Source organism: Wolbachia endosymbiont of Tribolium confusum, from assembly GCF_020405475.1.
Lineage (GTDB): Bacteria > Pseudomonadota > Alphaproteobacteria > Rickettsiales > Anaplasmataceae > Wolbachia.
On sequence record NZ_JAIZNT010000005.1, the window covers coordinates 57672 to 115342 of the forward strand.

The window sequence follows — 57671 nt, forward strand, 5'->3', positions numbered from 1 at the left end:
CCGTTGCTATTCTCACGCAAAACCTCTTGATAAATGTCAAATTTCTGTTCTTCTAACTTTTTTTCTATCATGCTTAAAAACGATAAATCAAGTTGGGCAGCAAAATGTAAAGGGGTGTTTCCTTTGTTATTACTCTTATTTACTTGCATGCCTCTATCTATTAATAGCTTCACACATTTTTTTCTTAGTTCTGTTTCTGTATTACTCGATAGAGCTAAGTGTAGGGCCATATTTCCTTTGCTTGTTTTTGTGTTTAAATCATAATCAGGAAATTTACCGAGTAAGAAATTTAGACAATCAAACTGCCCATACATTGCAGCCAAATGTACAAGATCTCTTCCATGTTCACCTTTGGATTCAAGTATGCTATTTCCTATCTTTTGATAAAATAGCTCTATACAATCTGGATTACCATGTATAATAGCAGTATGTAAAGGGGTGTTACCTTGCTTATTCTGAACAATTTTTGCACCTGATTTAGTAAGCAATTCTATTAGCTGTTTATTTCCATGTTGTGCAGCTATATGCAATGAGGTGTTACCATCTACATTTTCTTGATTAATTTCACTTTTTAGTCTACCTAAAAATTTTAGATGTTCTATAAGAAAACTTATGGCATTTTCTTGAGTTTCTGAGTTACCTGCAATCTTATGAAAAGGATTCTCATTATATTTATTTTTTAAAAATTGTACTTGATTATCAATGAAGAATTTTATGCACTCAGCATTTCCAGATTGCACAGCATAGTGTAATGCGTTATTTCCATATTTATCTGTTTTAATTTTCTCCCTATCAAAAATTCCTTTTGCTGTCAATATTTCTTTTAAATATTCTAGGAGGTTAGGACTTCCGCTTCTGGCAGCATAGTGTAACTCAGTTTTATTATTGGTAGTGCAACTAAAATTTGCTTCATTTTCTATGAGAATTTTCAAGCATTCTTTATTGCCAGATTTAGCCGCATAGTGTAGTAGTGTTTTGCCATCTCTATCTTTATTCCTTAATGCTTCTTTAATATCAAAATTAGAATTTTCTATCACAAAACGTAAAATATCTTCTTTACCCAACTCAGCTAAATAATGTAGAAGTGTTTTATCATTACTATCTGCAAAATTCTCCAATTTTATAATCAATTCTCTGTCCATACTAAGAATTAGAGATACAGCTATTTCAACATGAATATCATAATTCCTATTTTTCTTTTGTTCTTTCCCAATTCTTTCAATAGCCACTGTTAATAGCGAAGAACCATCATTACTTGTTATATTCCATCCATCTTGATAAAATTTTTCAGCTAATGAATCACTTATATTTTCTTTTAAAATCCTGCTTTTTATATAATCAAGATTATTAGTACATATATTATAGTTTTCTTCTTGAGTTACTTTGTTAATATAATCATATATGATTATTAGGTCTTGCTTATTGACTTTATCTTCTGAATTGCCTTGTAATGAAGATAGGTCTATCTCACTAACTGCCCTGACCATACCAACGTTTCCCGCAACAAATAAACCTGAACTGAGTGTCTTTGCGCTTGTACTAGATTTAGCTTTGAAAACATTAGTAATTGTATTTTTGAACATACTGTACCTCATAAATAATAATGCCGGTAGTGAATAAGGCTTTCCACTATAATTTTTAAGCCTATAAAAATTCGCCAGCGGCCGCATTATATAGTAGATAATTTTTTGTGCTAGTAATATTTTTCTAATTCCCACTTTGGCCTTGGTGCAAAGTCAAGAGAGTCTACATAGTTTCTCTGTAACCTTTCAATTCCTGTCCATCCAACCATCACTGCATTGTCTGTACATAAATTGCTTGGAGGAGAAAGCACGTTCAAGTCTATGTGCTTTTTTAATCTCTCTTTCAGGAAATGATTTGCTGCAACTCCACCAGTAACTACAAAATCATTAATTTTAATATTTAAGGATGAAGCAATAATAATTGCATTTTTGACTCTATCAAGTAGTATGTCGCTGACACACTCTTGAAATGAGGTACACATATCACACACATCCTGTTCATTCATTACAAGTTCTCGTATTAAGTTTTTTACTGCTGTTTTAATTCCAGAAAACGAAAAGTCACATCCAGAGCGTTTTGTCATCGCCCTTGGCAGTTTAAATCTCATACCATCACCTTTTTTAGCTAATTTTTCAATCAACGGACCTCCTGGATAGCTTAGACCCAGTGTCTTAGCGACTTTGTCAAATGCTTCTCCTAATGAGTCATCAAGCGTTTCTCCAAGTTTGATGTATTTACCTACATCCTGTGCAATTAAAAATTGGCAGTGACCACCTGATATCAGCAGGACTAAAAACGGAAATTCAACCTCATACAGTAGCCTAACAACTAACGCATGTGCTTCTAAGTGATTAACTGCAATAAAGGGTTTTTGTGTTACGTGTGCAATTGCTTTAGCCATCATTGTACCAACTATTAATCCACCTATGAGTCCTGGTCCTGATGTTGCTGCAATTGCATCCAAATCACAAAAATTAAGGTTAGATTTTTCCATAGCATTTTTTATTAGACCGCTTAAATGCTTCATATGAGCACGTGATGCTATTTCAGGAATCACTCCACCGCACTTTTTATGCTCTGCCTGAGAAAGAATTTCCTGAGCAAGCACTTGCTTATCACTATTTACAATCGCAACTGCAGTTTCATCGCAACTTGTTTCAATCGCTAAAATGGTTTTCATATATATTTGAACTCTTTAAATTGCGAGAACTATAACTTGAAATGTTGAAGAAGTTAACTATATTCTGCTGAGCTAATTATCATCTTCAAATATAGAACCAATTTTTTTGCTTCCAGGAGAAAATTTATTAGTCCAACTGCTTTGTACTTTGTTTATATCTTTAAAAGCAATTTTATCGCTATATTCCTTTACTTCTTTATCTATTCTCTCCATTATTTGTAGATCTAGATAGCTCTTTTTCCACTCATCAGTAGCAAGAAATACTCTGTTTAAATCTTGAGTGCGAATTAGATATTCTTTATCTTTAGGATAAACTTCCTGAGCCCAAGCAAACAGCTCAAAATAGCGTGCGAATAACTCAGACGCACGTGATTTTGGAGTTTGATAAGCTTGTATCTCTTCAAATATAATTTGACCAATAATTTTCTGTACAAGAATATTTGACTGCTTTAAGTTCTGCTCAATATCCTGATAAACTTTATGGAGAAATTCCTGCTCTAAGCTTAAGTTCAGTTCATTTTCAACCATATGTGAAAGTTCATGTACTATGATGTAAGGATTTGACCTTCTTAGCACAATAACATACTTATTTACACCAGAAGAACGAATTGTCTTACACACTCCCTCTTCCATATCCACTAATCCTTCTTGATATATTTCAAACGAGAGTCTATTTTGCTTTATTAGTGACAAAGTGAGGTTTAATGTATTTCTAAACTTCTCAAATTGATAGAGATATTTGACATATTGTATTACGTTTTCACTATTTCCTACTTGAGTTGCTTGTTTTATTAAGTTCCTGATTAGCATGCTTCATTATTAAAGGAATTTTCTTTATGCTCAAGAATTATAAAGTGTTTTCAGGAAGTATAGCTAAAAAAGTTTAATTTACTTACATTCCGCTACTTATTATTAGGCAAGAGGTATCACATCAGTATGACTTAGGAATGTACTAGATATAAAAGTGCAATATCAAATATATTTTACTAAAAATCAATCAACTTTTCACATGTTTGCTCTTCATAAAAGAAGCTCAATGTTATCGTAGTACCAAGTTTTGCTTCACTTTGAATGTTGAAAGTCCCACCCATTAACTCTACTAATTTCTTGCTTAGAGGTAATCCGATACCTGTGCCTTCGTTTCTATATCCCGAATCTGCTTGGCCAAAAACGGACATAACTTTATATATGTCCTGCTGCATTATCCCTATTCCATTATCATGAAACTCAATAGTTAATAAATTTTTTTCTATATTCTCTTTAATAATCATTCTTATTAAACCACCTTGAGGAGTGAACTTGATTGCATTTGATAACAAATTTATTATAACTTGCTTCATTCTTTTGGGATCGGCGATAACTAATAATTGTTTATCAGATATCTCTTTCTTTAAACTAATACCTGTTTCTTTTAGCTTAGGTGATAACATTTTTAAGCACGAATCTATTATCTTATTCAGATTAAACTTCACTTTCTCTACTGTTAAACTACTTGATTCAGCTTTAGAAAAATCGAGCACATCATTAATCAAAGCAAGTAAATGTGTACCAGCATTATATATATCGTCTACGTATTCCTTGTATTCAGAGTGATCTACCGAACCTAAAGTTTCATTTTTGATCAACTTTGCAAATCCAATAATAGCATTAAGAGGTGTACGCAACTCATGTGTAACACTTGCAAAAAATTTTATCTTATTTGCATTTTCTTGCTCTAATGCCTCTTTAACCCTTTGTAATTCAATATTAGTTTTATGCTGCTTGGCTAGCATTTGGGTGTTGGAAAAGTGCAAATAAAGCATTATTAGTATTAAGATAACCAGTAATAAGCCCATTAATATTAAAAATAGACTATATACCATAATATAAGAGTCATTATAGCTTTGAATGATCTTCAAAAAAAATGAAGGCTTAATGTCATCTTCATGAAATATAGGGAAAGTAGAAGTTAATGTATTTCCTGTAGCGTAAAATATTTCTTGATTGCTTAGCAATTTATCAATTTCATCATTTGTAAGCAACTGCTCATAGTCATGACCTTGAGTATTAAAATTACTGAAAATTACTCTGGCATTTTGATCATACAGTATTAAGCTAAAATTTCTTACTTTGCTTACTGATTGTAACAATTCAGCACGCAATTTTACCAACTGGTTTATGTAATCAAAACTGTTATATTTAATATGATGTTTTTCTATTAGTAAATAATGATATTTTTTTATTATACTATTTTCCAATAGATCTTTTAAGTTTGCATTTGAATTACGGTAAAAAGAAAGAAAATTATTCTTTAATGAATAATTGCGGTATATTGTGCCCAATAAAACCACAAAAATTAATAAGAATAGCGAGATAATTTTTGTATATCTATTTGTTTTTAGTGTAGTAAACATTAATTTACTTAATTTATACATATTCTTCTCATTGTGAAATAACGTCTTTTATGGTATTAATAAAAAATTAGCATATCATACTTTTATGACAATTTCTCCTATCTTGCCAGTTTATTCTCCTATTAACATAAATTTTTCTTATGGCAAAGGTATTTACTTGTATGATATCGATAATAAGCGCTATATAGATTTTCACTCTGGAATAGCTGTTAGCAGTTTAGGTCATGCCAACCCACGATTAACTGATGTCCTAAAATTACAAGGAGAAAAACTATGGCATATATCAAATACCTATAATATATCTACTGCCAACAAATTTGCAGAAAATTTAATAAACAACAGCTTTGCTGATACTATATTTTTTGCAAATTCTGGGTCAGAAGCAGTGGAGTGTGGACTTAAAATCGCTAGGGCCTATCAAAATGGAAAAGGTAATAAAAATCGCTATAGAATTCTCACATTTCATGGTGCATTTCATGGAAGGACATTTTTAACTTGTGCAACAAACGATAGACAGAAATTTTCTGAATTACTGAATCCTTATATTGACTGGTGTGATAACATAGAGCCCAATATTGAGAGTGTAAAGAAAGCAATTTCTAATGGCATAGGTGTTGTATTAATAGAACCAATACAGGGACAAGGTGGTGTTAAAGTAATGAGTGAAGTCTTCATGAAAGAGCTAAGAGAACTATGTAACGAAAACGACATACTGCTATTTTTTGATTGCGTTCAGTGCGGTGCTGGCAGAACGGGAAAATTATTTGCGTACGAACACATAGGAGTTAAGCCTGACATATGTGCTCTTGCAAAAGGAATAGGAGGAGGTTTCCCTCTGGGGGCTTGTCTTGCAACTGAAAAGGTTGCTAAGTACATGGCGGTCGGTATGCATGGTTCTACTTTTGGTGGTAATCCACTTGCAACTTCAGTAGGTAATGCTGTATTGGATGAATTGCTCAGCCCTGGCTTCTTAGAAAATGTTGAAGTTAGAGGTAAGTCTTTAAAAAACAAACTAGAGGACTTGGCAAGCAAGTTTCCAATGATAGAAGAAGTGAGAGGAAAAGGGTTGATGCTAGGAATAAAAGTAAAAATGAATAACCAAAAATTTGCAGAAGAGCTAAGTCACCGTGGTTTACTTACTGTTGGAGTAACATCAGATAACGTTCTAAGAATCTTACCTCCACTCATTATCACTGAAAAAGAGATTGATGAAGGCATTGAAATCCTCACTCAATATTTATCTGAAAAGTTCTAGTTAAAAACTAAACCTTCCTGCTCACTAGTTGTTGGCTGTATCAAAATTGCAGATAAAGCAGTAGCTACAACTTTATCAGCTACTTCATTTGTACACTTTGCCTTTTCCTGTTCTCTTATCAGTGTAAGCTCATTTATATCACTTAGTGAGTCAAATTTTGTTATATCCTCAAATATAAACGATTGCACGATGTCTTTCGGAATATTGAAAAAAGCCGAGTTACCAAGCGATAATGTCATATCTAACAAACTTTTCATTAAGCCGTTTCTCAAAACACATTTAGACAGTTCTCCTAAAAGAATTGGCACTCCAAAAATAAAAAATGCTCCTCTCACTAAATAGGTCGTTATTTCATATAACAATGCGCCACACAAGAGTGCCAGTGGTCCAAATACTATAAAACCGCAAAGTGAAGGCAATGGCATGGTCTGACCTGATGATATTCTACCTATAAGCTCCATTGAAATTATAAACCCAATAAGTAACATAGCTCTACCTAGATATGTCCTTTCTTTAGAGCGTTTGTTAAAGTTTTTCTCACGTAACTTAGAAAAATCATTGTTAACTCTGACTTCAAAAATATTATGGTTGATTTTTAATTTTAGCTCTAAGTCCTCTACTCCATGGCGCCACTTGTGGCACCTTACAATTTCATCAATTATCGTACTAACTTGATTATTGATTTTGTATAATTTGCTTTCTTGATATAAGTTACCTTGATAATATTTTTCTCTCAAGTCTACACAATTTAAATTCTTTAAATCACATAAAAAATCTTTGATTTCTTGTGCCATTTTATTAGCGTCATCTTCGTAGCCTACAGCTTTCAAAATTGTTACCAAGTGTTTATTTTCAAATTTGAGCAATTGTTCTATCTAATGCACGTATATATTGCTTGGATTGAAAATATGAGATGATTTTTTCTTTACATCTATCCTCATTGCCTTCGTACAAACTATTTCTTTTGAAACTGCTGTCATGTTCTTTGGCAATTTCTAATGCATGAACCAATACATTTTGCGCCTTCACACTACTTTCACAGTGAAAGTTTCTGATTATGTGTACATACGCTCTTGCACTGGCATCCTCAGATTTATCTATATTGTACGCTTTAGCCAAAAAGACTAAATAGTCAAACCCTGCCCAAAGATAATACATTACCTTTGTTATAGCACTCCCCACAGAAAATAAAGCTGAGCGTGTGCAAGATAATTTACCGTTGTTTTTAATTCTGTTCTCATATGAACGAAGGTATGCCTCTGTACTTTTTAAAATCCTATGTAAATCTTGTTCTGTCTTTTTGACATCAAAATCATTTATATCATGAACTTTTTCATATGTTTCTTTTATCAGATCACTAGAAAACTTCTTCAGAGCTGAATCATCAATATTTCCTAATGCATCAATGTTTTTACTAATATAGATTTCTATTTTCCTTCCAAGTTCTTCTCCCATTCTATTTTTTAGCAACTTATTGTATTTATCAGTAGCTGGAAACAAAACTTTCTCACAAAATTTCTGTGGTTCGTTTTTAAAATTTGCTAAGATCTTATTCACAAATAGCTCAACTTCTTCACCTGCAGCAGCAAAAAACCATGCTTGCCTGCTCGCATTACGTTCCCTATTTCTTCCAAGATTCTGTAGGGCTTCAGATGGATTATTGAACTGACTAACCGAATCTGCAAATATTGATGCAACATGATTATATTCACTATCAAATCCACGACCTTTCGATCCATCTATAACCGTTGTCAACGCATATTTAGCCAATGAATCAAAATCTCTTTTTTCATAATCACAATAAAGAGTTCGATATCCACCTATCTGATTACGTATTATCGCTGAAAAGGGTCTGTTTTCTCCAATACCAAGATCATTTTTCCCAATTCTTGCAAAGATACATTTATTTTGTTTGCAGAAATCAATGAGACTATGTAGTATACCTTCCTCTCTTTCCATGAGGTCATGGAGCTCTTTGCTTAAGCGCCAATTATCAACTATTAAGCTGCATTGCTCATTATCACTTTTACTCAGTGCTTCAATTACTGTCTTTATTTGCAGTAAGAGCTCATCTCTAGCAAATTGCTCACTGAAGCCTTTTTCCTCTAGGTAGCTTATAATATTATTATCATTAGTGGTGCTAACATTCTTTTTAACATCTTCTATCAATCCAATCAAACCTTCTCTTCTTTTTTTATCTAAGGTAATATTATCACACTTCATTAAATATAAGAGAGTAAGATCGATCATTGAATGCATTACTCTATATTTTAGATATTCAGCAGTACTACTGAAATCCACCTTTTCTTTTAATTCAGATATCTGCTCTTCTGTCAAACTAGGATGTTGCTTTTTAACGCAGTTTATAAAGTTTAATTGACGTAATTGGAGCCTGTAGTCTTGATATGACATTCCTTCAGGCTGAAATTTATTATACACTTTATAACGTGTACTACCTTCATATACTAAATTATCTCTACCCTGCAACGCAAAGTTAAGATTAACTATACTATTTACATCATCAGCTAAAAGCAGAGCACTTTCTCCAATTGGGCTTTGCACATTCCATCTTATAGAAGTTAATAAATCATCGGTATCAACAAGCTTATTGTAATTAAAAACTTCTTCGCTTTCTTCAACATACTCATGAGCTGGGCTAGATTTTTCTCTAGTAAATAAGCTACGTACGTTAGCAAGAAATCTAGAGAGCAGTTCTCTTGATTCCACTCCAGTTGCTTTAGTTAGTACCCACCAAATTGGCAACATTACTATACCAAATATAAACATAGAAATTGTATAATATAAGTTTCCAATCAAAGCAGAATACAGCCAATAATCTGAAGTTAGACCAATTACAGCAGCAACATTACTATTTATAATAGGAAACAATATAGCTAAAGATATGATGGAGGTAGCAATGTTCACTACAAGTGCTTGATTGAAATTTGTTATCCTATTGGTTTTTGCAATAACACTTGCTGTTTCGATGGCGTTTGCAATACAACGTCTACTCAATCTTGTCGGGCTGATAACTTTTCCGCATCTATTTAAAATCCTTCTCTTTGGTGTTGCAGTGAGGTAAGTCGTAGGATATTTCTCATCAAGCTTGCACATGTTCTCAAAATCCTGCTGCTTGTTAATACTGTCTGCTTCATCAACACTAATCCACAACTTGGTATTTTGGTCTTTAAATTTACGATCATTTTCTTGCTGTAATAACAGGTCATGTGTCACTATAATTGTTGTAGGTTTAGTTGCCTTCAGTGCATTTTTAATTTCCTCAGCAGTTTTAGGTGTCCTAATGTTTACAGTAAATGCACTGCTCATCATTTTTTTAGCTTGATTCACTAGGTCACTACTTGGTACTGCAACCAGATGATGAAACCCTGCTTGGGTTAGTACATGACTCAGTATTCCAATATCGTAAGTCTTGCCAAACCCAGTTTCTGCATCGATCATAACATTACAGTTAGTAGTAGAAGGGTTGCGTAGATGTTCTAATACCCCTTCAACAACAGGTTTACGACGTGCTACTATTATAGATTCCTTTGTATCATCAAGTTTTATAGATTCACCTTTTAGCTTGCAGTTGATTTCTTCTAAGCCACTTATAATACTTTGCTTTTCTTGATTGCTGATAGAACTCACACATTATCCACTATAATTATCACAATATTAATTGTATGTTAATTCAGTAAATTGTCAATTCTATAGACAAAAAGCTGATTTCAACTATCATATTAATATGAATATATGCCTCGGAATAATTACTTCTCCCCATGGAATCAAAGGAGCTGTTAAGATAAAAACCTTTACTGAAAAGCCCGAAAATATTTTCCTATATGGTGAACTAATAAGCGGAAGTGAAAATTATAAAATAAGCTTGGTGTCTGTTGTCAGTAATAATTTAGTAATAGCAACAATTAGCGGTGTGAACTCCCGTAATGAAGCAGAACTTTTAAGAAATAAAAAGTTATATATAGAGAGAAATAAGCTACCACAGTTAAATGATGAGGATGAATTTTACCAAGATGATCTTGTGAATATGGAAGTAAGACTAGAGAGTAATGAATTATATGGCTATGTGAAGTCTGTGCATAATTTCGGCTCGGGGGATATATTAGAAATTTTGGTTATCAGCACAAAAAAAAACATTATGTTATCTTTTACTAAAGAAGTATTTCCATACATCAACATGAAGGAAAGGTATATAGTAATCAACATGCCAGAATTCATTGGCCAATAAAAATTTTGATATTTGTATAAAGTTATTTATAATCATCAGACCAAATTAAAAGTGTAATTATGGCAGAAAGGGCTAATGATATCAGGCCAGGTCAGGTACTAGAACATAACGGTGGATTGTTTTTGGTTGTAAGTATTATGCATACTCAACCTGGTAAAGGTGGTGCATACATACAAGCTGAAATGAAGAATATCAAAACTGGAGCAAAGTACTATGAAAGATTTCGTTCTGATGCAACAATCAGAAGGGCAATTTTAGATGAAGAGGAATATGTTTACCTTTTCACTGAAGAAAATATTGTAAATCTTATGCATCCAAGTAGTTACGAGCAGATTGTTATAAATTTAGACTTATTAGGGGAAAAGAAGGCTTATTTGCAAGATAATATGAAAATTAAAGTAGTAACTTATCAAGATAAAATAATTTCTGCACATGTGCCTGATCACGTTACACTAACTGTAAAAGAAACAGAGTCTGTTATCAAAGGGCAGACTGTTACTGCTTCTTATAAGCCTGCAATTTTGGAAAACGGAATACGTGTTAATGTGCCTCAATTTATAAAAGAAGGGGATAAAATTGTAGTACATACTCCTGATAACAGCTATTACGAAAGAGTAAAAGAGTAAATGGCCATTTCATCACCACGAATCAATGTGATGCTTGATTCTGTACGCAGTGCCTCCAAGCAGCTTATACGTGATTTTAATGAATTGCAAATTTCAAGCGTTAAGTCAGCAGACTTTATCAATAAAACTTATTCAAAATCCAAGCAACTTATATACGATTGCTTGAAAAACTACAACCAGAACTATGACTTTATTTTTGAAGACGATGTGGGCCAAGATCTAAAAGACGGCGGTTATACTTGGTTTATTATGCCTATAGAAGGCAAGGAAAACCTTTTTAGTTGTATGGTTTATTTTGCAGTATCAGTTTGTCTCATTCATAAAAACAGAGTTGTAGCAGCTGTGATTGATGCTCCAGCCCTTAGAGAAACTTTCTGGGCAGAGGAAAAGAAAGGAGCTTTTCTTGAAGATTTCAAATCTCGCCATGTAAAAATGCGGATGAAAGCTCGTGAAGGGGGAATAATAGACATAAGTGGTAATTTATTAAATAAATTACCACTTGACAATAATAATCTGCGCTCCCTTGGCTCAACGGTACTAGGTTTTGCATATCTTGCTGCCGGAAGATACAATGGAATAATTTACTCTGGAATTAATAAATATAAAACTTCACTCGGTAGGCTTTTTCTGCAAGAAAGCGGTGGGAGATTAAAGGAAGATAACGCGCTTGTCATTGCTGGAGATATAAACTAAAGTTCATTCAAAAGAGCAAAAGTCACGTAGTGAAAATAATAAATGGTCTTACCTACCCCTCATTGCAGCAGGGTGGCAAAATAAGATAGACGAGAAAAGACAACTATAGGAACAAATAGTCAGTGTGTGACAATGGCATCTAGTCCTTTTGCACAAAAAACGTTGTAAAGTGTTTACCAACTTAGTTGGATCCCAGTGTTAGCTACTTTCATGACAAGAAATAAAGCACTGATTTTGTACACTAACCATGCTTTTAAATAGATACCTTATTCTTGGCAACTTTAAACTCAACAACAGACACAAACAGACAATTTCTCAAAAACTTTCACAAGAGATTTTGTTAAATGCTCTATCATTTCATTTGTATGGTAAGGCGTAGGAGTAATACGGAAGCGCTCAGTCCCCTTTGAAACTGTTGGGTAATTTATATGTTGTACATATATTCCATACTCATCAAATAACAATTTTGATGCTTTTTTGGACAACTCAGGATCACCAATTATGATTGGAATTATATGAGTTTCTGTTTGCATAAAATTCACTCCTGCGTTTCTCAGTGAGTCTTTTACCTTTTCAACAGACTGCTTTTGCTTCTCCCTTTCAACATTGCTCGATTTTAAATGCTCAACGCTTGCCTTTGCTGCTGCTGCTAAAACGGGTGACATAGCAGTAGTAAAAATAAATCCTGGGGCTGAACTTCTTATTACATCCACCAAGCTCTTTGAAGACGCTATATATCCACCCATCACTCCAAAAGCCTTTGATAATGTACCCTGAATAACAGTTATTCTATCCATCAAACCTTCTCTTTCTGCAATTCCGCCACCGCGCGGTCCATACATGCCAACTGCGTGTACCTCATCCAAATAGGTAATTGCATTATACTGATCTGCTAGATCACATATCGCTTCAAGCGGTGCTACATCACCATCCATTGAGTATACAGATTCAAGTGCTATTATTTTCGGCGTTTTTATATCTATAGACTTTAGCAACTGCTCTAAGTGATCAACATCATTATGCCTAAATATGTGCTTCGGTCTTTTGCCTGACTTTATACCTTCTATCATTGAAGAGTGATTTTTCTCATCTGAAAAAATTACCACACCCGGAATAACAGACGACAAAGTGCTAAGCGTAGTTTGGTTGGCAAGGTAGCCACAAGCAAAAGTTAAAGCAGCTTCTTTTTGATGCAAGTCAGCCAAAGACTTCTCGAGCTCAACAACTTCTTTTGTTGTACCTGATATATTTCTTGTTCCTCCAGCACCAACAGATGAATTTTGAATAGCAGCAATGACACTATCGTTTTGTGACATTCCCAGATAATTATTACTGCACCAGACAATAACCTCTCTATTTCTTTCATAATCCATAATATAGGGAAGTTTGCCAGGTAATGACGCAAAATGCGTAAATTCACGATAGCGCCCTTCTTCTTTTATATCTTTGATTTTATTTAAGAATATTTCTTCGTAGTCTACCAAGTTTTTATCTATTAACAATCAATATAATTATAATAAATTATTAAATGATAGACTACTATATTTATTACTTAGACTGACATTCTTCTGTCTGCATAACCTTTTTGACCTGATTATCCTCAACTAAGCTTTTAGGCCTATAGCAGTACGTAATTGTAGCTGCAATAAGACAACAAACTGCAACTGCTATTCCTATTGCTAACATTTCCAAGTAAACTGCAACAGCTGCTCCTAAGGCAGTAACAGTTATTGCAAGCGCAGAAGCAGCTACGACATACTTTTTTGTGTTTTGTGGATCATTCTTTGAATTGCTTGGTACGGTTGCTGAATAGCCTAAAGATGACATAAATTCCAAAAATCCCTTATTTCCTCGTTTTTTTGCCATATCTAAAGAGCTTTCTTTCAAAGGAGTATTTAATGGTGTATTAATAATTGGATCATTTTCTAAATACGGGCTTGCACCATTGTCTAATAGCAATTTTGCAGATTTTTTATGCCCTTCATTTATTTCTTGATTATAAGCTATAACATGCAACGCAGTACCAATATCCCTACTTTGTGTATTAACATACTTTTTTTTATCTTTTGCTGCACCTATCAAAATGGCAACTACATCAGGATGGCCATTATCAGCAGCTAAGTGCAGTGCAGTTTCATCATTATTATTCTGTAAATAAAGATCTGCATTGTTTTGTAAAAGTAATTCCACCATTGCCGAATTACCTTCTGCAGAAGCGTACATCAAAGGAGTAAAGTTATGCCGATCTTTAGCATCAACTGTTGCGCCACGCTCTATTAGCAATTCCGCAACATCTAAATGTCCATAATACGCTGCTTCATATAAAGGAGTTACTCTGCTGCCTGTACTACTCACTGAATTAACATTTGCACCGCTGTCAAGTAAAAGCTTCACAAAATCTTTATGACCATTTCTAGCAGCTAAATGAAGTGCAGTGTCACCACCTACTTTTGTTTTTGATTTAATCTCAATATTTGCACCACATTCTAGTAAACGCCTGTCAAGCTCAACATCACCTTTTTGTGCTGCAACGTGTAAACGAATAAATCCATCATTATCATAATCTGTGAAACGTTCATTAATATTGTCTAGTAAACTTTCCCTACCAGCTTTTAATTCCTCAGGAATGATAAGTGTTACTTTACCATTTTCATACTCTACTTCACCGTTATGAAATTTAAGTGTGAATCCAAGTAAACTGTCTAATTTACATATCTCCTTCTCTGGCTCATCAGGATTGCGTGCCACCATTGATGACTTATAGTTAATGCGTACATAATTCTCATCAGAACAATCGATGTACATGATCTTCTTGTCAGAATCGCTAGAAAGTACCTGATATTTTATTAATATACTATGTATTCGGATAGCAAGGAAAGCCATATACCCCGCTTGATTGCAACTAGTAATTAATTCTTCTAATAGATTATCATTTAGAATTTCTACTTTAGCATGTTCAAACATTTTTGTAAAAACATGTTTTGCGATTTGGCGTTGGTCATTTTGATTACATTTATCACGAAGCTGGCTAACGAAATTCTTGTCTATAACTTGACCATTAATTACAAAATCCATCCTGGGTAGGTCTTTATAAGCTGTGTTACCAGACTTTACATCTTCATTATTCTCATTTGCCCTTACTTGACCCAGCAGAGATTGCGTTAGCTGAAATTCTAACGTAGTTACTGCACTGGATTCAATATCAGAATTATTAACGCCAGATTCCTCTTGACTTTCATTACCTGAATCCTCAGAACGACGGCGCTCTTTTTCCTCTCGTTCTAAAATTTCAAACCCTTCTTCAGTGCCCGAATCCCTAGAATCTGATTTCTTTAAAGTTTTGTTTGATTCCTGTGATACAAAATCTGAACCTAACATGTTTTTCCTCTTAATTAGTAGCTAAGTTAAGTGTAGCATTAAATGGCAATTTTGTCAACTTAGCAAGTATCTCTTCGTAGTCTACCAAGTTTTTATCTATTAACAATCAATATAATTATAATAAATTATTAAGTGATAGACTACTGTTTCTTAATTTACTTTTACAGTAATATTATGAGCAATCTTCTCAGCATCTGGTTCTTTAAGTGAATCTGAAGGTGCCTTATTACAATAATGTATAGCTATAGCAGCAACTATACAGAAAGCTCCAATACTTGCTGCTACTCCTGTTACTAGTAGACTAGTACCGAGAGCAAAATATGCAACTGGTGCAGCAGCTAATGAAAGTACCCCAGTTACTGCAAACATCCATGTAGCCACAGTAGGCCATTTAATGCTATTCTCTTTTGTGTAAATTTTGTTGCTATTACTAGCTTGCTTATTAGCTACTGATTTTGGTTGTATATTTTCGTTAGCAACTTGTTCTACATACTCGGCGGGTTTATTAGAAGTTTGCTCTTCTCTGTTATTATCAATTGATATTACGGTATTAACACTTTTATTTGCAAAACTTAATGATGATGATTGAGATAGAACAGTAAAATCTTCTTCATTGTGTGCAGTACCACATTGACTTTCGGGAATAGGCGATGTACTCTGATCTACAGCTGTAGGTATTGTAAGATTTTGCTGATCATCTTTTTCGCCATTTAGATCATCAGACTTTTCCTCAGTGACCATTGAAGGCATTTCTGCTGCAGTTTCAGGTACTTCTGTTTCATAAATAATATCAAACGAAGGAGAATCTGAAGAAATTCTAGCAGAATCGTCACTTTCAAGTTTAGAAAAATCATCATCTTCAGAACTCAGTGATGGTGAATCCAGCTCGCTTTCTTTACGCTCCACTATAGGCACTTCTTGGCTACTTGCAGCAGCTTCTACATTGTTGTCTACTGGTAATGCAGCAGCAGTGTGCTCAAGCTCTTTTTTAAGAAATGTTATAATTTGTGTGAGATTATTTTTCTGTCTATCTTTCTTCCCTTTGCTCTCTTGCAAGGCCTTCATTTTGTTATTTGCTTGACCCAAGAGCTTCTGTAAAGTGTATTTATATACACTATCATCTACTGTTCTTAATAAATTCATTACATCAGCAAGATTAATGCTACTGACAGCATCAGACAATTTTTTCTCTATAGTTTTTTCATTTCTAGGCATTTTACCCCTCCTATAATTATTACTAATAGCTTCTTCTGAAGCTTTTTCATTATTCATAATATTTTCTCCTTCATCAACAATACCACTTTGTAGTTGCTGATTGTCAGTACTTTTGAATTCTTTAGTATTTAGCTGTTCTCTACTCACTGCTTGACTCGAGGTTGGAGCCTCATTTAGTATAGCCGAGGTGTTTTGAGCATTTTTAACACGAGATTCTTCATTATGATCATTGCTACTTCTTTTTATTAGATCAGACTTGATCTTACACAAAGTCTTCTGCAGATTTTCAACCTTTTCATAATCTGCTTGAGAAATGTAACCATCATAATACTGCTGGGCAGAGTATATATGACTTGCAATAGGTACAGTAGGATAACAACTCCACGCCTTACCTTGCTCCTCGATAAAACCACTTACTATTTCTAATGTCTTTTCTACTACTGGCAAACCTTCTTTAGGTGGCATATTATTAACACGAGCTTGAACAACGCGTATGTGAGCACCCAAGGCGTTAACATCTTTAGTATCTATTGCTCCTTTTACTAATTCTGCAATATGACCCAGATCAAAAACTGCATTCTCAGGAATAATATCAAATGAATCTGAATCCACCTCTGCTTGTAGATCTAGAACGAATGACTTCGGACCTTCACCAATATTTTTAACTAGGGACTCAATAATTGCGTTATCAGTATCTTCAAAATGCCTATTTATGTCATCTACCAAACTTTTGCCATCAACTTTGTAATTCTCTAATTGTTCAGGAATGGCAGGTGTTACTTTGCCGTTTTCATACTCTACCTTACTATCTCGAAACTTAAGGGTGAACTCTAAAATAGCATCAACCCTGCATATTTCTTTACCCAGTTGCTTAACAGGCATATTTGGACAATATTTAACGTTTAAAGAATCCTGATCACTACAGACAATCTCTATATGTCTATCATTAGCATCAGGCAATTGCAAATCGTGTCCCAAAAATATAGGAGAGAGCTGCATTAACAAAGAGCCATCATAACCAGCCTGATTGCAACTAGTAATTAATTCTTCTAATAGATTATCATTTGGAATTTCTGCTTTAGCATGTTCAAACATTTTTGTAAAAACATGTTTTGCGATTTGGCGTTGGTCATTTTGATTACATTTATCACGAAGCTGGCTAACGAAATTCTTGTCTATAACTTGACCATTAATTACAAAATCCACCCTGGGTAGATCTTTGTAAGCTTGCTTGCCAGAATTTGCATTCCTATTATTCTCACTTGCCTTTACTTGACTTATCAGAGATTGTGTTAGCTGAAACTTTAACATATTTGCTCCATTAGAGGGCGTATCTTCAGTGTCAGAATTATCAACGCTAACTTCTTCTTGACTTTCATTACCTGAATCTACAGAGTAGCGATGCTCCTTAATTTCTTCTCGCCCTAAAATTTCAAACTCCTCTTCAGTGCCTGAATCTCTAGAATGGTGCCGCTCACTTTCTCCTGCAGTATCTACTGCTGGCGGCATGAGCCCACCAAGTAAATTCCAACCACCCATGATTTACCCCCTGACCATTAGCTAAGTTAATTATAGCATTAAACAGAAATTTTGCCAAGCAAATTATTGAGTCTTTTAGCAAACAGACTTACGTCTTCCATCTCTTCACCTTCCACTATACAAGCTTGATAGAACAATAAGTAAATCATATCTCCAAGTGTTGGATTTTCACCATTTTCAGCGTGAGATTCCATTATGTTTCTTATCAAAGGATGCTTAATGTTAATTTCAAGTACTTTTGGCGTGCGGTAATTTAGCTGCTTCTGTTCACGTAAAAAACGCTCCATACGAAGATCCATAGTTCCTTCATCAACTGCTAGACACACAGGACTGTCGGTTAATTTCTTAGAGATCTTTACACTTTTTACTAAGCTTCCAAGAACCTTGGTGAAGTATTCGAGTATAGAATCCGTGTTTTCTTCGCTTTTGTTTTCATCTGATTTATTTTCTTCATCTTTCTTACCTTCTTCTGAAGAGAATTTTTCCAAATCAACATCAGCACGGGTCACGGACTTAAATTTTTGATCTTTATATTCATGAATCACGCTAGTCCAGAAATCATCAACTGGATCAATAAATAGAAGCACTTCCAATCCTTTGCTGACGAATCCTTCAAGTTGTGGACTGTTTTTTACTGAATCGAGACTATTTCCTGTGAGATAGTAGATATGTTCCTGTTCAGGCTTCATTCTGCTTATATAATCATCAATACTAACTAGCTTATCATCACTGGTGCTATGAAATCTGCAAATGGAAAGCAATGCTTCTCTTTCATCAGTTGGCATAGCTTCGCAAAGACCTTCTTTTAACACTGCACCAAAATTGGTCCAGAATTTCGTGTAGTCCTCTAAATTCTCTTTTGCTTTTTTACCGAGCTCTGATATTACACGCTTGGTTAAAGATTTCCTAATCTGCTCAACAACGCGATTATTCTGCAGTGTTTCTCTGCTGATGTTAAGAGGCAAATCTGGTGAATCAACCACACCTTTCAAGAAACGCAGGTATTGTGGTATAATTTGTACATTATCTTCAGTAATAAATACTTTATTGACATATAACTTTACAGAGCAGCGTCTATCTGGATGAAACAAATCATAAGGCTTGATAGAAGGAACATAAAGCAAATTCGTATATTCTATTGCACCTTCATTTTTATTATGCAATATCATCCAAGGCTCACCGCCTACATGCGCAACACCGCGGAAGAAGTCGTTGTGCTCTTCTTGAGTAACGTCATTTTTTGGCTTAGTCCAAATTGCAGCTTTGCTGTTTAATTTTTCACTTTTTCCCTCTTCATTTACAAACTCAACGGGAAAATTTATGTGGTCAGAGTAAGTAGTAACAATGTTTTCAATACGGAATTTGTCTAAAAATTCGCTTTCTTCAGGACGCATGATGAGCGTAATTTTTGTGCCACGAGAGATTTGACCATCTAATTTGCTGATTGAATACTCTCCATCTCCTTTAGATTTCCACACCCAAGACTCTTCTTCTCCGGCTTTCCTTGATTCTACTATAACTTCTGAAGCAACCATGAAGCTTGAATAAAAACCAACACCAAACTTTCCAATCAGCTCTACAGCTTGGCTCGAATCTTTATTATTCTTAATTGCATCCAAGAATTTTTGCGTACCAGAACTTGCAATCGTGCCAAGATTATCTATTAAATCTTGCCTGTTCATGCCAATTCCATTGTCGGTTATATACAGCTCATTCTTATCTTTACTGGAGCTAATAGTAATCTTCAACTCATCACTTGAATCTAATAAACCAGCATTTAATTGTGATTCATAGCGCAATTTATCACATGCATCTGATGCATTTGATATTAACTCACGCAAGAAAATATCCTTATTGGTATAAAGTGAATGAATTACTATATTTAGTACTTTGCCTACTTCAGCGTCAAATTTTAAACTTTCAGTTTCTTGTATGTTGTGCATTTTGAGCTCCATTATTAGCCTGCTATTCTAATAATTTAAGTATTGCACAGCGATCTTTCAAGGTCATATATGCTAAAATTTATGTGAGCCAATTTGTCATGAAAGCTGAAATGATAAGAAGAAGGTTCTGTTCTACAATTCTCTTTATTCTTAGAATAAGATATCTCTTATTTGCTTCAAAGATTTGTGAGTCTTTGATTCTTTTTCTTTAAAAGTAGTCTCAAGAGAAGTTTTAAGCTTTTCCCATTCTTCCTGACCGTTTAGAATCAAAGCGCTCTCAATCTTCTCCAGTGCTTTCTGAGGTGATGAATATAATTCCTCATACAAATTAGTGTTTACTGACTGTAGTATTACTAAAAATGTAAATAAATTCGGATCAATTTTCGCATAACATAGCTTTATTTTCTTTACGCAGTATTCTATTGCCTGCAATGATAATGAGAAGCTTTCTGCATAAAATATAAAGCTATCTATAATTAAGCTCTTTGATTTTTTCGGCAATTCAATATTTTGAAACAGCTTTCTTGTAAATTTCTCTATTGGCTGTTTTGGCAAATGCAAAGAGAGATCAGTAAAAGATTTTAGGCTGAAATTTGGTCCAAGTATTGTGCTGATTGCTCTTTGTACGTTACTTTTATCTTGACTAACAGAGATAATGAAAACCAGTCCCTCAACATCAAGCATGTACTTTATGGATTCTAAGAAATCGACAATGAATTTAGGACGGCATATATCAAGATTATCGACCATTATATAAATGTTTTTACCTTTTCTGATTTTGTTAACCACATCTGCTAGTTGTATTTTAAAATCTCTAATGTTCTCTTTTCTCCTTTGGAGAAGATTTAATTCACCCAAGACAAAACCTATGTCTTTCTTATCAGCCTCTTTTGCAGCATCGAGAAATACTGAAAGCATAGCGAGTGGAGATTTACTGATTAGCTTTCCTAATGTATTGAGAGAAAATAGTTCTTGGTTTATGTTTTTAAATTGCTGTATAACACTTCTCTTTACTTCATAAGAGGCAAATAGATCCTCAAATAGGAAATGTAAAAAAGAAGGCATTGGTTGATCTAGCGCATTAATATCCCATGCGCTGTAATAAGCTGCAATTTCATTTTGCTGCCCTAGATCCTTTACCCACTCTTTCAAGAAAAATGTCTTACCCCATTGATCATATCCTTCTAGAGATACAATAGAAAAAGACTGATCGATTGTCTTAATTATAGTACTAAATTTACTTGCAACTTGTTTATAGCCTAAGCAATCATTCTCCCAAGTTGTTACCTTAGGCAATTGCTCCTCTTCTTTTTTTTTTAATGTTATTAGCGATATAAGTTTTTTTAAGCACATACCTTACTTTATATTTAACTCATACTCTTGTCTTGACGTAAGCGCTATCTTCAGCGTCCCTTCATCTAGGTAGTCAATTTCTCCACCTATCGGTATACCACAAGCAAGGCGCGATATTTTTACATTCGAATTCTTTAGCAATTCAATTATATATTGCGCAGTAACTTGGCCCTCTAATGTTGGGTTGATTGCAATGATGACCTCTTCAATTTTAAATTCTGTAACTCTTTTAGGAATGTTATCAAGATTCAGTTCTTTTGGACCTATGCCATTTATTGCTGATAGCCTTCCACCCAAAACATGATACATACCTGAATATATATTCCCTTTTTCAAATGCCCATAGATCACCCAACTCTTCTACTACACACATTAACTTGGTGTCACGCTTTGGGTTAGTACAAATAGAACACGGCGATTTAATATCTAGGTTTCCACAAATTTTGCACTCTATTATAAGATCTGCTAGCTCTCTAATCAAAGATGCAAGTGGTAGCATGACTCTCTCTTTGTTCTGGAGCAAATGTATAACTAACCTCCGTGATGATGATGGCCCTAAACTTGGCAATTTAGAAAAAGCATGAACTAAATTCCTTATATTAATGTTCATTTAGTAAATTCAAGATAGTTCAAAAATGATAACATCAAACCTTTCGTAAAGAAAGTAGTAAGTCTTTATCTTGATTAGCTATAGAAAAATTTTTCCACTTTTCTCAGAAATTGTCTTGAAAAAAGTAATGTAATCACAATCTACTGTAACTTAAGTCTGACTCAGGTGTAACTGAAATTATCTCATACATTTGCGTAGTTACTCCAGTACCTCTTTTTTGAAAGTGACGCAATTTATTTTTCAACATGTTTCTTTCTTCTACATAATTGTCTGATTCTTTATTCAAACTAGAATTTTTTTCTTCATACTTGGAAAGTATTGTATCTATCAAATAATTAAAAAATAATATTAGACCTGTAGTGTTGGAGAGCAATGCAAGAGAATAATATAACATATCTTCACTCACTTCTTCATTTATTATGTCATGAGAATTTCTATACATTCTAAAACAAGAGCCGAAGGCTGCTAAGCATACGCAAGTAAGTTTTGTTTTGTTTAGGACGCACTTAATTCGCGCTAGTTTTTTATTATTATCTTCTGATTTTATACGCAACTCACTAATTTTACTACTATAGTGCTTAATAAACAATTCTATTGCCTCTTGGTTATTAGTATAATTATATGCTTTGTAAGATTCCTTATCTATGAGTTCAGTATCTATATCCTTTGATTTGAGAAGCTCTTTGATTGCTTCATTTTTGTTAAGAAGCACAGCTTCGTGTAGAGGTGTGTACTCACTTTCAACATCTTTTCTTCTGTTAATATTTTTATCAGTTAAGTAGTTAAAAAGAGCTGAAATGCATTCTGAATTATTACCTTCAATAGTCAGAGTAATTACGTCTTTTCCGTCTTTGTTCTTAGTATTAATAACTTTGAAAAGCGGCTTTTCATTCTCTTGCTTATGTTCAAAATATTTGTGCTTGTAAAACTCATTCGCACGGTATGGCTCCTTAAGAATACACAAAAGCTTTTTTACAAAATCAGCATGATTTTTTTTAATAGCCACATGTAAAGGTGTGTCCTGATTTTTTTCATCTTGCAACAATAATGCATCATACAAACAACCCTCTTTATATAAAAAATTAATCTCTTGATCAAAAGAGATATCTTCTTCTCCTTCAAAGATATTTAGTAGCCGTGACCCTATACTTTCTGTAGTACTGTAATCAATTGCAGAGCTACGTTGCACTTTAGATTGATAAAGGGTTACGTTCATACTATTCCTACCTTTAAACAACCCAGCTATACCTGATTCACTCTGAGCAGCACAAGGCGTTTTATCTTGAATGTGAATCTCAACATTTTCATTAGAAAAAAATTCTAAAACATGCGAGCTGCCTCTTCTACTGGAAAAAGGTGCCTCATTCTTTTTATCTTTAGCTTTAACACTATTCTCTAGCTTTGCATTCGAAGCACTTAGAGGATTAGCTAAATAATCAAGATCTGTAGCATTTTTAGACTCAAAGTCTTCTGCTTGAAAATTTGCTGCAGCGTTTATTTCACCTTTCATATTTCTTTTTTTACAGAAGTTGCATTTCAGGTAGGGTATCTCATCTTTAAAATTTTTCAACTCTATTTAAATTTTTTTAAAATAGTTTTTGATAAAAATATTTATGACACTAATTTTTGTGTTAAATTTTTAGAAGATTTTATAGCTAAAAATTGTATCCGTTCAGATGCATGGCTAATGTGCACATATTGAAACCAGTGCTTTCTTTCTTGTCATCCCAGCTACCAGAATGATGTCATCCCAGTCTGGGATCCAGTTAAATTTATGAGTATAAAAGTAATCAACGTTTCTGATGATTATGAAAAACCAGTGTCAAGCACTGGCATGACACCATCTGCTACTCGTTCCACTTCATCTTCCTAAAGCCCTTCCTTCCCTGTCATGCCAGTGCCAAATGACACCATTTGTTCTTATGTTTTTGTCTATTTTATTTTACCACTCTGCTGAACGGATACAAAAAATTACTTCCGCATATTTTAAATTCGATTATAATGACAATTAGAGATATTTATTGAGCTCAAAAATCTATCTCCGTCTGCAGACTTTTTTATTAAACTCATTAAAAAATGTAGCGTATCCTCTTCAGAGCATATCTGTCGTATGTGCACTGCATTTTTTCTAATCTTTTTTTTATACAGGGGGATCTTATGTCCAGAATTCCAGATACTTGACCTTTAATTTAGCTAATAAAAACCAACTGGTACCTGCGGTTTTTATAGCTACGTTTTCTTAAACAAGTTTAAATGAATGTTAAAAAACTCACAGTTATTATTCGTATAGCATTGCTTCATTTGTGTAAGCCTTTTCATGCTCGACAGAAGAGAGTTGAGAATTAACAGCTTTTTCTATCGATTTAGCCTGTTTATAGTCCTGACTTAAGAAATACATAGCTAGTCCAATTGCTATTCCAGCAATGAGAGCAGATACTGCGAGTGCGAATAATATAATAGTCATTGAAGGTACTAAAGCACCACTAAAACCCAGTCCAAAACCAAGAAAAACGCCAGATATAATACCACATAAAATATTATATCTAGCACTTTCTTTTTTCGATTGAGCTTGGTCTTTCATGCATTCAATGAGTACTGCTCTTGTGTTTCCTTGAGCTAAATCTAATGGTATTTTGTCTTCTTTGTTCCTTATCAAAGGATTTGCACCATATTTCAAAAGGGCTTCTATTGCATCAGTGTTATTACTTATAACAGCTTGGTGTAATAATGTATTTCCACTTTGATCTTGAAAATTGATCAATCTGTAGAAATTCTCAAGAGTAATATAGTCATGCACTGCTTCATCTAGAATATTCATTACGTTTTGAAATAACAATATCTCCTCTTTCTTAGACCTTGCACTATAGTGTTTAATACAGTGGTGCAAAATAAGGTATATTTGCACTGCTTGTTCATTGATAAAATCTCTTTTTATAGAGATTACATTTACAATAGCTGCTGAGAATAACTCTTTCTCAATCACAATTTTTCTATCATCAGTAAGATAGTCTTTCAACTTTTGAATTTTTTTTTCAAGACTCTCGTGTCGATTACAAATAATCATAATTAAATCATTCATACCATCTCCTTATTCTAATTATACTAATAATATAATAAATTCTAATAAAAGTCAAATTTTTAATTAAAAAGTTAATACATTAATTCTGTGAATGTCAAATAAATTCCGTAATTTTGTTAAAAAAAACTCACGGGATCAACATCTATTGTTACTGCAATGTTTGAACTTAAGTTATAGTTATTTTTAATCCAATGTTTCAGCTTTTTCTTTATGAATAGATTATGGTTATTGTGTATTTTCAGTAACACTCTATAACGATATTTATTGTTTAAAAAATTTATTGCTGCTGGTGATGGGCCAAAAATTTCAAATTCTTTCAGTGTTAAGTGCTGAAAGGTAGTTGAACATTGATTATGCAAAAAGCTTATTATCTCACTTGCTGCTTTCTGCGTTGCAAATTGATCCTTACCGCAAACTATAAGCGCTATTAATCTACTAAATGGTGGCATTTTAACTTTGCGTCTTGACTCAAGTTCAACTTCATAAAACAAATCCCTTTTTTGCTGCTGCAATGCTTTTATTATCAAACTTTCAGGATTATTAGTTTGCACTATTACCGTTCCTTTTTCATTGAATCTTCCCGACCTTCCTGCAACTTGATGCAATAATTGATATGTCTTTTCTGCTGCCCTAAGGTCAGAATTTTCAAGGCCTAAATCTGCATTTATCACTCCAACTAAAGTTAATTTAGGGAAATTATGCCCTTTAGCAATCACTTGTGTACCGATTATAATATTCACTTCTTCCTTGAGCACTGAGTCAATTACGCTACCAAGCGACTTCTGATCGCTGCTTATAATCGCAGTTTTTGCATTTGGTATTAATTTCACTATTTCTTCAACTAACCTTTCGATTCCCACACCATAAAGAAGCAATGACTGCTCACTTTGACAATTGGAGCATTTTTCTGGAAGTTTTGATTGATAAGAACAATGATGACACAAAAGGACGTTCTTTTTCTTATGGTAGGTAAGCCATACAGTGCAATTTGAGCAGGAAATTTTGTATCCACACTTTTTACAAACCGCAAGTTGTGCATACCCCCGGCGGTTTAGAAAGAGCATAACTTGCTGTTTTTTCTCTATGGTTTGTTTTATCCCTTCGAAAAGCTCATTGGAAATCCATTGTTTATTATTCACTACTTTAATAAGCGGTAATTCCGCACCACCGAATCGCTTAGTTAGCTTCACATGATTATAATTCCCGCTTTTAACATGGTAAATTGTTTCAAGTAGCGGAGTAGCTGATGACAAAATAATCGGAATATTTTCGAGTTTGGCTAAGATTATTGCCATATCTCGAGCATTATATATAATTCCTTGTTCCTGTTTAAAGGATGAGTCATGCTCTTCATCAACGATGATCAATTTTAGGTTCTTATAAGGCAAAAAAAGTGCTGACCTTGCCCCAATAATGATCTGCGCACTTCCATTTGCTATATTAAGCCAATTATTTCGGCGAGCTTTGGGAGTAAGTCCCGAGTGCCACTCAGCTATATTGCCAGATGTCTGACTGCGAACACGATTTACCAATTGTGAAGTTAGAACAATTTCTGGCAGAAGGATCAGTACTTGTGCATTACCTCCTTCTGTTGTTATTCCAGTGTGTAACCTTTTGGTGTTTGAACATTTGCAGGTAGTTTTAGTAGTAGATGATGTCATGCAAGTAGCTGACACTGGAATCCAGTTCTTATTATGCAACCACCAGGCGTACTTATTTAAAGTTAGGACCTGTGCATTACCTTCTTTTGGTGTCATTCCAGTGCTTGACACTGGAATCCAGTCTTTATCGTACAACTGCTTAGTGTACTGATTTGAAATTAAGTTTTCTGGATCCCAGTGTCGGGGCACTGGCTTTTTGGTAAAAATTACTCTTATATTGTAACATTCGTCTAGTTGTGTATTGAACGCTGGAATATTCTTAATTAACTGTGCAATCACAGAGAGATAAACTTCCGTTTTTCCAGACCCGGTTTCACCGTCAAGTAAAGTCACTGAATACTCACTTAAATTGCTTATTATTTTATCGCAAGCTACCTGCTGCTCAGGGCTTAACTGGTAACTTATCTCGCTTATTTCCTGCTTTTGCTTAGTGCAAACTAACTTATCTATTTGATTTACCTTTAACACTCCTCCCATTATCACTTTGGCAAGCATACCAATAGGTATTACATTATATTGTGCAACCCACTCTGCAAATTCGATCAGTTTTGGTCTGATGCTCGGTAAATCACTCTTTTGTTCAATGCATTTTAATTCTCGATCACTTTTGTCACTATACTTCCAAACTATTCCAATCAAGTGCTTTCTACCAAACGGCACTACTACGTAATCTCCAATTGAAACCTCAATATTTTTCTCAACTGCATATGAAAATAGCTGATCAATTGGAAGTGGTAGTAATACATCAACTGCTTTCTTCATAGTACCTTAAGTTTAGCATCATTTTGAAGATATTTGTTTTGGTTTTTGTGAGCTGATTGGTTAAAATATTATTTTAAATATTGGATAAGGGTATGATAGAGGCGCTTGTGAGGCTTAAAGAAAGATTAGTTATTTTCAACAAACTAAGAAGCTCTGGTGAATATGAAAGTGAGTTGATTGAGCATGAAAAAAGATTTGATAATGAAATAAATGAAAAATACAAGATAAATACTAAAAATTTTTGCTCAGATGGTAAACTTTGTGCACATGGTACCAACGGTTTTGCGCTGTTTCTGGCATTTGCACTGACAAACGGTAAGCTGTTGCCGAAAAATGGTAGAAAAAAAGCAGGATTAATCACCACAACTGGTGAAGTTTTAACTGATAATAAGCGTATTAAACGCATTATGGGTCCATCATTAGAGGATTTATTTGACGAAAATTTTGTGTCGGCTGTTGCGCTAGACAGAGAACCTGAACGTGCATTGAATCTTGCGCATAGATATGCACACAAGTCATCTTCAGAATTTTTTGATAATAGTAATAGTTTTTTGAATAAGCTAATTAAAAAATTTTCCAAGCTCCTCCGGGGTAAGGAATTTAAGAAGGTTGAATTGACAGAGATTGACTTAAAAGAGATAGGAGATGCACATGAAAAATTGTCTAGAATACCAGTAGTTGCTTTTGGCTATGGAGTGGGTAGAAATACAACTTGTCTAGAAAAATTAGGCGCAAATTCTATAGAAGTGCAATATGAGCAAATAAATGTTTGTTACATAATGACGCCAAAAGAGAATATAGAACTTCTTCAAAATTTGATTAGCAAAACGACTAATAATAAAGCACAAGTGTCTTTTATCTCTGATGAAGAAGTGGAATGCAATACAAAAGATAAAGTATTATCGTTAATAAACGATTCCACAGATTTATATAATAGTAAGAACCCAACTAATACCTCATTCAGGAAAGGAGTTGTTATCAAAAAGGAACTACCATGCAAGTGGCATAGGGTAAATAACAAGAGTGGTAAAAACAAGCTTTCATCGAAAGCAATTGAGGTAGAGTATTTTATACCTGCACATATTACCAAAATTTCTACACAACAAAAGCAATCTTTAGAAACTTCTTCGAGAGGATGGACAATAGGCTTAGCATTATTGTTTGGTGCTGTAGGAGCTACATTAGTTGCAATAGGAATTATACCTGAAATCGCTGCTATTGGAATAATTGCAACTGTTGTGTTATTAGGAATTGCGAGTGCAGCATTAGGTGGCGTAGTAGGGTATCTTACAGATATAACAGTAAATAACTTTCATAGCGAAGCTACTATGAAAGTTGCATAGCTCATCTCATTCAAATAAAACATACTTTTTCTAGATTTCAGCGTTATATGCTGAAATCATAGGTTGTAATCTAAGCAGAGTTAACACATTTTTCATAGTACACAATTTATAATCATAAATATTGGAAATGTGAGGAAATTCTGTATGTTTAGCGATAAAATAGTCCTAGACTTTGAAGTAGAAAAAGGTGACCGAATAGATCGGTGTTACTTTTCTACACGCATCAAACTTACAGATAAGAGCAAAAATCTTTTGCGTGAAAAGCTCGATAAACTTAACAATTTAGATGATTACTTTAATCTTAATTCTGAAAATTTTTACATTTATTACAATAAATATTTTGGGCACTATGGTAGAGATGAGCTATATGTCAGAGATAATAATGGTAGATATTTAGCTACTAAACTTCCACTTGATCAGAGCGGATTTTCCATAGAGTTATCATTCGACGAGGTGAATTATGGCTTTTATCCTCTGTATGCAATCTATAACCCCACTCAATATGACAAAAAGCAGGAAAAGAGCTTTGAAGATAATGGTGAATTGCAGCCGCTTGTATCAAGTGTATTGGATTACTTTCTAAATGGCTTAACCATTCAAGATATGTTTTTGCAAATACAAAATGAGCTTGTTGAAAAAGAAACAAAATTAGAAGAAGACAGAAGAAAAGCAGAGAAAGAATTAAATCAAAAGAATGAAAAGTTAAGAGAACTCATAGAAAATGATGAGATTAAAGTACTTAAAGTAATAAAAGGCCATAGTATTGGGAATGAACGTTCAGCGGCAACTTTGCAGCTTGATGGTGATCTTGATGCAAGTAAATACTACATAGCAGAGTATGAAGGCAATGAATACTTACATTGCACGAGCTCTGGTTATGACATACTGCTTGATCAGAGCGATTTATTTTTTGTTCTGAATAGCAGCTCTTATCTTGAACTTGAAAGCGGTTTCTACTCAATCCCTGAATTTGATTCTAGAAGCTATGCTAAATATCTCAATACTAAGAATCTGCTTTTCAGCGATATCTCAGCGGTTATGCAAAAACAAGGTAAAGGCTAGTTAACGCATTTTTCTCAAGACTTATTTATAGTGAAAATTTTTAAGAGGTGAATATGAAATTTAAAATAAATTCTGGATATGATAAATCACAAACGTTGATTAAAAAATTATTTCCAAATAAAGAAAGTATAGTAATAAACGATCAGCTTACGATAGAAGTAAAATATGGTGGATTAGCTAGTTATACCCCTGAGTATATAAAACAAACTGTAGAAGATGCTTACGGGGCTTGGTCTGAAAATTTTTATTCACAAAAAAGTAGTCATGCTGGTCCGGTAAAATTGCAGCTTTATGTGCTGAAAAATTACGATGATTACAAAGCTCACATCAAGGAACTTTCAGGTGGTAAGGACCATAGAGAATTATGGGGTGGTGGAACAGTAAGAGCGAATGAAGCTGACGGCACGATAGCAAAGACTTTCATTGTTGGAGATGTAAATGGCTTACTTTGTGCAAAATCTAAAATTTTAATGGAAAAAATGAGCGATGCATTTCTTGAGTACGCCACTGGCGACCTCGATGCAGTCCCTGAAGTTTTACGTACCGGTATGAAGCTTTTCATGTGGAGCTATGATGCAGCTAAAAAGGAAAGCACTCGCGATATGCACTACACAAAAGAAGCATATAATAAAATGCAAGAATCTGGATATGATACGCCGTATAAAATAGCAAGTATGTCTAACGACTATAGAATGTCAGATTGCTTGGTAACATTCCTACAAGAAAAACATCCTCAATTCATAAAGCAATTGCTTACTGAGATGTCCTTCAATAGAGTACAAGCGATATCAAAATTCAAGCATCTTTTGAATAACTCAGAAGTTGAAAAAGAATTTAAGCAGTGGATGGATGTAAAAAGTGGCAATAAAATTGTGGCAGATCTTGTACCGGATAATGAGATTATTACTTACAGCGAACACAAGCTTCAAATAAATGTAAAATATGATAATAAAGAACTAAGTCAGGAAAAAATAAGTGACATAAAAAGCACCATCGAGAATAGTATAAAAGACTTTGATTCGGCATTTGGCATTAATAATTCTCAGCCTTGGCACAATATACCAAATAAAGTTAACGTTTTCGTGTTTAACACAAAAAGTGACTACGAAAATTATCTAAAGGAGTTGAACGTTAACTATAAAGGCAATTCTGGCTTGACAGTTCAAGGGCGTGGCTCAGAAATTCATGTTTATTTTTATCTACAAGACCAATTTGATGACTCGTGTAAAACTTTGAAACACGAATTGGGACACGCCTTCACTATCATTAATTCCTATTATGGTACAGGTGATGTTTTATCTAAGGCCATGCATGAAGGGGTTGCTAACTATATGGCAAGTTTGGAAGAGGGTAAGCATGTCAATGATCATGGAGATAAAGAGGCCTTGATTGCAATAAGAAATAAAGATCTCAAACCAGATGAGATATTGCGCAATAATATTAGCAATAACAAAGGAGAACATTATCATTCAGATGCTGAACAAGTAATCAAATTTCTTGAAGATAAACACCCAGATATGATTGATAATTTGCTGAAAAACCTTTCTAAATCTGATGCAAATAGGTCTCAAGGTAATAAATTATTTGAAGATTTTTTAGCTGAGCTAAAAGGTTATACTCAGGAATTTAAACAGTGGGTCAAAGCTGAGCTGAGTGGTGAACAACATATGGAATATAATGTTATTGAATCTAATAGTGTTGAAAGTTCAACAAGCCAAGAAAGTGCAGGCAAGGGTGTATATGGTTACAGTTCAGTACACCATGTAAGTAGTGATAAAACCAAGATAGAAAGTATTAGTAGAGAAGATTCTATGCAACCTGCTAAAAAAGCGAGTGCAGACGAACAAGGAAAAGCTGTTACAACAAAAGTTGTGAAGTATAATAAACAGCCTTTCTTAAAGGTGAATATTGATGACAATAATGTAGAAAACACTATAGGAAAAGTAAACGAGATAAATAAGGTAACAGGTGCGACGCATTTACATTCTGCTGCTTCATTGGGAGATTTAAGCAAAGTAGCAACGCTACTAAAACACAATTCATATATTGATACAAGAGATCATAATGGACAAACGCCACTACATTATGCCATTCAGTCAGGAAATACGGAAGTAGCAAAATATCTTATTGATCATGGAGCAAATCTTAATGTTCATGACAATTATTATCAGAAAACTAATACTAAATATGTGTATTATAAGACACCTTTACACTATGCTATTGAGTCTGGAAATATAGAGATAGCTAAATACTTAATAGATCGTGGTGCAAATCCTAATATTCAAGATGCTTATTCCAAAACGCCATTATACAGTGCTATTTATTCAGGTAATACAGAAATAGTGAAGTATCTATTAGATCATAATGCAGATCCTAATAGTAAAAGTTATTATACTTTTCCGTTACTTGCTGCTATTAAGCTAGGGAATGCGGAAATAGTTAAGAGTTTAATTGAGCATGGCGCAGATCTTGGTATCAAGAACACGTCAGCTCAAACACTGCTGCACTATGCAATTGAGCTAAAACATACGGAAATTGCTAAATACTTAATAGATCGTGGTATAGATGTTGATACCCGTGATATTAGCTCTGGTAAATCTCCACTACATTTTGCCATGCACATGAAAAATATGGAAGTAGTTAAATATCTCATAGAGCACAATGCGGATATTGATATTCAGGATAGCTACGGCTTAACACCTTTGCATCTTGCTGTTGATCTTGGGAATAAGAAGATGATAGAGCAGTTAGTTGAAAAAGGTGCGAATATTAATGCTCAGGATAATGATGGTTGGACACCTTTAGTTCATGCAGTGAGGCATGGAAAGTTAGATACAATAGAATATCTAATAAAAAACAAAGCTGACGTTGACGTTGTAGGCAAAGATGGCAGGACACTTGTTGAACATGCTGAGTTATGGGCAGAAGAGAAAGGACTAGCAAGAGATGTAATAGATAGCAAAGGCGATAATGATTCTTATTATCGTGAGCTTTCAAAAGAAGCTGCAACTTGGGAAAAAGCTGGAAAGGATATGCTTAGCTATCTCAAAAAAATTACTATGCAAGAGAACAATATAGACCAAATGCCAGCAGATCAACCTGTAATTGAAGAAAGGAGTAAAAGATCGATAAGAGGAGACGAAGAGAAGCAAGAGGAAACAATTGTTATAGATAATGTGAAACAACATCCTTTAAAAATCAAAGTGGGTGAGGCTATTGGAGATGGTAAATATAAGGCGGTGCTGCAAGCTCAAGGTCAAGACATAGATAATTTTTATCAAAACTTAAGTAGTCAGTATACTGCTGGGAAATACAATTATAATCAAATGATAGCTCTGTATAATAAAGTTTATGTGCAAGATTCCAATCTTGATGGAAAGCCGATCACTCTTTCTGGAGCTTATGTTACAAATGATCATCTATTTATTAAAAATCAAGATTTTGGAATTTTGAATGATTTTAATGAGATGTTCTATAAAAGTGATGGGTTTATGTAACATAAAAAGTGGATGAGAATTAATTGATATAGGAAATTAGGGTTTTTGCATGATCTTCTATCATCCCAATCAGAAAGGTGTCATCCCAGTGCTCCGACACTGGGATCCAGTTTTTCATATAATCTCATCACAAACGTTTATTTTCATTTAAGACCAATACCCAATTTAGAATCAAAATTCCTGGATTCCAGTGTCAAGCACTGACCATCCACTATGTAATTTACTTTTTTATATAATAAATATTATTAATTTATCAAAATGTTAATTGATAAGTAGTGTAATTTATACTATTATTAAGATATAGTTAATATCTTAATAATTAATATGCCAAAATATGTTAATCGCATTGCTCAATCTATTGTATTAAAAGTCTATACTGACAAGAAAAACGCTAAAATTAGAGTGTTTTCTAAAACTAAAGATGGAGAAGTTGAAGAAACACTTTCAAAACAGCAAATTGTAGAATTTTTAAACCTATTAACTAATATAAGGAATCAAGGAAATAAAGAACTTGCTATCAGTAAAAATGTAGAACGTGGTATCGTTGAAGATATAGAAGGTATACGTAGAGAAAATGGTAGATATGTATACAAAGCACTGGATTTATCAGCTGAAGGACAATATAATAAATTATTTGAAAGTGAACAAGCTATTCAATTTAATTTAAATGATTGCATGTCAGATAGCATATCTGGAATTGGACAATTAAAAAGTAGATTTGAAGAAATTTTAGATTTTGATCCCGAAGAAGGGTTATGTCACTCACTAAATTACTTTATTACTTTTCTAAAATTAGAGAACAGGCAAGATTTTGTTCAATTCCTCGAGTCTGATAATATTATATCTCAACAAGATTTTATGGATTATATTGATGGAAGAAAAGAACAAACGATTAAGTTATTAATGATGCAGTTTTTATCACAATTCTTACCTATTTTTCATATTCAGAGCATTGAAAGGCGAGAAGGAGATCCATTTTATGATGAGACAATATATGAACAAGCGTGTAACGATTTATCTTCAACAGAGTTATGGGTCTATACTAATCAAGAGCAATTCAACCGTACTTTAAATGATATGGAGATAGAATGCTACTTAGAATTTAATTTTTATTGTTATGCTTGCAATAACAATAAAAGTGATAATGAAGATGATGAGAATATCGCACACTCTATGTTGGTGTATAAAGCAGAGAATGATAAATATATATTTTTTGACTCTAATAAAGGAGCGGTTGGTTTTTGTCCTAGCACAGGAATTGCCAATTTTACATTAGAGGAAGTTTGTAGGACAATGGAACTTGCTGTAAATTGTTATTCATATAATATGTATATTGAAAATTCTCCAGATCATTGTGAGATTTACGTTACGCTTAGAAATGCAACACTGATGTTAAAGAAAGCTGAAAAGCTTTATGAAACAACAGAAAGAACAAATTCAAAAATAATTGATATATCAGTTGATAAAGGCATTAATAAATTGTTGTTAACACCTGCAAGTCTGTAAATGGACATAACTTGATCTTAAGGACTAGATTCCAGTATCAAGTACTGACCATCTACTATGTAATTTACTTTCAAAAATAAATGTTCCAGTAGTTTCATCTCCTGTCATCCCAGTGTTTCCTTCTCCTCTCATTCCAGTTTTTCATATAATCTCATCACAAACGTTTATTTTAATTTAAGACCAATACCTAATTTAGAATCAAAATTCCTGGATTCCAGACTGGAATGACATCGTCTACTATGCAAATTACCAAAATGTTCGTACAGCTGTGACTGGTTTGGGTTTTGTACAGCTATCCTGCAAACGCTATGTAAATAACAACTATACATTTATCTTCAAGATTATTTACCAAGTATAGACATCAGCTCATCCCATTCTCTTTTACCAATGCCACTTTCTTCTCTCGTAACATTTTCTCCTTTTATTAATCTGCGAATTATCTCAAGACCAGTTTTTGAAATGCAGGCTGATTTTAGCGAGTATTCAACAAAAGCATTATAGGCCAGCGGGACCCATTTCTTTACTATGTCCAACATAACTTCTGCATAGACTCTAATTTCATATTGGGCGTGCTTATCAGCTCTAAGTCTTAAAAAGTGAAGAAGGTTGTGTAAATCTATTTTCCAATAAAACTGAGTATAGTAATTAAGTGTTAGATTAGTTCGGGCAATTTCCCTTGCAAGGCCCTGTTCAATAAATTTCTCATAATGAGAATATACTAAATTAGAATCATTTATTAGAGAATCTATTATTTCTTTTGAAGTACTTGAGTCAAAAGCTTCACCGCTGCCTTGTTTATTATTATCAGATTGTTTTGCAACCTGTTCTGGTATATAAAATTCATTATCAAGTATCGAATACCTTCCGGAATATTCATTCACATTTGCAGTTCTGTGTCTTATCCACTGTCTTGCAATAAAAATTGGAAGTTTCACGTGAAACTTAATTTCACACATTTCAAATGGAGTTGTATGATGATGCCTCATCAAATATTTTATAAGCGCTTCATCTTGATTTATCTGTTTCGTTCCCTTTCCATAAGAAACTCGAGCAGCTTGAACTATAGCGCTATCAGAGCCCATATAATCAATCACTCGAACAAATCCATGATCTAATACCTTATGTTCCTCGTATAGAATGTCATCTATTTCTTTTACTGTAGCTCGCTTAGTTGTTTCATTCATAATATATCCTCAAGATGAAACGAAAATATCAGCCCCGCATGAATTGAGTTTTTCGTCCATCGCTTCATAGCCTCTCCATAAATGATGTGAGTTATTTATTGTAGTTTCTCCTTTAGCTACCAAAGAAGCGAGAATTAAAGCTGCTGTTGACCTTAAGTCATTAGCATGCAGATTAGCTCCAGATAGGCTCTTTGTTCCACTTATAGTAGCTTTACTTTTTTCGATGCTAATATTAGCACCTAATTTTCTTAGCTCATTTGCATGTGCAAATCTACTTTCAAAAACGTTCTCTTCAATGATTGATATTCCACCTGCAATTGACATAGCAGACATTAGTTGTGGTTGCATATCACTGGGAAAGTTGGGATATGGATTTGTTGCAACGTGAGCAGATTTAATAGAGCCATTTTTTCTAGAAATAATAATACCATCATCATGTAACTCAACTCTGGCTCCTATAGTCTTCAATTCATTTGCAATACATTCTATATCAGACAAACTTACTCCTTCTAACTTTAGCTCGCCGTCGGTAATGACAGCAGCCAAAGCATAAGTACCGGCCTCTATGCGATCTGGTATTATTTTATGCTCACACCCATTTAATGCTTCAACACCTTCTATTGTGATTTTTGTATTATTAACTTCAATATTGGCACCCATACTCTTCAGAAACTCTATTAAATCAAGAACTTCCGGCTCGATTGCAGCATTGTTTATTATTGTTACTCCCTCTGCAAGTGTTGCTGCCATTATTATATTTTCTGTTGCGCCAACACTCACTTTTTCAAATGTTATTTCTTTGCCTTGCAATTTCCCCTTTGTTGTTGCAGTTATATTACAGCTATCAATTTCAATTTTAGCTCCCATTGCTTCAAGTGCCTTAATATGAATGTCAACAGGACGTTTTCCAATATTACATCCACCAGGAAATACTGTTGAAACTCTACCAAATCTGCTGAGCATTGGACCTAGCATTAAAAAAGATGCTCGCAGTCTGCTTGCAATTTCATGTGATATTAAATAGTTATTGATATTGCTACAGTCAATTTCCAAAGTGTGATTTGCTTTATAGTCTTTATTGCATATAAAATTTACTTCTGCACCAAGACTCTTAAGCAGCTCAGACATCAAATGCACGTCAATTAAATCAGGTACGTTATGCAAAGTTATTGAAGAATTACTAAACAAGCTTGCCGCCATTATTGGCAAGACGGCATTCTTTGAACCATTAATCTTGATTTTTCCAATCAAGGGCTTATGGTTACTCCTTACTAATACTTTACGCATTTATTAAGCTAGACCTTATTGAATAAGTATAGTGAACCAGCAGTAAAAGGCAAATTGCAAACAATATCAAGTCAGATCTCTTTATATAGTACCATACACAACTGTTGTAATTTGCAAATTTTGGAGTAACAGGGGGTGTCATTCCAGTGCTCGACACTGGAATCCAGTTAAGTTGGTAAGCATAAAAGTAGTCATTTTATGTTAAAATACAACATTTTGATGATTATGTAAAGGCTGGATTCCAGTTTCAGCTACTCGAATGACATTTTCGTAGTCGATTCAAAATAGCATAATTAACTACACCTTTCCAAAGATGAGAGACGCGTTGGTACCACCAAAACCAAATGAATTAGAAAGCGCATATTGAATTTTATGCTCTTGAGCTTTAAGTGGTACAAAATTTAAATCACACCCTTCTGAAGGTTTGTGTAGGTTTAAAGTTGGTGGAACAATTCCATTATTTAATGCAAGGATACTAAATATTGCTTCAACACTTCCTGCGGCACCAAGTAAATGTCCTATAAAAGATTTAGTCGAGGAAACAGGTATTTTATAGGCATAGTCACCGAATAGTTGCTTCATTGCTATTACTTCTATTTTGTCTCCAAGTGGTGTCGATGTACCATGTGCATTGATATACCCAATTTGACTTGGGCTGATTTGTGCATTCTTTAGAGCAAATTCCATTGCCTTAAGTGCGCCTCTTCCTTCTGGATGAGGTGCTGTGATGTGGTGCGCATCTCCTGTGAGTCCATATCCAGTGAGTTCTGCATATATTTTTGCTTCCCTTTTTTTTGCATGTTCATATTCTTCCAGAACTAATATGCCTGCCCCTTCGCCCATAACAAATCCATCGCGTTCTTCGTCCCATGGCCTTGAGGCCTCTTCAGGCTTATCATTGAATTTAGTTGATAACGCCTTCATTGATGCAAAACCTGCAATTCCAATTCTACATAGCGCACTTTCTGCTCCGCCTGCAATCATAACATCGGCTTCATCAAGTTTTATAGCTCTTGCTGAGTTTATAATCGCATGCGCACCTGTTGCACATGCAGTGACCGCTGAGTCATTTGGACCTATAAATTCGTATTTAATAGAAACATGGCCAGATATTAAATTTATTAGACTTGAAGGAACAAAAAATGGACTGACACGCCTAGGTCCCTTTTCCTGCATGGTAATTACGTTTTCTTGAATTGATGGAAGACCACCTATACCAGAACCAACAGTTACACCAACTCTCTCTTTATTAATATTTTGATTTTCCAAAATCAGTGAATCGTCTACTGCCTGAATAGCGGCTGCAATGCCGTAATGAATAAAACGATCTGTCCTTTTTAGGTCTTTTTCAGAAATATAATCCAGCGGATTAAAATAATGCTCAATGTTATCGGATTGCACAGGCACCTGCCCTGCAACCTTACAAGCAAGATCAGAAGAATCAAACCTATCTGTATTGATTGCTTTGATGCCAGACTCACTTTTTATCAGCCTTGACCAAGTATTATTAACATCTGCTGCTAATGGAGTAATTAAGCCAACACCGGTAACTACTACTCTTCTGCCCATTTAATCTAGTTACTGGTTTTTTTTACTATATACTCGACTATTTGATTCATAGTTTCCATCTTTTGCGCATCCTCATCAGGAATCTCTATACCAAATTCTTCTTCGGCTGCCATGATGATCTCAACTGCATCTAAGCTATCTGCACCATGCTCTGAAAGCTTTGAAGAGCTGTCAAATTTCTCTACATCCTTACTAATATGCTCTAATATAATCTTTTTTACTTTTGTTTCTATGTCTTCTCTAGTACTTCTTGCCAATTCACTCATTTTTCACCAAAAAATAATCTATACCTTTGATGTTATAAGAAATTTTGATGTTTGCAATAGGTTTTGTGGTTATTATAAGGGTTTTAGATGAGATATGCTAGACGAAACAACAAAAAATTTGCTTGTTGTAGAAGTGAATAAGCTCTTACCTGAAAATAGCGAGAATAAACTTATATCAGCTATGCGTTATGTGCTTCTTGCTCCTGCAAAACATATACGTTCTTTTTTAGTTATAGCATCTTCGTCGATATTCAACATAAAGGTTGAAAAAGCAATAACAGCAGCAGCGGCAATTGAGTTTATTCATGCTTACTCCCTAATTCACGATGATCTACCATGCATGGATAACAGTGACACCCGTAGAGGCCAGCCAAGCTGCCACAAAAAATTTGGTGAAGCAACAGCAGTACTGGCCGGAGATGCATTACTTACCCTGGCTTTTGAGGTATTATCTTTGTTAAATTGTGAGATCATAAAAGTGCTCTCTCACGCAATAGGAATGAAGGGAATGGTGGGAGGGCAGATTTTAGATATAGATGCAGATTTTGACAAAATAAAGGAAATTCATTTGATGAAAACTGCAAAACTATTTGCAGCTTCATGTGAAATAGGGGCTATAATAGGAGGCGCTACAGACAGGCAGCGGAGAGCATTATATAACTATGGAATAAATCTAGGGCTTATTTTTCAAGCCAAGGATGATATCGAAGATTATGAGCAAGATAAAACAAACAATTTAATGTCCGTGCTTGGTAAAAATGAAATGGAAAACTATATAGATAGTCTCTTTAAACAGGCCTCAGATAATTTAAGTACGCTTTCAGGGAATACTAATGACTTATATGATTTATTGAATCAAGTAAAAAAAGATGGTTAGAAAAATTATATTACAAATGTTTATCTCTGTAGTAATGATTCTCACTTTAGCTTCTGCTTTTATAATTACGATTGTTTATATAAACAAAGATAAACCAGAGAAAAGGGAAAAGCTTTACGAAATAAATGCTACACATGGTGGTTTGACACAGATGATAGCAAGTTATTTGGTCAGGCCGATACTTGAATCAGCTCTTGATCGTTATATTGAAAAGCATGGGTTAGCAGAATATTTAGAAGAAGTAACACAGCAAAAAGAAGAAGAGATGATAAACTTTTATGAAATTACTGAAGGCAGTGGCAGTAAAGTTTTCTGTGGCCAAGAAGTTCTGCTACAAATGTACAAAGTCTCCAACAACCTAGCAACGCTACTTCCGACTGATGTCAATTTGAAAATAGGTCAGGATTACTTAAAAGAAGTGAGTTTAGGGGTAATAGGTATGAAAGAAGGTGGAGAGCGTGTAGTTACTATTGCTGCTGATGACAACAAAATGAGTTTTAACTCTTATTACATCAAACTGATTGAAGTAAAAGATAAATATCCCGATTCAGTAAATAACCTGATCATTTTTAATGACTTAATTAACAAAACTGGAAAACGAGTAAAATGTGGCGATGAGATATCAGTTCAATATAGCATAAAGAGACATAATGGTGAGTATATAATCAAAGATCAAATAGTGCAGTTTAAGGTTGGTGACAAAAAAACACCACTTGCTATAGAACTTGGAGTTGTGGGAATGAGAGCTGGTAATAAAAGAACAGTTCTTTCTCCACCTGACCTTTTAACTGATGTATTAACAAAAGACATAGATTTTGATATTGCAATAATTGATTTAAGCTTGAATTCTACTATTGAAAAATAGCTTAAAGAATATGTATCCGTTCAGATGCACGGCTAATGCTGAAACCAATGCTTTCTTTCTTGTCATCCCAGTGCTTGACACTGGGATCTAGGAATTCTGATCATGTATACAAAACGTTGTCATTCAAGTAGTTGACACTGTAACCCATTATACTCCGTAAATTTAACTGGATGCCAGTGTCTGGGCACTGGCATGACACCCATTTCTTTCTAGTTTGTCAATTCAAGTAGCCTCTTTAGTATCATCTACTTTCATAACACCATTTATTCCTATAGTTGTCTTTTCTCATCTACCTCATTTTGCTACTCTGCTGAACAGATACGGGAATATAGCTATAGAGTAAGAAAAAATAAAATCTCTTGAATGCTCTATATTACTTAAAGTAGCTTCCTCTAAAGTATAAATTTAGATAAATCAAGCTGCTTTGAAATTGACTCTAGTTTATCTCTTACATATTTGCTATCTATAACAAATTTTTCACTATTTTTTTCAGAAGCGATAAAACTTATTTCATCCAAAAGCTTCTCCATGACAGTATGAAGTCTTCTTGCACCTATATTTTCCACTTCTCTATTAACTGTAAATGCTATTTCAGCTATAGTCTCTATACCATCATCAGTAAACTCAAGTGTTACATTTTCCGTTTTCATTAACGCTATATACTGTTTTAACAAACTAGATTCTGGTTCCTTTAATATTTTTATTAGATCCTCTTGAGTAAGCGCCTTAAGTTCCACTCTAATTGGCAATCTACCCTGTAATTCTGGTAAGAGATCGGATGGCTTAGATAAATGAAAAGCACCAGATGCAATAAATAATATATAGTCTGTTTTTACGGGGCCATACTTAGTTGAAACAGTTGTTCCCTCAAGTAATGGTAACAGATCGCGCTGCACTCCTTCTCTGTTGACTTCACCTTTTATTTCTGTACGTGCTGCAATTTTATCTATTTCATCTAAAAACACTATGCCTTCATTGCTAACAAGATCAATCGCTTCTTTGATTATCTTATCTTCATCCATTAACCTTTCGCTTTCTTCATTAATCAATATTTCACGTGCTTCTTTCACTTTAACTGTAATAGTTTTTGTTTTTTTGCTCCCATTAAACATCTTGCCCACAATTTCTGTTACGTTCATCACACCAATTTGCCCACCTGGCATGCCAGGTATATCAAAAGTGGGTAACATACCCTTGCTCTCCCTGACGTTAATAGAAACTTCTCTATCTTCAAATTCCTTATTTCTCAGTCTTTCTCTGAAAACTTTTTTGCTTTCCTCGGTTGCATCTTCACCAACCATGGAGTTGACTATTATCTTTTCAGCCAAACCTAAAGCTTTTTTAGTTAAGGCTTTACGTGCTTTTTCCTTAACTAAAACTATTGCTGCGTCAACTAAATCACGTATTATCGAGTCAACATCACGTCCAACATATCCTATTTCAGTAAATTTCGTTGCTTCAACTTTTATAAAAGGTGCACCAGCAAGCTTTGCTAAACGGCGAGCTATTTCAGTTTTACCAACTCCCGTATGGCCTATCATGAGTATATTCTTAGGTATAATCTCTTCACGTAGTGGAAGTGGGACTTTATTTCGACGCCAACGATTTCTGAGTGCAATAGCAACAGCGCGCTTTGCATCATTCTGCCCGATTATAAATCTATCCAACTCTTTAACTATCTTCTGTGGTGGTAGATCATCTAATAAAGCTTGTAAGCTTTGGATGCTGCTACTTTCTGTACCTTCATTTTCATAGAGGCCATTTTTTTTATTGCAGTCATCATTATTGTCAGATTGACCTACTACAGGTTGACCAGAAGAATTGGTACACAAAGTTCTTGACATACTACTCCTTTATTTTTTCAATAATTAGATTATGGTTTGTATAAACACATATATCAGCAGCTATCTTCATAGCCTTTTTTGCAATCTCCTCTATTGATATCCCTTTGATGTCAATCAAAGCCTTTGCTGCAGATAAAGCAAAATTTCCTCCAGAGCCAATGGCTGCAATGCCATCTTCAGGTTCAAGGACATCACCCGTTCCTGTGATGACTAACGAAATGGATTTATCTGCCACAATCATCATAGCTTCTAATTTTCTTAGATATTTATCCATTCTCCAGTCTTTTGCAAGTTCAACACATGCCCTCATTAATTGTCCTGGGTGTTTATCAAGTTTAGATTCTAGCCTTTCGAAGAGAGTAAATGCATCAGCTGTTGCTCCAGCAAAACCAGCAATTACGGAATCACCAGAAAGACGCCTGACTTTTTTTGCTCCAGATTTTATAACGGTATGGCCTAGCGAGACTTGCCCATCACCTATTACTACTACATTTTTGTCTCTTCTAATTGACAGTATAGTAGTACCATACATTTTACTGCTGTCATGATGAATCATTTTTTTGTTATTTTAATTCGTTATATTATATTAAGATTATAACTTATAATATAGTACTTTTCTTATAACATTTAAAGTGTAGATGCAAAACATAATTCATCCAAATCTGGAAAAAGATATAAATAATTGGTTCAAAACAAAATTTAATGGTTTTACATTACCATTTTATAGCTCCATAGATCTTAGGAATTCAGGCTGCAAAATTGCTCCAGTAGACGCTAATTTATTTCCTGCAGGTTTCAACAATCTGAGCGAGGTATCGAGAGTAACAGCAGCAAAATTGATAAAAAGCTACTTCGAAAAAACAAAACAATATAAGAAAGCCCTTATAATACCGGAAAATTACACACGAAATAAAATGTATATAGAAAATGTATTTGCCATAGAAAAGGTGCTTCAACTTGCAGGTTTCGAAACTAAAACAGGTCTCTTTCACAGTGAAGCACATAATTTAATAGAATTATATGAGACTATTGTAAAAGAAAATTCTTTGTTAAAGACAACTTCAGGATTTGTACCCGATGTTATTATACTGAATAGAGATATGACAAGCTACATTCCAGATATTCTCAAAAATGTAAAACAAGAGATAATACCGAGCCCACTGTATGGTTGGCACAGTAGACAGAAATTTAAGTATTTTGAAATTTATCAAAAATTAGCGTCCGAATTTTGTAGCGGGTTTAAAATAGACTCATGGCTCATTTCTGCACTTACAGAAAATTGCAATGAAGTAGATTTTAATGATGATTCATCACTAAAAGCAATAGCGGTTAAAGTTGATCAAGTATTGTCTCTAATACAAAGTAAATATCAGGAATATAAAATAAAAACACAACCTTACGTTTTTATCAAAGCAAGCAATGGCACATACGGAATGGGTATCATAACAGTGACAAGTGGTGAAGAAGTGTTGAACCTCAACAAAAAAAAGCGCAGTAAAATGAAAAAGGTAAAGGAAGGTATAGAAGTAAGTAGTGTTATTATACAAGAAGGTGTACCAACTATCGATGTATTTAAGCGCAGTCCTGCAGAACCGCTAATATATTACATAGGAAATACACCTACGTGCTACTTATATCGATGTAATAGCAAAAAAGATATATATTCTAGCTTGAATTCCACTGACTGTGAATTTTACGATATCAGCAAAGAAAATAAAACCCTGCCACTTTGGAACATTGTTAGCAAATTAGCAGTGCTAGCATTGTCAATAGAAATTAGATCTTTTCATCTCTAATCATTAATTTCTACAATGCTGCCATTATGCTGAATATGGCGAGCGTCATCAAGTCCAGTAGAAGGATCAGTACCATTATTAGGTTGAGTGACAAACTTATCGATGTTTGATACTAGATATACTATACTTAGTATCAAACTGACCGTAACAGTTAAGTTAAAATTATATATTATACCACCACCCAAGTCTATCGGTATAGTTGCAATTTCCATTCTCTTTAATGTAAAGCTTAATAAGCCTAATGACAAGGTTATCGTGCTGAAAATAACATCTTTTCTACATTCAGCAGATTTTTCAGGATTCTTATTATCCAGATACTTCTTCCATGTATAATAACAGCTTATAAATTCTGAAAATAGAAACAGAACTGCTGATGTTAAGCTAATATAACTTATTATATCTTTATTGTTCCCAGCTAGGAAATGAATGATTTTTGTCTGCATCAATATTCCTATTGTACAATTTGCCAAGAAGGCTAAACTACCTACAACCTGCATTGGTTTTTTAGATTCATTTTTATCATCCTGAGATTTATATCCGGCTAACTTAAGTCCAGAATGCAGGACAAGTAATGTTGATGTTGGTAATTTCATTAACTTGGCAATATCTGATACAATGCAAATATTGGATCTGTTATTATCAATAAAATCACAGCAAAATTGTAGTGAAATCTTACATAGTAAGACTACTAAACCCACTCCAATACAATAGATCTTTCTGGGCTTATTTTCGTAAGCACTGTGTACCCCTTGTGCAAATATGTTTAATTTTCCTTCTAGCATAAATAGCTAATAAAATAATAACTTTTTAATATTATACCATAAAAATCTTAAAAGATAAAGTGCTATAAATCAGGACTTTGAGAGTGATCTAAACATAAATCTGCCAAGCATTTGATAAATAAAAGATCAGTACTGAGAGTTGGTACGCGAAAGTAATATCCGTCTTTGATAATTGCTTTATACTCTATGTCAAGTTCAACCAGTGTTTCAGAATGTTCAGACACAAAAGATATAGGTGATAAAACTACGGGTATATCATCGGCTTTTGCGCGTGACAATTCACTTTCAGTGCTAGGCTCCAACCATTTTACTGGGCCAACTTTACTCTGATAACATATTCCCCAATCAAGATCTTCAATATTCAATTTTTTTACTATTAATTTTACTGTTTTTTCTATCTGTGAAGCGTAAGGGTCGCCTTTTTTAATTATACTAAGAGGCAAGCTATGAGCTGAAAACAGTACTCTTGGCTTACCGATTTTGCTAGCTAACTTGTAGTACTTAGCTGTCAGATTGGTGTGAGCTTCAATAAAGTCTTCATTGTCATAATAATTATTGATTATTGTTGTGTTACATTCTAGGCTATATTTTTTGGCATTTTTTTGCCAATTCTCGATGGATGATAGAGTTGTGGTGGTTGAATATTGCGGATATAGTGGTAACAGAATGATTTTGTCAGGGTCGAATTGCTTTACGCTTTTAACAACTTCATCAGCAAATGGATGCCAATAACGCATGCAGATGAATACTTTTGATGTCATTCCAGCGCTTGACGCTGGAATCCAGTGTTTTTTTCTAGATCCCAGTGTCTGAGCACTGGGATGACACAAAATAGGTTCATTAAGCTTGCATTCAAGTGCATCAGCTTGTGCTTGTGTATTCTCCAAAATTGGAGACTTACCTCCAATGTGCTCGTATATTTCTTGTGCAGTATTTTCTCGCCTTTTGGAGATAAACTTTGCTAAAAGAAAGCGGAAAGGATTGGGTAGATTGACTATTCTTCTATCATAAAAGAGATTAAATAAAAAAAGATGAACTGCACTCAGTGAATCAGGCCCGCCTAGGTTAAATAAGATTACTGCCTTCTTCACTGACAACACCTTGCTTCAGGTTTGCCTATAAAATCAGCTACACACTCATCAAGTTTAGTTACAGGCACTAAATTTCTCACACTAGCATACAATAGATGGCCAGATCTCTTCACGTTACTCTGTGTAGATACAAAGTTTCTATCAAAAACCACATCAACACAAAAACTTGGCACTGCTTCAAAAAGTTCAACAGCAGCCAAAGATATCATTATGCAGCTTTGTAGAGCCTTCAGAAAAATCGTAAGGGGAAAAAGTAAAACCCTAACAAAGAGAGAGGGAGGACTTTCATTCATTAGTTGTCCTGGATTAGGAGAATTATACTCAATATGCTGTCTGTTTTTATCAAAGATAGGAAATTTTATAATGTCTTTCTTAAATTCCTGCTCTATTTGTTTCTTGGTATAATTTTCATTATTAGTCATTTTTTTCAATAACTTTTCACGCAAGTGAAAGGTTCTTACAACAAAACATGTTGCAACCATCAGTGCAGCACATATAAGTGCGCACTCGATAAGGCTTATGTTGCCTACCATAGCTGGTAATACAAAGCAAAAAAACAGCGGTATGGCAATCATTTCACCAAATGGAACAACGTTCCTTTTCATCGCAAAAGCGGCACCTTCTTTTAATTTTGTATTATTGTGTAAGCTATACTCTAAATAACTTAAAAATGCCAAATTAAAGGTTAAAAAACCTTTTGTTCCGCAGAAAATTGATGATTTAAGATTATTCACTAGTTTCTTATGACAGTAAACCATAAACTACCCCTTGATGTTTTATTCTTGACTATAAATAAAAAATCTCTTTGATGGAACAAAAATTCACAATAAAGTAAATATACGATCTTAATATAAGGAAATGATATGGCAATTGAGAGAACACTTTCGATATTAAAACCTGATGCAGTAAAAAATAATATTACAGGCAGTATAAATTCTTACATTGAAAAATCTGGACTAAAAATTATAGCACAGAGAAAGATGCTGCTGACAAAAAAACAAGCAAAGCTGTTTTATGAAATTCATAAGGATAGGCCTTTTTTTGAAGAGTTGGTGGAATTTATGACTTCTGGGTCTGTGATAGTTCAAGTTTTAATTGGTGAAAATGCAGTCAGTAAATACAGACAAATCATGGGTGCTACAGATCCAAAACAGGCAGATAAAGGTACAATTAGGGGTGATTTTGCTAATGATATTAGTGAAAATAGAGTTCATGGTTCTGATAGTCTAGAGAATGCTCATAGAGAAATAGCTTTCTTTTTTGCTGAATGTGAATTGGTGTAGTTTTACTTTTTTACATATTAAATTTCTGAATTTTATGTTGAACTGTATAATATTAGCCCAATTTTTAGTTGAAGCAATATTAAGGGAAAGCTTTTTCATGCACAGTATAGATAATATTTAAAGTGGATCACGTTGTTAATGCTTATAATAGATCTGAAGCTTCTATAGTTAGAGGAGAAGGAGTATATCTCTTCGATAAGGATGGTAAAAAATATTTAGACTTTGCTGCAGGAATTTCTACAACTTCTCTAGGGCATTGTCATCCATACATTACAGATAAACTGAAGGAGCAACTGGATTCATTATGGCACTGCTCTAATATTTTTACTATTCCCCAGCAGGAAAGGCTTGCTCAGCGTTTAACAGAACTTACCTTTGCCGATAAAGTTTTTTTCTGCTCAAGTGGACTTGAAGCAACAGAAGCTGCAATTAAATTTATTCGCCGCTATTTCTACTTAAATGGACAAGAAAAGCGCAGTCACATCATTGCAATTGAAGGAGGTTTTCATGGCCGCAGTATTGCTGCAATTTCAGCTGGGGGAAATGAAAAATCACGCGAAGGTTTTGCTCCACTCCTTTCTGGTTTTGATAAAGTTCCAAGAAATAACATTGAAGCATTAGAAAAGAAAATCAATAGCGAAACAGCTGCCATATTTTTAGAGCCCATACAAAGTGAAGGCGGAGTACATCCATTGGACGTAGAGTATCTTAAAAAAGTAAGAGAGATAACAAAAGCTCAAGGAATAATTTTATGCTTTGATGAAGTGCAATGCGGATATGGACGGATTGGCTCTCTATTTTACTATCAAAATATAGGAGTTGAACCTGATATGCTCACTTGTGCGAAGGCTATGGGTAATGGATTTCCTCTGGCTGCATGTTTAGTAAAAGATTATATAGCAGAAGCAATCACTCCAGGAACTCATGGGTCAACTTATGGAGGTAATCCACTTGCTATGACTGTTGGTAATGCAGTACTCGATGTAATGCTAAAGGAAGGCTTTTTTGACCATGTTAAGAAGGTCAGTAAATATCTAAAAGAAAAGTTGTTGCTTTTGACTGAAGAATTTCCGAAGATCGTTTCAGAAGTTCGTGGAGAGGGTTTATTGATAGGGATAGAGCTTAGAGTACCTTTGGCTGATAAAATTGTTAGACAATCTCTTGACGAAGGCTTAATAGTGACTAAAATTTTAAATAATAGGGTAATAAGAATAACTCCTCCACTTATTGTTGAGAACATGCATGTGAATGCAGTGTGTAGTATATTTCATGGTTTGTTTTTTAATATTAAAGATATATAGACTTGCAAATGCTTCTTACAACATATAAAATCAACTCTGTTTTTATATCGCAATAACATCATACTCTAATGAATTGGTTATTGATTTCAGTATTGTCAGCAATTTTCTTTTTATTGATTTTATCGTTTTTGTTCTCAGGAGCAGAAATAGGGTTAACCTCAATTAGCCGATCCCGAGTTAATAAACTAAAGCTAGAAGGTAACAAAAAAGCCAAGATAATAGAGCTTTTGTTAGGTAAGAAAGAATTAACAATAGGAACAATATTACTGTGCAACACAATTATTAACATTACTTGTTCTGCTTTATTTACAGCAATATTTATAAATTTCTTTGAAAGTGAAGGCATCTTTTTCTCAACAGCTATGATGACGTTTTGTATTTTGCTGTTTTGCGAAGTGTTACCAAAAACTTACGCCATGCAAAACCCTGAAAAATTTACATTACTTTCTGCTTATTTTATGCTGTTTTTTGTCAAGATTCTTTCTCCATTGACATTAGGTATTCAGTTTATTGTCAATCTTATTCTGAAGTTATGTGGGCTTCATAAGAATAGGGAGGTAATATCTGCAGCAGATGCAATGCGTAATATGATTACTCTTCATCGCAGTGAAGGAACTATGTTACAACAGGATTTAGATATGCTAAGTAGTATACTCGACTTGGCTGAAACAGAAATATCACAAATTATGACCCACAGGAGAAACTTATTTTCTCTTGATATAGATCGAAACAAAGAAGAATTAATAAGAGAGATTTTAACCAGCAGCCATAGTAGAGTACCTTTATGGCAAAAAGAACCAGATAATATTGTTGGAGTGGTTCACGTGAAAAATCTGATAAACGCCTTGCGTGAAAAGGATAATAAAATAGAGATTGCCCAAGTTATGTCAAAGCCTTGGTTTATACCAGAAAGTACGCCGCTTCGTGTACAACTTCACAACTTCCGTAAAAACAGGAAACACCTTGCATTTGTTATTGATGAGTATGGAGCGTTGCAGGGAATTGTAACTCTTGAGGATATACTAGAAGAAATAGTTGGAGAAATTTCGGATGAACATGATTTGATTACAGAAAATTTTATAAAAAAAATATCTGATAGCGTGTATCACATAGAAGGAAAATCTACTATTAGAGACATTAACAGACAGTTACATTGGAATCTACCTGATGATGAAGCTACAACTCTAGCAGGTATGATTGTAAATGAGATAGAGCGCATTCCTGATGAGGGTGAAGAATTTTATATATATGGTTTTCATTTTAAGATTTTAAAAAAAGATAAAAATATTATTACTGTGATTGAAGTACAAGTAAAAACTGATAATACTATAGTAGTAATTAATTAGTTAGGTTCTATGGAAGATACAGTAAAAATAACGGCTAAAGATTTGAAGAGCTATATAGAGAGAATCGAAAAACTTGAACAAGAAAAGAGGGATGTGCAAGATCACATTCGTGATGTATATACAAAAGCTGCAGATGAAGGTTGGGATATAAAAGTGATGAAACAAATAATTAGGCTAAGAAAGATGGATGATGATGACAGAGAAGAACAGGAAATATTACTTGATACCTATAAACGTGCATTGGGAATGAGTTGCGAAGAAGAGCTAAGTGAATAATAAAATTGTGATTGGAATAAGTGGAGCGTCTGGTTCTATTTACGGTGTACGGATTCTAGAGGCACTAAAAAATACCAATCATGAAACTCATTTAGTGATCAGCAGTGCTGGAAAAATAACTATAGCTCATGAGATTAAAGAAAAACTTGAAGATATTATATCGCTTGCAGATTTTTACTATTCTGAAGAAAAAATAGGAGAAAAAATAGCAAGCGGCTCATTTAAAACCTCAGGTATGGTCATTGCTCCATGTTCTATGAAAACAATGTCCGAAATAGCATCAGGGGTAACTTCCAATCTATTAACAAGGGCTGCAGATGTAACGCTAAAAGAAAGAAGAAAATTAGTTCTTATGGTGCGAGAGTCACCGCTGCATCTTGGGCATTTGCAAAATATGTTAAAACTAACGGAGATGGGAGCAATTATTGCTCCGCCGATGCCTGCTTTTTATATTAAACCAAAATCTTTGGATGATATTGTAAATCATGCTGTTGGTAAAGTATTGAATTTATTTGATATCGCATTACCTGACTTCAAGGAGTGGCAAGGAAATGTCAATTATTATTAACGGTAAAAAAATAGCAAATGATCTCTGTGAGGAGCTATCAAAAAAAATTGATATTTTAAAGAAAGAGTATAATGTTTTTCCTTGTCTTAAAGTAATTCTTGTGGGTAGCAATCCAGCAAGTCAGGTCTACGTTCGTAATAAACAAAGAAAAGCAGAATCAATCGGCATAAGTTCTGAAACTATTGTTTTGCCTGATAGTATCTCAGAAGATGAATTGATTGAAAAAGTTAATACATTAAATGAAGATTCATCTGTGCATGGAATTTTAGTTCAGTTACCTTTACCAAAGCACATCAGTGCAAGCAGAATAATTAATACAGTAGGTGTTGAAAAGGATGTAGATGGCTTTCATGATGAGAATGTTGGCAGGTTAGTTAAAGGTGAAAAAAATTGTCTGATACCTTGTACTCCCAAAGGTTCTTTGCATTTAATTAAGTCAGTTGAAAATAATCTGTCCGGTAAAAATGCGATAATCATTGGCAGATCAAATATTGTGGGTAAGCCAATGTTTCACCTATTGTTGCAAGAAAATTGCACTGTTACCATCTTGCATTCACAAAGTAGGGATTTAGCTGATTATTGCTCTAAGGCGGATATAGTAGTTGCAGCAGTTGGAAAGCCAAATTTTGTTCAACCAGATTGGATAAAAAAAGGTGCAATAGTGATTGATGTTGGCATAAATAGCATTAACATAGGAAATCAAAGTAAGCTTGTGGGTGATGTTGACTTTGAGGGAGTAAAAGAAAAAGTCAAAGCTATTACTCCAGTGCCTGGTGGAGTTGGCCCGATGACAATAGCATTTCTTATGATAAACACTGTAGTTGCTGCTTGCTTACAGCGGGAAGTTGATCCTTCTGATTTTATTGCTTAAGGTTTAGCTTAATGTTAGCATAAACAGAATACCTTTGCAAATAGCACATATGTAGCACCGAGCATACAACTGTGTAGAAGGATTCAAAGTGTTCATAGCTTAAAAGTTATAACGTATACCTACTTCTATGATTGCACCTGGTATTTGTACTGGTGGCTTGAAGGCACTTAATTGCCCATTTGCAGCAATAGCAACTGTAGCAACTATCTGCGGAGTAAATTCATAATCAACACCTACCTTTAGTTTATAGGAAATAGAACTCAGTATTTTGTCTACTAAAGATGGATCAGACGTTACTTTGCTTTCATCAGCAGATAGTAGAGCTGGAGCTTCTTGACTCCCTTCTTCCTCTTCACTTTTATTATTGTTTTCTGTATCATCTTTATTCACAATTTTACCTGAATCACCGTTATCTGCAACATTTTTGCCTGTAGTTTCATCTGTACTACTGCCACCTAAGCCAAAAGAAGGCAATACTTGGATATATCCGCCCAGTCCTATACTAGCATATAATTTAATGGGATCAATTTCAAGATCAGGATAGTAACGGTAATTCGCCAACAAGCTAGCTCCTACTTTCCTTTTTTGTTTATCAGCTATATCACTTATGTTAGTAAGAACCTCAAGTTCAAACTTAGAACTTTTATTATGATGATAACCGAAAACAACGCTAGGTTTAAGTTGAAATTTTTCACCCCATTGAGTACCAAAGTTTAAACCTGCGTAGTACTGATCTTCGTACCGCTCTTCTAACTCACTTGCACTACTACTAGCTGTACTTGCTAAAGATAAAGCAAGCAATGTAGCAAACAATTTTTTCATTTTCATATTACTCATATATAACATTCCTTAAAACAGACTAAAATAAATGTTCAAATATGCTAGCAGCAAATTTAATTGTCTTGAGCATTGTCAAACATTTTTATATTACACTAACTATTAAGCATTGATATAACGTTATGGAAATTAAAACTTAAACCAACATTAAAAACTATAACGTACTCCTACTTCCAGAATCATATCCGGTATTGCCATTCTTTTTAAACCACTCAGTTGCCCGCCTACGTTAATGCCAGCTGTACCAACTATCTGTGAAGCAATTTCATAATCAACACCAACCTTCAATTTGTACGAAATAGCATTCAGTATTTTATCTACTGTCTTAGTAATAGCTGGATAGGGAGCAGGACCCATTGCTTGTAGGTGTCCTCCTAAACCTGCACTGACGTATAGTTTAACAGGATCGATATCAAGATTAGGGTAATAACGATAATTTGCTAATAAGCTAACTCCTACTTTCCTTTTTGCTGCCACAGTTAAATCACTCATGTCAGTGAGAACTTCAAGTTCAAATTTAGAATTTTTGTCATAATGATAACCAAAAACAATGCTAGGCTTCATTTTAAAACCGCCACCCCATCCACTACCAAAGTTTAAACCTGCGTAGTACTGATCTTTTGTACTGTTACTAGCTTTGTTGCTAGCTGCATCTGCTAAAGATGAAGTGAGCAATAAAGCTAAAACGCACAATCCTTTTATTTTCATATAATTACCCATACAAAAAAATATATAATGCGTAAGTATACATCCTTTATATTAAAAAAGATATAACCAAATATCAAAAAAAGTATAACTATGAAATTAGGGGCATGCTACTCAAAATTTTTATATAACTATATTTACTACCTTATTTGGTACAGCATATATAGTGCGAATTTTGCTTTGATCAATTTTATTAGATACAGAATCTGTTGCTATTTTCTTCAATTCTTCTTGAGATAAACCAGTTGCTACTTTGATGGTCGCACGCAACTTTCCATTGATCTGCACTGCCACAATTACCATATTATCAATTAGTAGTGATTCATCAGCTTGTGGCCAAGGCTTTAGATATAGCATACCTTTGCCTCCTATTTCTTGCCATAAATTTTCAGCTAAGTGTGGCATGAATGGTTCGATTACTCTAATTAGTATGCATATACCTTCATCAATAAGAGATTTTCCAGTTTTTACGTCTATTTCAGCTATTAAATTTGTCATTTCACGAAACTTTGCTACCACACAGTTTAATCTGCAGTTCTCCAAGTCATCTGTAAGCCCTTGCAATAGTTTATGGATTTTTTTTCTGTACTCTAGGAGTTTACCTACAATGTTTTCATTATCATAGTGTATGTTTACGGGCCTAAGTTGCACTACCATACGCCACAATTTATTTATGTAGCGAAAACAACCTTCCACGCCATCATCAGACCATTCCATATCTTTTTCTGGAGGAGTATCAGACAATACAAACAAGCGAGCAGTGTCAGCACCGTATTTTTCTATGATAAAGTTTGGGTCAACTGTGTTCTTTTTCGATTTGCTCATCTTTTCAATTTTTCCAACTTGAACCTTAGCACCCTTCGCAATCAACTCTTTTGCTTCTTCGGGAAAGAGCCATTTGCCATTCTCATCTTTATAAGTTACATGACAGACCATTCCTTGAGTGATTAAAGTAGAGAAAGGCTCTTTAACATCAAAATAGCCACATTTAGTTAAAGCACGGCAGAAAAACCTTGAGTAAAGCAAATGTAGAATTGCATGTTCTATTCCACCTATATAATAATCAACAGGCATAAAACGATTACAAGTATCTTTATTAATCGATTTATTTTCACTGCAAAATGCAGCAAAATACCAAGAAGATTCAAAAAAAGTGTCAAATGTATCAGTTTCACGTTCTGCTTGCTTTCCGCACTTTGGACAATCAACAAATTTCCAGGTTGGGTGCTTATCCAGGGGATTACCACCACTTGTAAATTCTACATCCGTTGGTAGAACAACAGGGAGGTCTTTTTCTGGAACTGGAACAATTTCACAATCTTTACAATGTATAATAGGTATAGGACATCCCCAATAACGTTGCCTTGAAATTCCCCAGTCGTGTAGACGATAGTTTATTGTTTTCTTACCTATTCCTTTTTCTTCAAGTTTTTTTATGATTACTTTTTTTGCCTCATTAATCATTAGTCCGTTTAAGAATTCAGAATTGAACATCACTCCATCACCGAAGTACGGTTCTTTTAAGATCTCTGTGCTCTCTTCACAAACTACAGGAATAATCGGTAAACCATACTTCTGTGCAAATTCAAAATCACGCTGATCATGTGCAGGGCAACCAAAAATCGCACCTTCTCCATATTCCATCAACACAAAATTCGCTATATAAATTGGTAATTCCTTGTCGAGAAATGGGTGCCTGACGTTCAGTCCAGTGTAAATTCCAATTTTTTCATCATTCTCCCCCTTTGTGTTTATATCATCAATTGTCATTCCAGTGCGTGACCATTCATCTTTTTGCTGGATCCCAGTGTCGGAGCACTGGGATGACAAAACTTCAGGAGCATCTGGAAGCGTGATATCCTGCACAATAGGGTGCTCTGCCGCTACTGCAAGAAAAGAAGCTCCAAATAAAGTATGAGGAGAAGTTGTAAAAATCTTTAATTTCTTATTCAGGCCAACTATTTCAAAATCTATAGTTGCCCCTTCAGATTTTCCTATCCAGCGCTCTTGCATAGTTTTGACTTTTTCTGGCCAATTTTTTAAACTTTGCAGACAATGAAGCAAATCTTCAGCAAAATCAGTAATCTTTAAAAACCACTGAGATAACTTACGTTTTTCAACAACTGCACCTGATCGCCATCCTTTTCCATCAACCACTTGCTCATTTGCAAGCACTGTTTGGTCCACTGGATCCCAATTAACCCACGACTCTTTTCGATAGGCAAGACCATGCTTTAAAAAATCCAGAAAAAATTTCTGTTCGTGTTTGTAATAATCAGGCTCACATGTGGAGAACTCACGATCCCAATTGTATGAAAGACCTATAGATTTTAGCTGCGCGCGCATATTATCTATATTATCTCTTGTCCATGCTGCAGGGTTAATGTTATTGTCCCTTGCTGCATTTTCAGCTGGTAATCCAAACGCATCCCAGCCAATTGGGTGCAAAACCTCAAATCCACGAGCTCTCTTGTAACGTGTTATAACATCTCCTATTGCATAGTTACGCAGGTGCCCCATATGAATCTTACCAGATGGATATGGAAACATTTCCAACACGTAACATTTCTTCTTTTTACTATCTTTGCTTACAGAAAAATCCCACTTATTTTGGTAGAATTTTTCAACGTTTTTAAAATCATATTTCATAAATTCAATCACAGTTTATATGTACTAAAGGATCGACTGCTTGACTATTATGCCTTATTGTGAAACACATCTGCGGATCTTTATCTTTTGTGCTTGATTTACCTGCAGATCCAATTACTTGACCTTGTTTTACTTTATCACCAATTTCAACTTGTATGTTTTTTAAATAGGAGTACATAGTCATGTAATTATCTTTATGTTCCACTATAATTAAATTTCCGTACCACCTCAGGCCTTTGCCTACATATATTACTTTGCCAGGTGCAGAAGCAATAACCTTTGTTCCACTTTGAGCAGTAATTTTTATGCCATCTTGACATATTTTATCAGAAGAGGTAACTGCACCTTTAACCGGTATTACAAATTTACACATGCTTTGTGCATTATTATTATATACCTTATCTACGAAGGCTTTTCTACTTTCTTTTTGCAGCGAAGAATCAACATTTTCTTTAATCAAATGATACTCCCTTGTGTACTCCAGGTCTCTTTTTCCATAAAACTCTTCACCTTTAAGTAGTACAGGTGCAGGTTTTTGCAGGCCACAGCTTATCAGTATTGCTGATAATATAAAGAACAAGGCTATACGACACATACACTTATCTCTAGATATGTCAACTTTCACAAAACTTTATAGTGTTTTTCGTCTATTTATTACTTTCTTCATTTATTTTATCAGTCAAATAGTCTCTTAAATCGGTAAGTTCTTGCAACAAATTTCTTGAATAATGATCAATTCTTACATCGTTACCAAATTCCTTTTGTACTCCTTTTATTGTATATCCTTTGTCATATAGCATATATTTTATTTTCTTTATTGCCTCTATACACTTATGATCATATAGTCTTCTTCCCTTCCGTTTTATGGGTTTAATTTGATGGAATTGACTTTCCCAGAATCTTAAAACATGCTGCTCCAAATGTAGTTCTTCAGCTACTTCTCCAATTGTGTAAAATAATTTTTCCTTATTCATTGATTATTTATTAATTTCTTCATTATTTTTGAAGGTCTAAAAGAAATTGATTTTCTCGCTTGAATTACTACCCTTTCCGATGTCTTTGGTATATTTCCTGGTCTTTCTTTCTTGTTTTTAACCAAAAATGTTCCAAATGAAGATATTTTTACTATTCCATCCTTTGCTAAGCTCGTTTTTATCTCATCCAATATATCATCTATTATTGCAATAGAGTCTTCTTTCGATAATCCAATTTCCTGATTTATACATTCAGCTATTGTTGCCTTAGTTACTGTTGTGTCTTTTGTTGTCATAATTTATTACAGTATGTTAATATAATATAACAATCGACTCAAGATTCAGCTACTTTATTTTTATAGTATGTTTCTTTTGTAGCATAATTAAAAATACTAGCAAATGTTAACATTGCAAATATTGTGAAAAGCGCCATTTG

The 57671-nt window shown here is 34.2% G+C and carries 48 protein-coding genes (2 of these 48 cut by a window edge); 17 read left to right on the forward strand and 31 right to left on the reverse strand.

All coding sequences use genetic code 11. The features are described from left to right. The 4 genes from LEM02_RS04145 to LEM02_RS04160 all read right to left on the reverse strand — a co-directional run. On the reverse strand, positions 1-1583 hold the beginning of the coding sequence (locus LEM02_RS04145) for an ankyrin repeat domain-containing protein (protein ID WP_226079955.1). 2035 nt of this gene lie to the left of the window's left edge; only the first 1583 of its 3618 coding nucleotides appear in the window; the start codon lies at positions 1581-1583; the stop codon falls past the left edge of the window. Between the two features lie 110 nt (positions 1584-1693). After that, a complete protein-coding gene (gene tsaD, locus LEM02_RS04150; RefSeq protein WP_226079958.1) occupies positions 1694-2704 on the reverse strand; it encodes a tRNA (adenosine(37)-N6)-threonylcarbamoyltransferase complex transferase subunit TsaD in 1011 nt (336 codons plus the stop codon). A gap of 72 nt (positions 2705-2776) precedes the next feature. Beyond that, positions 2777-3514: a WD_0702 family putative metalloprotease gene (locus LEM02_RS04155; protein WP_226079960.1), complete on the reverse strand. Its 738-nt coding sequence runs from the start codon at positions 3512-3514 to the stop codon at positions 2777-2779. Positions 3515-3690: 176 nt separating this feature from the next. Further along, complete coding sequence (locus tag LEM02_RS04160) at positions 3691-5118, reverse strand: sensor histidine kinase (RefSeq protein WP_226079962.1); 1428 nt, start codon at positions 5116-5118, stop codon at positions 3691-3693. A 64-nt stretch (positions 5119-5182) separates the two neighbouring features. Between LEM02_RS04160 and LEM02_RS04165 the strand changes: the two genes are divergently transcribed. Beyond that, the gene (locus LEM02_RS04165; protein WP_226079964.1) at positions 5183-6352 is read left to right on the forward strand and encodes an aspartate aminotransferase family protein; all 1170 of its coding nucleotides are present in this window, start codon (positions 5183-5185) and stop codon (positions 6350-6352) included. On the opposite strand, the gene LEM02_RS04170 is transcribed toward LEM02_RS04165, so the two are convergent. Next, positions 6349-7182, reverse strand: coding sequence for a hypothetical protein (locus LEM02_RS04170; RefSeq protein WP_226079966.1), 834 nt, complete (start codon positions 7180-7182; stop codon positions 6349-6351). The two genes, LEM02_RS04165 and LEM02_RS04170, sit on opposite strands and share 4 nt — an antisense overlap. Positions 7183-7204: 22 nt before the next feature. Further along, entirely contained in the window at positions 7205-10000 is a 2796-nt protein-coding gene (locus LEM02_RS04175; RefSeq protein WP_226079967.1) for a DEAD/DEAH box helicase, read from the reverse strand. A 97-nt stretch (positions 10001-10097) separates the two neighbouring features. On the opposite strand from LEM02_RS04175, the gene rimM reads away from it, so the two are divergent. Genes rimM through LEM02_RS04190 form a run of 3 tightly spaced genes read left to right on the forward strand, consistent with a single transcriptional unit; the run spans position 10098 to position 11917 of the window. After that, entirely contained in the window at positions 10098-10598 is a 501-nt protein-coding gene (rimM, locus tag LEM02_RS04180; protein ID WP_214241605.1) for a ribosome maturation factor RimM, read from the forward strand. A gap of 59 nt (positions 10599-10657) precedes the next feature. Beyond that, a complete protein-coding gene (efp, locus tag LEM02_RS04185) occupies positions 10658-11224 on the forward strand; it encodes an elongation factor P (protein ID WP_226079968.1) in 567 nt (188 codons plus the stop codon). Beyond that, on the forward strand, positions 11225-11917 hold the full coding sequence (locus LEM02_RS04190; RefSeq protein WP_226079969.1) for an inositol monophosphatase family protein: 693 nt from the start codon (positions 11225-11227) through the stop codon (positions 11915-11917). Positions 11918-12204: 287 nt separating this feature from the next. Here LEM02_RS04190 and hemA read toward each other — a convergent pair whose 3' ends face one another. The 9 genes from hemA to priA form a co-directional block, all read right to left on the reverse strand. Next, positions 12205-13401: a 5-aminolevulinate synthase gene (gene hemA / locus LEM02_RS04195; RefSeq protein WP_211908736.1), complete on the reverse strand. Its 1197-nt coding sequence runs from the start codon at positions 13399-13401 to the stop codon at positions 12205-12207. A gap of 64 nt (positions 13402-13465) precedes the next feature. Further along, the gene (locus LEM02_RS04200) at positions 13466-15295 is read right to left on the reverse strand and encodes an ankyrin repeat domain-containing protein (protein ID WP_226079970.1); all 1830 of its coding nucleotides are present in this window, start codon (positions 15293-15295) and stop codon (positions 13466-13468) included. Between the two features lie 150 nt (positions 15296-15445). Continuing rightward, on the reverse strand, positions 15446-18049 hold the full coding sequence (locus LEM02_RS04205; RefSeq protein ID WP_226079971.1) for a TomO hydrophobic C-terminal domain-containing protein: 2604 nt from the start codon (positions 18047-18049) through the stop codon (positions 15446-15448). Between the two features lie 38 nt (positions 18050-18087). Further along, positions 18088-19992, reverse strand: a complete 1905-nt coding sequence (gene htpG, locus LEM02_RS04210) for a molecular chaperone HtpG (RefSeq protein ID WP_226079973.1) — start codon at positions 19990-19992, stop codon at positions 18088-18090. Between the two features lie 150 nt (positions 19993-20142). Next, a complete protein-coding gene (locus tag LEM02_RS04215; protein WP_226079975.1) occupies positions 20143-21345 on the reverse strand; it encodes a P-loop NTPase fold protein in 1203 nt (400 codons plus the stop codon). Between the two features lie 3 nt (positions 21346-21348). Then, positions 21349-21948, reverse strand: coding sequence for a recombination mediator RecR (recR, locus tag LEM02_RS04220; RefSeq protein WP_410543381.1), 600 nt, complete (start codon positions 21946-21948; stop codon positions 21349-21351). Positions 21949-22087: 139 nt separating this feature from the next. Further along, on the reverse strand, positions 22088-23464 hold the full coding sequence (locus LEM02_RS04225; protein ID WP_226079979.1) for an ankyrin repeat domain-containing protein: 1377 nt from the start codon (positions 23462-23464) through the stop codon (positions 22088-22090). A 768-nt stretch (positions 23465-24232) separates the two neighbouring features. Then, positions 24233-25033, reverse strand: a complete 801-nt coding sequence (locus LEM02_RS04230; RefSeq protein ID WP_226079981.1) for an ankyrin repeat domain-containing protein — start codon at positions 25031-25033, stop codon at positions 24233-24235. A 116-nt stretch (positions 25034-25149) separates the two neighbouring features. Next, entirely contained in the window at positions 25150-27456 is a 2307-nt protein-coding gene (gene priA, locus LEM02_RS04235) for a replication restart helicase PriA (RefSeq protein WP_226079983.1), read from the reverse strand. 107 nt (positions 27457-27563) lie between these two features. On the opposite strand from priA, the gene LEM02_RS04240 reads away from it, so the two are divergent. From LEM02_RS04240 to LEM02_RS04255, 4 genes are all read left to right on the forward strand, one after another. Further along, the gene (locus LEM02_RS04240) at positions 27564-28799 is read left to right on the forward strand and encodes a hypothetical protein (RefSeq protein WP_226079985.1); all 1236 of its coding nucleotides are present in this window, start codon (positions 27564-27566) and stop codon (positions 28797-28799) included. Positions 28800-28943: 144 nt separating this feature from the next. Beyond that, positions 28944-29861 carry a hypothetical protein gene (locus LEM02_RS04245; protein ID WP_226079987.1) on the forward strand — a complete coding sequence of 306 codons (918 nt, stop codon included), beginning with the start codon at positions 28944-28946 and terminating at the stop codon, positions 29859-29861. 53 nt (positions 29862-29914) lie between these two features. Then, positions 29915-33358 (forward strand): ankyrin repeat domain-containing protein, encoded by a 3444-nt coding sequence (locus LEM02_RS04250; RefSeq protein ID WP_226079989.1) that lies wholly within the window; start codon positions 29915-29917, stop codon positions 33356-33358. 324 nt (positions 33359-33682) lie between these two features. Then, on the forward strand, positions 33683-34864 hold the full coding sequence (locus tag LEM02_RS04255) for a hypothetical protein (RefSeq protein WP_226079991.1): 1182 nt from the start codon (positions 33683-33685) through the stop codon (positions 34862-34864). Positions 34865-35205: 341 nt separating this feature from the next. Here the strand turns inward: LEM02_RS04255 and thyX are convergent, their stop codons facing one another. The 4 genes from thyX to acpP all read right to left on the reverse strand — a co-directional run bounded on the left by thyX (position 35206) and on the right by acpP (position 39170). Continuing rightward, positions 35206-36048: an FAD-dependent thymidylate synthase gene (gene thyX / locus LEM02_RS04260; protein ID WP_226079993.1), complete on the reverse strand. Its 843-nt coding sequence runs from the start codon at positions 36046-36048 to the stop codon at positions 35206-35208. A 9-nt stretch (positions 36049-36057) separates the two neighbouring features. Beyond that, positions 36058-37335 (reverse strand): UDP-N-acetylglucosamine 1-carboxyvinyltransferase, encoded by a 1278-nt coding sequence (gene murA, locus LEM02_RS04265; protein ID WP_226079994.1) that lies wholly within the window; start codon positions 37333-37335, stop codon positions 36058-36060. Positions 37336-37632: 297 nt separating this feature from the next. Further along, positions 37633-38904: a beta-ketoacyl-ACP synthase II gene (gene fabF, locus LEM02_RS04270; RefSeq protein ID WP_226079995.1), complete on the reverse strand. Its 1272-nt coding sequence runs from the start codon at positions 38902-38904 to the stop codon at positions 37633-37635. Positions 38905-38909: 5 nt separating this feature from the next. Then, entirely contained in the window at positions 38910-39170 is a 261-nt protein-coding gene (acpP, locus tag LEM02_RS04275) for an acyl carrier protein (protein WP_226079996.1), read from the reverse strand. Between the two features lie 94 nt (positions 39171-39264). Between acpP and LEM02_RS04280 the strand changes: the two genes are divergently transcribed. Both LEM02_RS04280 and LEM02_RS04285 read left to right on the forward strand, forming a co-directional pair. Continuing rightward, positions 39265-40047 carry a polyprenyl synthetase family protein gene (locus tag LEM02_RS04280; protein WP_226079997.1) on the forward strand — a complete coding sequence of 261 codons (783 nt, stop codon included), beginning with the start codon at positions 39265-39267 and terminating at the stop codon, positions 40045-40047. Continuing rightward, the gene (locus tag LEM02_RS04285) at positions 40040-40912 is read left to right on the forward strand and encodes an FKBP-type peptidyl-prolyl cis-trans isomerase (RefSeq protein WP_226079998.1); all 873 of its coding nucleotides are present in this window, start codon (positions 40040-40042) and stop codon (positions 40910-40912) included. Before LEM02_RS04280 ends, LEM02_RS04285 begins: the two co-directional genes overlap by 8 nt. Positions 40913-41304: 392 nt before the next feature. Here the strand turns inward: LEM02_RS04285 and hslU are convergent, their stop codons facing one another. Together hslU and hslV are read right to left on the reverse strand one after the other, a co-directional pair. Beyond that, positions 41305-42756, reverse strand: coding sequence for an ATP-dependent protease ATPase subunit HslU (gene hslU / locus LEM02_RS04290; protein WP_226079999.1), 1452 nt, complete (start codon positions 42754-42756; stop codon positions 41305-41307). Between the two features lies 1 nt (position 42757). Beyond that, on the reverse strand, positions 42758-43312 hold the full coding sequence (gene hslV, locus LEM02_RS04295; RefSeq protein WP_226080001.1) for an ATP-dependent protease subunit HslV: 555 nt from the start codon (positions 43310-43312) through the stop codon (positions 42758-42760). Between the two features lie 82 nt (positions 43313-43394). Between hslV and gshA the strand changes: the two genes are divergently transcribed. After that, complete coding sequence (gene gshA / locus LEM02_RS04300; RefSeq protein WP_226080003.1) at positions 43395-44552, forward strand: glutamate--cysteine ligase; 1158 nt, start codon at positions 43395-43397, stop codon at positions 44550-44552. Here the strand turns inward: gshA and LEM02_RS04305 are convergent. The 3 genes from LEM02_RS04305 to LEM02_RS04315 form a co-directional block, all read right to left on the reverse strand. Beyond that, positions 44549-45334 (reverse strand): hypothetical protein, encoded by a 786-nt coding sequence (locus tag LEM02_RS04305; RefSeq protein WP_226080005.1) that lies wholly within the window; start codon positions 45332-45334, stop codon positions 44549-44551. The two genes, gshA and LEM02_RS04305, sit on opposite strands and share 4 nt — an antisense overlap. Before the next feature lie 62 nt (positions 45335-45396). Further along, positions 45397-46425, reverse strand: coding sequence for a ferrochelatase (gene hemH, locus LEM02_RS04310; protein WP_226080006.1), 1029 nt, complete (start codon positions 46423-46425; stop codon positions 45397-45399). Beyond that, positions 46422-47183, reverse strand: a complete 762-nt coding sequence (locus LEM02_RS04315) for a hypothetical protein (protein ID WP_226080007.1) — start codon at positions 47181-47183, stop codon at positions 46422-46424. The genes hemH and LEM02_RS04315 overlap by 4 nt, the downstream gene beginning before the upstream one ends. 105 nt (positions 47184-47288) lie before the next feature. Here LEM02_RS04315 and ndk point away from each other — a divergent pair, with 105 nt between their 5' ends. From ndk to folD, 6 genes are all read left to right on the forward strand, one after another. Then, entirely contained in the window at positions 47289-47708 is a 420-nt protein-coding gene (gene ndk, locus LEM02_RS04320; protein ID WP_226080008.1) for a nucleoside-diphosphate kinase, read from the forward strand. A gap of 122 nt (positions 47709-47830) precedes the next feature. Continuing rightward, complete coding sequence (locus LEM02_RS04325) at positions 47831-49009, forward strand: aspartate aminotransferase family protein (protein ID WP_226080009.1); 1179 nt, start codon at positions 47831-47833, stop codon at positions 49007-49009. Between the two features lie 68 nt (positions 49010-49077). Continuing rightward, positions 49078-50355, forward strand: a complete 1278-nt coding sequence (locus LEM02_RS04330) for an HlyC/CorC family transporter (protein WP_226080010.1) — start codon at positions 49078-49080, stop codon at positions 50353-50355. A 9-nt stretch (positions 50356-50364) separates the two neighbouring features. Next, on the forward strand, positions 50365-50631 hold the full coding sequence (locus tag LEM02_RS04335) for a DUF2312 domain-containing protein (RefSeq protein WP_226080012.1): 267 nt from the start codon (positions 50365-50367) through the stop codon (positions 50629-50631). Then, positions 50624-51199, forward strand: coding sequence for a UbiX family flavin prenyltransferase (locus tag LEM02_RS04340; protein WP_226080014.1), 576 nt, complete (start codon positions 50624-50626; stop codon positions 51197-51199). Before LEM02_RS04335 ends, LEM02_RS04340 begins: the two co-directional genes overlap by 8 nt. Further along, positions 51183-52070 carry a bifunctional methylenetetrahydrofolate dehydrogenase/methenyltetrahydrofolate cyclohydrolase FolD gene (folD, locus tag LEM02_RS04345; protein ID WP_226080016.1) on the forward strand — a complete coding sequence of 296 codons (888 nt, stop codon included), beginning with the start codon at positions 51183-51185 and terminating at the stop codon, positions 52068-52070. The genes LEM02_RS04340 and folD overlap by 17 nt, the downstream gene beginning before the upstream one ends. A gap of 99 nt (positions 52071-52169) precedes the next feature. On the opposite strand, the gene LEM02_RS04350 is transcribed toward folD, so the two are convergent. The 7 genes from LEM02_RS04350 to LEM02_RS04380 form a co-directional block, all read right to left on the reverse strand. Next, on the reverse strand, positions 52170-52898 hold the full coding sequence (locus LEM02_RS04350) for a hypothetical protein (RefSeq protein WP_226080036.1): 729 nt from the start codon (positions 52896-52898) through the stop codon (positions 52170-52172). A gap of 156 nt (positions 52899-53054) precedes the next feature. After that, entirely contained in the window at positions 53055-53615 is a 561-nt protein-coding gene (locus LEM02_RS04355) for an outer membrane beta-barrel protein (protein WP_226080018.1), read from the reverse strand. Between the two features lie 120 nt (positions 53616-53735). Continuing rightward, positions 53736-56261: a leucine--tRNA ligase gene (leuS, locus tag LEM02_RS04360; RefSeq protein ID WP_226080020.1), complete on the reverse strand. Its 2526-nt coding sequence runs from the start codon at positions 56259-56261 to the stop codon at positions 53736-53738. A 4-nt stretch (positions 56262-56265) separates the two neighbouring features. Beyond that, entirely contained in the window at positions 56266-56856 is a 591-nt protein-coding gene (locus tag LEM02_RS04365; protein WP_226080023.1) for a murein hydrolase activator EnvC family protein, read from the reverse strand. Positions 56857-56908: 52 nt separating this feature from the next. Continuing rightward, the gene (locus tag LEM02_RS04370) at positions 56909-57235 is read right to left on the reverse strand and encodes a MerR family transcriptional regulator (RefSeq protein WP_010402982.1); all 327 of its coding nucleotides are present in this window, start codon (positions 57233-57235) and stop codon (positions 56909-56911) included. After that, entirely contained in the window at positions 57232-57531 is a 300-nt protein-coding gene (locus LEM02_RS04375) for an integration host factor subunit alpha (protein ID WP_226080025.1), read from the reverse strand. The genes LEM02_RS04370 and LEM02_RS04375 overlap by 4 nt, the downstream gene beginning before the upstream one ends. A 38-nt stretch (positions 57532-57569) precedes the next feature. Continuing rightward, on the reverse strand, positions 57570-57671 hold the end of the coding sequence (locus LEM02_RS04380; protein WP_226080027.1) for an MFS transporter. Its footprint extends 1095 nt past the window's final position; the window shows 102 of its 1197 coding nt (coding positions 1096-1197); the start codon falls outside the window, past its right edge — the gene reads right to left on this strand; its stop codon occupies positions 57570-57572.

Bases quoted from the DNA above. Each gene is read 5' to 3' on its own strand.
- tsaD (WP_226079958.1), bottom strand. From the start codon at position 2,704: ATGAAAACCATTTTAGCGATTGAAACAAGTTGCGATGAAACTGCAGTT.
- LEM02_RS04155 (WP_226079960.1), bottom strand. From the start codon at position 3,514: ATGCTAATCAGGAACTTAATAAAACAAGCAACTCAAGTAGGAAATAGT.
- LEM02_RS04160 (WP_226079962.1), bottom strand. From the start codon at position 5,118: ATGTATAAATTAAGTAAATTAATGTTTACTACACTAAAAACAAATAGA.
- LEM02_RS04165 (WP_226079964.1), top strand. From the start codon at position 5,183: ATGACAATTTCTCCTATCTTGCCAGTTTATTCTCCTATTAACATAAAT.
- rimM (WP_214241605.1), top strand. From the start codon at position 10,098: ATGAATATATGCCTCGGAATAATTACTTCTCCCCATGGAATCAAAGGA.
- efp (WP_226079968.1), top strand. From the start codon at position 10,658: ATGGCAGAAAGGGCTAATGATATCAGGCCAGGTCAGGTACTAGAACAT.
- LEM02_RS04190 (WP_226079969.1), top strand. From the start codon at position 11,225: ATGGCCATTTCATCACCACGAATCAATGTGATGCTTGATTCTGTACGC.
- LEM02_RS04200 (WP_226079970.1), bottom strand. From the start codon at position 15,295: ATGTTAGGTTCAGATTTTGTATCACAGGAATCAAACAAAACTTTAAAG.
- LEM02_RS04205 (WP_226079971.1), bottom strand. From the start codon at position 18,049: ATGGGTGGTTGGAATTTACTTGGTGGGCTCATGCCGCCAGCAGTAGAT.
- htpG (WP_226079973.1), bottom strand. From the start codon at position 19,992: ATGCACAACATACAAGAAACTGAAAGTTTAAAATTTGACGCTGAAGTA.
- LEM02_RS04215 (WP_226079975.1), bottom strand. From the start codon at position 21,345: ATGTGCTTAAAAAAACTTATATCGCTAATAACATTAAAAAAAAAAGAA.
- LEM02_RS04225 (WP_226079979.1), bottom strand. From the start codon at position 23,464: ATGAAAGGTGAAATAAACGCTGCAGCAAATTTTCAAGCAGAAGACTTT.
- LEM02_RS04230 (WP_226079981.1), bottom strand. From the start codon at position 25,033: ATGAATGATTTAATTATGATTATTTGTAATCGACACGAGAGTCTTGAA.
- priA (WP_226079983.1), bottom strand. From the start codon at position 27,456: ATGAAGAAAGCAGTTGATGTATTACTACCACTTCCAATTGATCAGCTA.
- LEM02_RS04245 (WP_226079987.1), top strand. From the start codon at position 28,944: ATGTTTAGCGATAAAATAGTCCTAGACTTTGAAGTAGAAAAAGGTGAC.
- LEM02_RS04250 (WP_226079989.1), top strand. From the start codon at position 29,915: ATGAAATTTAAAATAAATTCTGGATATGATAAATCACAAACGTTGATT.
- LEM02_RS04255 (WP_226079991.1), top strand. From the start codon at position 33,683: ATGCCAAAATATGTTAATCGCATTGCTCAATCTATTGTATTAAAAGTC.
- thyX (WP_226079993.1), bottom strand. From the start codon at position 36,048: ATGAATGAAACAACTAAGCGAGCTACAGTAAAAGAAATAGATGACATT.
- murA (WP_226079994.1), bottom strand. From the start codon at position 37,335: ATGCGTAAAGTATTAGTAAGGAGTAACCATAAGCCCTTGATTGGAAAA.
- fabF (WP_226079995.1), bottom strand. From the start codon at position 38,904: ATGGGCAGAAGAGTAGTAGTTACCGGTGTTGGCTTAATTACTCCATTA.
- acpP (WP_226079996.1), bottom strand. From the start codon at position 39,170: ATGAGTGAATTGGCAAGAAGTACTAGAGAAGACATAGAAACAAAAGTA.
- LEM02_RS04280 (WP_226079997.1), top strand. From the start codon at position 39,265: ATGCTAGACGAAACAACAAAAAATTTGCTTGTTGTAGAAGTGAATAAG.
- LEM02_RS04285 (WP_226079998.1), top strand. From the start codon at position 40,040: ATGGTTAGAAAAATTATATTACAAATGTTTATCTCTGTAGTAATGATT.
- hslU (WP_226079999.1), bottom strand. From the start codon at position 42,756: ATGTCAAGAACTTTGTGTACCAATTCTTCTGGTCAACCTGTAGTAGGT.
- hslV (WP_226080001.1), bottom strand. From the start codon at position 43,312: ATGATTCATCATGACAGCAGTAAAATGTATGGTACTACTATACTGTCA.
- gshA (WP_226080003.1), top strand. From the start codon at position 43,395: ATGCAAAACATAATTCATCCAAATCTGGAAAAAGATATAAATAATTGG.
- LEM02_RS04305 (WP_226080005.1), bottom strand. From the start codon at position 45,334: ATGCTAGAAGGAAAATTAAACATATTTGCACAAGGGGTACACAGTGCT.
- LEM02_RS04315 (WP_226080007.1), bottom strand. From the start codon at position 47,183: ATGGTTTACTGTCATAAGAAACTAGTGAATAATCTTAAATCATCAATT.
- ndk (WP_226080008.1), top strand. From the start codon at position 47,289: ATGGCAATTGAGAGAACACTTTCGATATTAAAACCTGATGCAGTAAAA.
- LEM02_RS04330 (WP_226080010.1), top strand. From the start codon at position 49,078: ATGAATTGGTTATTGATTTCAGTATTGTCAGCAATTTTCTTTTTATTG.
- LEM02_RS04335 (WP_226080012.1), top strand. From the start codon at position 50,365: ATGGAAGATACAGTAAAAATAACGGCTAAAGATTTGAAGAGCTATATA.
- folD (WP_226080016.1), top strand. From the start codon at position 51,183: ATGTCAATTATTATTAACGGTAAAAAAATAGCAAATGATCTCTGTGAG.
- LEM02_RS04350 (WP_226080036.1), bottom strand. From the start codon at position 52,898: ATGAAAATGAAAAAATTGTTTGCTACATTGCTTGCTTTATCTTTAGCA.
- LEM02_RS04355 (WP_226080018.1), bottom strand. From the start codon at position 53,615: ATGAAAATAAAAGGATTGTGCGTTTTAGCTTTATTGCTCACTTCATCT.
- leuS (WP_226080020.1), bottom strand. From the start codon at position 56,261: ATGAAATATGATTTTAAAAACGTTGAAAAATTCTACCAAAATAAGTGG.
- LEM02_RS04365 (WP_226080023.1), bottom strand. From the start codon at position 56,856: ATGTGTCGTATAGCCTTGTTCTTTATATTATCAGCAATACTGATAAGC.
- LEM02_RS04370 (WP_010402982.1), bottom strand. From the start codon at position 57,235: ATGAATAAGGAAAAATTATTTTACACAATTGGAGAAGTAGCTGAAGAA.
- LEM02_RS04375 (WP_226080025.1), bottom strand. From the start codon at position 57,531: ATGACAACAAAAGACACAACAGTAACTAAGGCAACAATAGCTGAATGT.